Annotated in this window: 49 protein-coding genes and 1 tRNA gene (1 of these 50 running past the window's edge); 27 read left to right on the top strand and 23 right to left on the bottom strand. The window is 31.4% G+C overall.

What is annotated here, in order from left to right; translation table 11 throughout:
- The 4 genes from QBK95_RS14840 to lptB form a co-directional block, all read left to right on the top strand.
- A protein-coding gene (locus QBK95_RS14840) for a KpsF/GutQ family sugar-phosphate isomerase (protein WP_280935157.1) crosses the window boundary here: on the top strand, positions 1–186 show its 3' end. Its footprint begins 780 nt before the window's first position; only the last 186 of its 966 coding nucleotides appear in the window; its start codon lies off the left edge, out of view; the stop codon is at positions 184–186.
- Positions 186–1,019, top strand: a complete 834-nt coding sequence (gene tatC, locus QBK95_RS14835) for a twin-arginine translocase subunit TatC (protein WP_280935155.1) — start codon at positions 186–188, stop codon at positions 1,017–1,019. Before QBK95_RS14840 ends, tatC begins: the two co-directional genes overlap by 1 nt.
- Entirely contained in the window at positions 1,019–1,369 is a 351-nt protein-coding gene (locus tag QBK95_RS14830) for a carboxymuconolactone decarboxylase family protein (protein ID WP_280935153.1), read from the top strand. Before tatC ends, QBK95_RS14830 begins: the two co-directional genes overlap by 1 nt.
- Before the next feature lie 78 nt (positions 1,370–1,447).
- A complete protein-coding gene (lptB, locus tag QBK95_RS14825) occupies positions 1,448–2,188 on the top strand; it encodes an LPS export ABC transporter ATP-binding protein (RefSeq protein ID WP_280935152.1) in 741 nt (246 codons plus the stop codon).
- A 42-nt stretch (positions 2,189–2,230) separates the two neighbouring features.
- Here lptB and QBK95_RS14820 read toward each other — a convergent pair whose 3' ends face one another.
- Positions 2,231–2,992, bottom strand: a complete 762-nt coding sequence (locus QBK95_RS14820) for a CDP-alcohol phosphatidyltransferase family protein (RefSeq protein WP_280935150.1) — start codon at positions 2,990–2,992, stop codon at positions 2,231–2,233.
- Between the two features lie 127 nt (positions 2,993–3,119).
- On the opposite strand from QBK95_RS14820, the gene QBK95_RS14815 reads away from it, so the two are divergent.
- The 5 genes from QBK95_RS14815 to QBK95_RS14795 all read left to right on the top strand — a co-directional run bounded on the left by QBK95_RS14815 (position 3,120) and on the right by QBK95_RS14795 (position 9,165).
- Positions 3,120–4,208: a putative type IX sorting system protein PorV2 gene (locus QBK95_RS14815; protein ID WP_280935148.1), complete on the top strand. Its 1,089-nt coding sequence runs from the start codon at positions 3,120–3,122 to the stop codon at positions 4,206–4,208.
- Positions 4,209–4,297: 89 nt separating this feature from the next.
- On the top strand, positions 4,298–5,878 hold the full coding sequence (gene lnt, locus QBK95_RS14810; RefSeq protein WP_280935146.1) for an apolipoprotein N-acyltransferase: 1,581 nt from the start codon (positions 4,298–4,300) through the stop codon (positions 5,876–5,878).
- A 71-nt stretch (positions 5,879–5,949) separates the two neighbouring features.
- Positions 5,950–7,815, top strand: coding sequence for an ABC-F family ATP-binding cassette domain-containing protein (locus QBK95_RS14805; protein WP_280935144.1), 1,866 nt, complete (start codon positions 5,950–5,952; stop codon positions 7,813–7,815).
- A gap of 21 nt (positions 7,816–7,836) precedes the next feature.
- A complete protein-coding gene (locus QBK95_RS14800) occupies positions 7,837–8,412 on the top strand; it encodes a hypothetical protein (protein WP_280935142.1) in 576 nt (191 codons plus the stop codon).
- A gap of 66 nt (positions 8,413–8,478) precedes the next feature.
- Complete coding sequence (locus QBK95_RS14795) at positions 8,479–9,165, top strand: ABC transporter ATP-binding protein (RefSeq protein ID WP_280935140.1); 687 nt, start codon at positions 8,479–8,481, stop codon at positions 9,163–9,165.
- 170 nt (positions 9,166–9,335) lie between these two features.
- On the opposite strand, the gene QBK95_RS14790 is transcribed toward QBK95_RS14795, so the two are convergent.
- The 3 genes from QBK95_RS14790 to QBK95_RS14780 form a co-directional block, all read right to left on the bottom strand.
- A complete protein-coding gene (locus QBK95_RS14790; protein ID WP_280935138.1) occupies positions 9,336–12,581 on the bottom strand; it encodes an InlB B-repeat-containing protein in 3,246 nt (1,081 codons plus the stop codon).
- A gap of 101 nt (positions 12,582–12,682) precedes the next feature.
- Positions 12,683–13,435, bottom strand: a complete 753-nt coding sequence (locus tag QBK95_RS14785) for a LytR/AlgR family response regulator transcription factor (RefSeq protein ID WP_280935136.1) — start codon at positions 13,433–13,435, stop codon at positions 12,683–12,685.
- A gap of 3 nt (positions 13,436–13,438) precedes the next feature.
- Positions 13,439–16,288, bottom strand: a complete 2,850-nt coding sequence (locus QBK95_RS14780; RefSeq protein ID WP_280935134.1) for a sensor histidine kinase — start codon at positions 16,286–16,288, stop codon at positions 13,439–13,441.
- Between the two features lie 253 nt (positions 16,289–16,541).
- Here QBK95_RS14780 and QBK95_RS14775 point away from each other — a divergent pair, with 253 nt between their 5' ends.
- Complete coding sequence (locus QBK95_RS14775; RefSeq protein WP_280935132.1) at positions 16,542–17,981, top strand: sodium:solute symporter; 1,440 nt, start codon at positions 16,542–16,544, stop codon at positions 17,979–17,981.
- Here QBK95_RS14775 and QBK95_RS14770 read toward each other — a convergent pair.
- Complete coding sequence (locus QBK95_RS14770) at positions 17,958–18,320, bottom strand: CoA-binding protein (protein WP_280935129.1); 363 nt, start codon at positions 18,318–18,320, stop codon at positions 17,958–17,960. The genes QBK95_RS14775 and QBK95_RS14770 overlap by 24 nt on opposite strands.
- Positions 18,321–18,755: 435 nt before the next feature.
- On the opposite strand from QBK95_RS14770, the gene QBK95_RS14765 reads away from it, so the two are divergent.
- Positions 18,756–21,155 (top strand): TonB-dependent receptor, encoded by a 2,400-nt coding sequence (locus tag QBK95_RS14765; RefSeq protein ID WP_280935127.1) that lies wholly within the window; start codon positions 18,756–18,758, stop codon positions 21,153–21,155.
- Positions 21,156–21,424: 269 nt separating this feature from the next.
- On the opposite strand, the gene QBK95_RS14760 is transcribed toward QBK95_RS14765, so the two are convergent.
- The 6 genes from QBK95_RS14760 to QBK95_RS14735 form a co-directional block, all read right to left on the bottom strand.
- A complete protein-coding gene (locus tag QBK95_RS14760; RefSeq protein ID WP_280935124.1) occupies positions 21,425–22,435 on the bottom strand; it encodes a 3-oxoacyl-ACP synthase III family protein in 1,011 nt (336 codons plus the stop codon).
- Positions 22,436–22,666: 231 nt separating this feature from the next.
- Positions 22,667–22,948: a T9SS type A sorting domain-containing protein gene (locus QBK95_RS14755; RefSeq protein WP_280935122.1), complete on the bottom strand. Its 282-nt coding sequence runs from the start codon at positions 22,946–22,948 to the stop codon at positions 22,667–22,669.
- A gap of 157 nt (positions 22,949–23,105) precedes the next feature.
- Positions 23,106–23,738, bottom strand: a complete 633-nt coding sequence (locus tag QBK95_RS14750) for a response regulator (RefSeq protein WP_280935120.1) — start codon at positions 23,736–23,738, stop codon at positions 23,106–23,108.
- Complete coding sequence (locus QBK95_RS14745; RefSeq protein ID WP_280935119.1) at positions 23,725–25,782, bottom strand: ATP-binding protein; 2,058 nt, start codon at positions 25,780–25,782, stop codon at positions 23,725–23,727. Before QBK95_RS14745 ends, QBK95_RS14750 begins: the two co-directional genes overlap by 14 nt.
- Positions 25,783–26,110: 328 nt before the next feature.
- The gene (locus QBK95_RS14740; RefSeq protein ID WP_280935117.1) at positions 26,111–27,418 is read right to left on the bottom strand and encodes an ABC1 kinase family protein; all 1,308 of its coding nucleotides are present in this window, start codon (positions 27,416–27,418) and stop codon (positions 26,111–26,113) included.
- A 45-nt stretch (positions 27,419–27,463) separates the two neighbouring features.
- Positions 27,464–28,129 carry a TetR family transcriptional regulator C-terminal domain-containing protein gene (locus QBK95_RS14735; RefSeq protein WP_280935115.1) on the bottom strand — a complete coding sequence of 222 codons (666 nt, stop codon included), beginning with the start codon at positions 28,127–28,129 and terminating at the stop codon, positions 27,464–27,466.
- A 261-nt stretch (positions 28,130–28,390) separates the two neighbouring features.
- Here QBK95_RS14735 and htpG point away from each other — a divergent pair, with 261 nt between their 5' ends.
- From htpG to QBK95_RS14720, 3 genes are all read left to right on the top strand, one after another.
- Positions 28,391–30,277, top strand: coding sequence for a molecular chaperone HtpG (gene htpG, locus QBK95_RS14730; protein ID WP_280935113.1), 1,887 nt, complete (start codon positions 28,391–28,393; stop codon positions 30,275–30,277).
- 136 nt (positions 30,278–30,413) lie between these two features.
- Positions 30,414–31,397: a response regulator transcription factor gene (locus QBK95_RS14725; RefSeq protein WP_280935111.1), complete on the top strand. Its 984-nt coding sequence runs from the start codon at positions 30,414–30,416 to the stop codon at positions 31,395–31,397.
- Positions 31,398–31,495: 98 nt separating this feature from the next.
- Positions 31,496–34,771, top strand: coding sequence for a protein O-mannosyl-transferase family (locus QBK95_RS14720; RefSeq protein ID WP_280935109.1), 3,276 nt, complete (start codon positions 31,496–31,498; stop codon positions 34,769–34,771).
- A gap of 68 nt (positions 34,772–34,839) precedes the next feature.
- Here the strand turns inward: QBK95_RS14720 and QBK95_RS14715 are convergent, their stop codons facing one another.
- Positions 34,840–37,086, bottom strand: a complete 2,247-nt coding sequence (locus QBK95_RS14715) for a S9 family peptidase (RefSeq protein ID WP_280935633.1) — start codon at positions 37,084–37,086, stop codon at positions 34,840–34,842.
- 328 nt (positions 37,087–37,414) lie between these two features.
- On the opposite strand from QBK95_RS14715, the gene QBK95_RS14710 reads away from it, so the two are divergent.
- From QBK95_RS14710 to QBK95_RS14695, 4 genes are all read left to right on the top strand, one after another.
- Positions 37,415–38,266: a DUF6503 family protein gene (locus QBK95_RS14710; RefSeq protein ID WP_280935108.1), complete on the top strand. Its 852-nt coding sequence runs from the start codon at positions 37,415–37,417 to the stop codon at positions 38,264–38,266.
- Between the two features lie 102 nt (positions 38,267–38,368).
- Positions 38,369–38,830, top strand: coding sequence for a hypothetical protein (locus tag QBK95_RS14705; protein ID WP_280935106.1), 462 nt, complete (start codon positions 38,369–38,371; stop codon positions 38,828–38,830).
- Positions 38,830–39,177, top strand: a complete 348-nt coding sequence (locus QBK95_RS14700) for a DoxX family protein (RefSeq protein WP_280935104.1) — start codon at positions 38,830–38,832, stop codon at positions 39,175–39,177. The genes QBK95_RS14705 and QBK95_RS14700 overlap by 1 nt, the downstream gene beginning before the upstream one ends.
- Before the next feature lie 13 nt (positions 39,178–39,190).
- Positions 39,191–39,793, top strand: a complete 603-nt coding sequence (locus QBK95_RS14695) for an alpha-ketoglutarate-dependent dioxygenase AlkB family protein (protein WP_280935102.1) — start codon at positions 39,191–39,193, stop codon at positions 39,791–39,793.
- 91 nt (positions 39,794–39,884) lie between these two features.
- On the opposite strand, the gene QBK95_RS14690 is transcribed toward QBK95_RS14695, so the two are convergent.
- On the bottom strand, positions 39,885–40,298 hold the full coding sequence (locus QBK95_RS14690) for a DoxX family membrane protein (protein WP_280935100.1): 414 nt from the start codon (positions 40,296–40,298) through the stop codon (positions 39,885–39,887).
- A gap of 205 nt (positions 40,299–40,503) precedes the next feature.
- Between QBK95_RS14690 and QBK95_RS14685 the strand changes: the two genes are divergently transcribed.
- Positions 40,504–41,364, top strand: coding sequence for a helix-turn-helix domain-containing protein (locus QBK95_RS14685; protein ID WP_280935098.1), 861 nt, complete (start codon positions 40,504–40,506; stop codon positions 41,362–41,364).
- Between the two features lie 10 nt (positions 41,365–41,374).
- Here the strand turns inward: QBK95_RS14685 and QBK95_RS14680 are convergent, their stop codons facing one another.
- Complete coding sequence (locus QBK95_RS14680; protein ID WP_280935096.1) at positions 41,375–42,157, bottom strand: S1/P1 nuclease; 783 nt, start codon at positions 42,155–42,157, stop codon at positions 41,375–41,377.
- A 161-nt stretch (positions 42,158–42,318) separates the two neighbouring features.
- On the opposite strand from QBK95_RS14680, the gene QBK95_RS14675 reads away from it, so the two are divergent.
- The 8 genes from QBK95_RS14675 to QBK95_RS14640 all read left to right on the top strand — a co-directional run bounded on the left by QBK95_RS14675 (position 42,319) and on the right by QBK95_RS14640 (position 49,997).
- Positions 42,319–43,254 (top strand): alpha/beta hydrolase, encoded by a 936-nt coding sequence (locus tag QBK95_RS14675; RefSeq protein WP_280935094.1) that lies wholly within the window; start codon positions 42,319–42,321, stop codon positions 43,252–43,254.
- A 38-nt stretch (positions 43,255–43,292) separates the two neighbouring features.
- Positions 43,293–44,099, top strand: coding sequence for a Cof-type HAD-IIB family hydrolase (locus QBK95_RS14670; protein WP_280935092.1), 807 nt, complete (start codon positions 43,293–43,295; stop codon positions 44,097–44,099).
- A gap of 5 nt (positions 44,100–44,104) precedes the next feature.
- Positions 44,105–46,000 carry a M61 family metallopeptidase gene (locus QBK95_RS14665; RefSeq protein ID WP_280935089.1) on the top strand — a complete coding sequence of 632 codons (1,896 nt, stop codon included), beginning with the start codon at positions 44,105–44,107 and terminating at the stop codon, positions 45,998–46,000.
- Between the two features lie 26 nt (positions 46,001–46,026).
- The gene (locus tag QBK95_RS14660) at positions 46,027–46,833 is read left to right on the top strand and encodes a DUF6597 domain-containing transcriptional factor (protein WP_348637343.1); all 807 of its coding nucleotides are present in this window, start codon (positions 46,027–46,029) and stop codon (positions 46,831–46,833) included.
- A 70-nt stretch (positions 46,834–46,903) separates the two neighbouring features.
- Complete coding sequence (locus QBK95_RS14655; RefSeq protein ID WP_280935084.1) at positions 46,904–47,359, top strand: DUF6265 family protein; 456 nt, start codon at positions 46,904–46,906, stop codon at positions 47,357–47,359.
- A gap of 128 nt (positions 47,360–47,487) precedes the next feature.
- Entirely contained in the window at positions 47,488–48,792 is a 1,305-nt protein-coding gene (locus QBK95_RS14650; protein ID WP_280935081.1) for a DUF819 family protein, read from the top strand.
- Between the two features lie 58 nt (positions 48,793–48,850).
- A complete protein-coding gene (locus QBK95_RS14645) occupies positions 48,851–49,591 on the top strand; it encodes a DUF4369 domain-containing protein (RefSeq protein ID WP_280935079.1) in 741 nt (246 codons plus the stop codon).
- A 70-nt stretch (positions 49,592–49,661) separates the two neighbouring features.
- A complete protein-coding gene (locus QBK95_RS14640) occupies positions 49,662–49,997 on the top strand; it encodes a hypothetical protein (protein ID WP_280935077.1) in 336 nt (111 codons plus the stop codon).
- A gap of 338 nt (positions 49,998–50,335) precedes the next feature.
- Here QBK95_RS14640 and QBK95_RS14635 read toward each other — a convergent pair.
- From QBK95_RS14635 to QBK95_RS14595, 9 genes are all read right to left on the bottom strand, one after another.
- Positions 50,336–50,409 (bottom strand) — tRNA-Thr (locus QBK95_RS14635).
- 57 nt (positions 50,410–50,466) lie between these two features.
- The gene (locus QBK95_RS14630) at positions 50,467–50,733 is read right to left on the bottom strand and encodes a hypothetical protein (RefSeq protein WP_280935075.1); all 267 of its coding nucleotides are present in this window, start codon (positions 50,731–50,733) and stop codon (positions 50,467–50,469) included.
- A 58-nt stretch (positions 50,734–50,791) separates the two neighbouring features.
- Positions 50,792–51,769 carry a type I phosphomannose isomerase catalytic subunit gene (locus tag QBK95_RS14625; RefSeq protein WP_280935073.1) on the bottom strand — a complete coding sequence of 326 codons (978 nt, stop codon included), beginning with the start codon at positions 51,767–51,769 and terminating at the stop codon, positions 50,792–50,794.
- Complete coding sequence (locus QBK95_RS14620) at positions 51,766–52,224, bottom strand: peroxiredoxin (protein WP_280935071.1); 459 nt, start codon at positions 52,222–52,224, stop codon at positions 51,766–51,768. The genes QBK95_RS14625 and QBK95_RS14620 overlap by 4 nt, the downstream gene beginning before the upstream one ends.
- A 5-nt stretch (positions 52,225–52,229) precedes the next feature.
- A complete protein-coding gene (locus QBK95_RS14615; protein WP_280935069.1) occupies positions 52,230–52,640 on the bottom strand; it encodes a 6-pyruvoyl trahydropterin synthase family protein in 411 nt (136 codons plus the stop codon).
- Entirely contained in the window at positions 52,637–53,155 is a 519-nt protein-coding gene (idi, locus tag QBK95_RS14610; RefSeq protein WP_280935632.1) for an isopentenyl-diphosphate Delta-isomerase, read from the bottom strand. Before idi ends, QBK95_RS14615 begins: the two co-directional genes overlap by 4 nt.
- A gap of 160 nt (positions 53,156–53,315) precedes the next feature.
- A complete protein-coding gene (locus QBK95_RS14605) occupies positions 53,316–55,274 on the bottom strand; it encodes an OmpA family protein (protein ID WP_280935067.1) in 1,959 nt (652 codons plus the stop codon).
- A 70-nt stretch (positions 55,275–55,344) separates the two neighbouring features.
- A complete protein-coding gene (locus QBK95_RS14600; RefSeq protein WP_280935065.1) occupies positions 55,345–56,301 on the bottom strand; it encodes a PorP/SprF family type IX secretion system membrane protein in 957 nt (318 codons plus the stop codon).
- 55 nt (positions 56,302–56,356) lie between these two features.
- The coding region (locus QBK95_RS14595; protein ID WP_280935062.1) for a CLIPPER-2 domain-containing protein at positions 56,357–57,671 on the bottom strand (1,315 nt) is incomplete at its 5' end.

Here is a 57,671-nt window from a genome sequence, read left to right as displayed (position 1 = left end):
TTTAATGGATTAACAGCAAAAGATATTATGTCTCCCAATCCAAAACGTATTGATGTAGATGCAATGGCAGTAGATGCATTGGATAGATTAGAAGAATACGGAATATCACAATTATTAGCCGAAAAAAAAGGGAATTATGCAGGTCTTTTGCATATCCATGATCTAATGAGAGAAGGTATTTTATAATGGGAAACAAGAATAAAAAAGATCCACAATCCATGTCTTTTTTGGATCATCTAGAAGAATTAAGATGGCATTTAATTCGTGCTACTATTGCTGTTTTAATAGCGGCAGTAGCTGCATTTATCGCTAAAGAATTTGTATTTGATGTGTTGATTTTTGGGCCAAAAAAACCCGATTTCCCTACCTACAAAGGGCTTTGTAACTTATCAAAACTTTTAGGCCTAGACGAAAGCTTATGCTTTAAAGAATTACCTTTTAGTGTTCAGAGTAGAAAAGTTGCAGGACAGTTTTCTGTTCATATTTGGACATCCATTACCGCAGGGTTCATAGCGGCTTTTCCATATGTCTTATACGAATTTTGGAAATTTATAGCACCCGCTATGTATGATAAAGAACGTAAATATTCTAAAGGTTTTATCATCATATGCTCTTGTTTATTTTTCTTAGGTGTTCTTTTTGGGTATTATGTAATTACTCCTTTATCTATTAATTTCTTAGGTGGATACCAAGTAAGTGAAGAGGTTTTAAACGAGTTTGATATTGATAGCTATATTGGGTTGTTAAGAGCTTCGGTAATTGCTTGTGGATTAATCTTTGAATTGCCTGTGATTATGTTTTTCCTAACAAAAGTAGGATTGGTTACTCCACAATTTTTAAAGAAATACAGAAAATTTGCTTTGGTAATCGTTTTAATATTATCTGCAGTGATTACACCTCCAGATATTGCCAGCCAGGTTATTGTTGCAATACCAATACTTATCCTATATGAAGTAAGTATCTTTATTTCTAAAATGGTAATCAAAAGACAAAACAAAAAACTAATAAAACCTACATAATGAGCACTATAGTAGACGAGTTTAATGAATATAGAGAGAAAATGAACTCTCGTATCTTAGAAGACAACAACAAAATCATAAAAAGAATCTTTAATCTAGACACTAATGCTTATATGAAAGGTGCTCTGGATGTAAAGACTAAAGAATTACTAGGATTAGTCGCTTCTGCAGTATTACGATGTGACGATTGTATAAAATACCACTTAGAAACCTGCCATAAAGAAGGTTTAACTAAAGAAGAAGTTGTAGAATCCTTAAGTATCGCTACATTAGTCGGTGGCACTATAGTGATACCTCATCTTCGCAAAGCTTATGAATTTTGGGATGCATTAGAAGCAAATGCTTCTTAAGTTTCATATATAAAAGAATAATGTAAATTTACCAACTCATTTTAGCAACACTTAATATCTAAAGAAGTCATTCTGATTATGAAGTTAAAAGCGGACAACTTAATAAAGTCATATAAAGGCCGAAAAGTAGTAAAAGGGATTTCTCTGGAAGTAAACCAGGGAGAAATAGTTGGTTTATTAGGTCCTAATGGAGCAGGTAAAACGACTTCTTTTTATATGATCGTAGGTTTGGTAAAGCCCAACGGTGGAAAAATAACACTTGATAGTACAGATATTACTAAATTTCCTATGTACAAGCGTGCACAGAATGGTATTGGATATTTAGCACAGGAAGCTTCTGTTTTTAGAAAACTGAGTATCGAAGATAATATTCTAAGTGTTTTACAATTAACTAAACTTTCTAAAAAAGAGCAGGAACATAAAATGGAATCTCTGATTGAAGAATTCGGTTTAGGACATATTAGAAAAAATCGTGGAGATCTATTAAGTGGTGGTGAACGACGTCGTACCGAAATTGCCAGAGCATTGGCAACAGATCCAAATTTTATTCTGCTTGATGAACCTTTTGCTGGAGTAGATCCTGTGGCGGTAGAAGATATTCAAAGAATCGTTGCTCAGCTAAAAAATAAAAATATTGGGATTCTAATTACAGATCATAATGTACAAGAAACATTAGCCATTACAGACAGAACCTATTTAATGTTTGAAGGTAGTATTCTTAAAGCAGGAATTCCTGAAGAATTAGCAGAAGATGAAATGGTTCGTAAAGTGTATCTAGGGCAAAACTTCGAGCTTAGAAAGAAAAAGTTAGATTTCTAACAACATAAGTATTTACGTTAAAACCTATTATTATTGTTTATACTAAACACTTACTGTCTTTTCTTTAAAAATAAATGACATTAGTACATATAATAGGATCACACAAGGTATTGCCATAAACTTCAACAATGCTATTAATACAATTGTAAGTAACAAGAAAAGATATCTCACTGTATTTCCTGTAAATCGCCAGGTTTTAAACTTAAGTGCAAACAAATGGATTTCTGCATTTAGCAAGTAGCAACTCACCAAGGTAATACCAATAAGAAACCACATATTCAAAATAATATTAGAAACCCAAGCTTGCTGCTGAAATTCTAAAATCAATGGCAAACTGATAATCAACAATGTATTGGCTGGAGTAGGCAATCCTATAAATGATGTAGTTTGCCGAGTATCTATATTAAATTTAGCCAATCGATATGCTGAAGCCAGAGTAATTAACAATCCTATAAGGGCTATATAAGGTATATCTATACTATCCATATTTTGGTTAAAATCCCAAGAGTTAAAAACCGTATTTACTGAATCCCCTGAAACTTTTGACAGTAATTGAAACATCACAATTCCTGGTACCAGTCCACTTGTTACCATATCTGCAAGCGAATCTAATTGTAATCCTAATTCACTCTGTACATTGAGCATTCTCGCAGCAAAACCATCAAAGAAATCAAAACCAATACCCAAAGCAACAAAAAGTGCAGCCAAAATCAAATTATCATGTACAGCAAAAATTACCGCTATACAGCCACAAAAAAGGTTAAGAAGTGTAATAATATTAGGAATGTGCCTTTTAAGCTGCATATGGTTCGATTTTTGTGTAAAAATAACAAACTATTTCCGTCTATTAACATAGATAACACAATATGAAATGACAAATAAAGTTTATCATGTTGAAAAATAGTGAGATATTTGTCAAAAATTGCTTGGATTGAAAAGAATTATAATTGCTTTAGTTTGTCTAGTAGTAACGATTTCTTCGGCGCAAACTAGAAAGTATTCTAATGAATTCCTAAACATTGGTGTAGATGCTGGTGCATTAGGAATGGCTAATGCTGTGGTTGCATCTTCTGGAGATGTAAATTCAGGGTACTGGAATCCAGCTGGATTAATTCATCTAGAAGATAATCAGGCCTCTTTTATGCATGCGGCTTACTTTGCCAATATTGCTAATTACGATTATTTGGCTTATGCAATGCCACTAGATGAAAAAAGTGCCATTGCGTTTTCATTAATTCGCTTTGGTGTTGATGACATCTTAGATACCACGAGCTTAGTAGATGCCGATGGAAATATTGATTATACCAGAATTAACCTATTCTCTGCTGCGGATTATGCATTTACTTTTTCGTACTCCAGAAAACTACCTATAGAAGGATTGAGTTATGGAGCTAATGCTAAAGTAATTCGAAGAATAATTGGTGATTTTGCTTCTTCATGGGGATTTGGTTTTGATGCTGCATTACAGTATCATAAAAACAATTGGCAATTTGGACTCATGGTAAGAGACATCACCACTACTTTTAACGCCTGGAGTATCGAAGATTTTGCTATCGGAGATCTTAATGGCGATGGTATTCCTGATGAAGATCAAATTCCTCAATTAAGAGATCAAGAATTACCAGAAACAACAGAAATAACCATTCCCAAATTACAGATCGGTGCTGCGAGAAAATTTGATTTAGGTAAGAAATTTGGTTTAAATACAGAATTGGATATGAATGTACGTTTTGCAGAGACTAACGACATTATTTCTTCTTCCGCAATAAGTATTACTCCTGCTTTTGGTTTTGAATTAGATTATTCTAAAATAGTGTATTTACGTGGTGGTGTCGGTAATTTCCAGAATATTGAACAATTTGATGGATCTGATAATGTTGGTTTTCAACCTAATTTTGGCGTTGGATTTAAATACAAAGGAATCCAAGTAGATTATGCTTTAACCGATATCGGAGATCAGAGTGCTGCAATTTATTCCAATGTATTTTCTATAAAAGTGGATTGGAGCCTGTTTAGATAAACATCTTAAAACATAACTTTTTTTATTGTAGCTTTTCAGTTTTGTAACGAAATAAGTTTAATTTCGTTATTTATACAGAGCACTCTTATATGAAGCATATCATACTCGTTATTGTATCAGGTTTATTACTCTCAATAGGCTGGCCCACATATGGTTTTCCATTATTCCTTTTTTTCGGTTTTGTTCCGTTACTCATCACAGAATACAACATTCGTAATAACAAATTCCATAAAAGTCAAGTATTTGGCTTAGCATTTCTTACATTTTTTATCTGGAATATGATCACTACATGGTGGATTTATAACTCTACCCCTTTTGGAATGTGGTTTGCCGAAATAGTAAATAGCTTATTAATGACGTTGGTTTTTTTAATCTATCATATTGTAGCCAGAAGAACGTCATTTACTATAGGTTCTATTTTTCTTATCTGTATTTGGATGAGTTTTGAATACCTGCACTTGCAATGGGAGTTCTCGTGGCCTTGGCTTAATCTAGGTAATGGTTTTGCTAATTACACCTCTTGGATACAATGGTATGAATACACAGGTACTTTTGGTGGAACCCTATGGATTTGGATTGTAAACATTGGAGTTTTTAAAAGTATATTACTTTTCATTGAGCATAAAGACAAAACTATCTTATATAGATCTGCGATTCGAAATGGATTAGTTATTCTAGTTCCAGTCATATTATCATTTATCATATTAAAAACGTATGAAGAAAATGGAAAAGACCTAGAAGTACTTATTTTGCAACCAAACATTAATCCGTATACAGAAAAATACAATACGAGTGATGATCGTGTTGGCGAGTTATTATCCTCACTTACAGCATCAAAAATCACCGAACAAACAGATTTCATCATTGCACCAGAAACTGTTTTTGCAGATAATAATAGATTAAAAAGATTTAAAAACTCAATAGCAAAAAATACTGCTAGAAAAATACTTTACAACTACCCACAAGCGAATTTTCTATCTGGGATTTCACTAATTGATGTTTTTAAAGATCCTTCTAGAATTCACGATCAAACTAATAAACACAAAAGCGGGGTATTTTATGATGATTACAACTCTGCTTTTCTGGTTAGGTCAGACGGATCAGATGAACTTTATCATAAAAGTAAGTTAGTAGTTGGGGTAGAAAATTTTCCATATCAGCGCGTTTTTAAACCTATCGTAGGTGATGCAATGATTGATTTAGGCGGTACAGTAGCCAAAAAAACTACACAGCAAGATCGAGAAGTTTTTTTCACCAAAGAAGGTATCGGTGCAGCGCCAATCATATGTTATGAAAGTGTTTATGGTGAATTTGTAACAGGTTATGTGAGAAATAAAGCAGACTTTCTTGCTATTATCACTAATGACGCTTGGTGGGGAAATACACAAGGCCATAAGCAACACTTAGCCTATGCCAAACTAAGGGCTATAGAAACAAGAAGAAGCATTGCCAGAAGTGCCAACACTGGAATTTCTGCTATCATAAACCAGACAGGAAACATTGTTTCTTCTATGGGGTACAATGAACAAGGAGTTCTAAAAGGTACACTTAAGCCCAATGATAAAATAACTTTTTATGTCAAAGCTGGAGATTATCTTGCTAGGGTATCTATTTTTCTTATGATTTTTATTTTCCTGTTTTCTGTCACCAGACGCAGAAAGAAAATATAAATACTATAAAGCCGAATCGAATATTTGTACTTAATTTGCAAAACTTCGAACTATAAACGATCTATTAGCCTGTGAATTACGTATCAGTAGAAAATATTGCCAAATCCTTTGGAGAACGTATACTATTTAAGAATATTTCTTTTGGAATTAATGAAGGTCAAAAAATAGGTTTTGTCGCAAAAAATGGAACTGGAAAAACCTCTTTACTTAATATTATTGCTGGAGATGAAGAACCTGATGAAGGACAGGTTGTATACCGAAAAAACCTAAAAGTAGCTTTTCTTCCTCAAGAACCTAACTTAGATCCTAATCTCACGATAGAGCAAACTATTTTTGCTGCAGACAACGAAACCTTACGGGTCATTAATACGTATGAGAAAGCCTTACAGAATCCAGATGATTCAGAAGCATACCAAAAGGCTTTTGAACAAATGGATGCCTTAAATGCGTGGGACTTTGAAACACAGTATAAGCAAATCCTTTTTAAGTTAAAACTTGAAAATCTGGAACAAAAAGTAAGTCAACTTTCTGGAGGGCAGAAAAAAAGATTAGCATTAGCAAATATTTTATTAAGTAAACCCGAACTACTTTATCTAGATGAACCAACAAACCATTTAGATTTAGAAATGATCGAATGGTTAGAAGAATACTTTGCCAAAGAGAATTTCACACTATTTATGGTAACACATGATCGTTATTTTTTGGAAAATGTGTGTAATGAGATTGTAGAGTTAGAAAACGGAAAGCTATATAGTTACAAAGGTAATTATGCATATTATCTTCAAAATAAAGAAGCTAGGATAGCAAATGAAGAAATCGAAACTGGTAAAGCTAAACAACTTTATAAAAAAGAACTGGATTGGATGCGTCGCCAACCCAAGGCAAGAACTACAAAATCTAAATCTAGAATTGATGATTTTTATGAAATCAAAGAACGGGCGCACAAGAGAAGAAATGATCACGAAGTTCAGTTAGAAATCAACATGGAACGTTTAGGTAGTAAAATTTTAGAAATCCACAAGGTATCTAAGCGTTTTGAAAACCTCACACTTTTAGACAAATACGAGTATGTATTTAGAAAAGGAGAACGTGTTGGTATAATTGGTAAAAATGGAACTGGAAAATCTACTTTTCTGAATATGATTACAGGTTCTATCCAACCTGATCAAGGTAAAATAGTAGTTGGTGACACTGTAAAATTTGGATACTACACACAACGAGGAATCAATATAAAAGAAGGACAGAAAGTAATTGATGTAATCAGAGAATTTGGTGATTATATTCCTCTAAAAAAAGGAAGACAAATTTCTGCGCAACAATTATTAGAACGTTTTCTATTTGATCGCAAAAAACAATACGATTTTGTAGAAAAACTTAGTGGTGGAGAGCGTAAAAGACTTTATTTATGTACTGTCCTGATACAAAATCCTAATTTTTTAATTCTTGATGAACCTACAAATGATCTGGATATTGTTACACTTAATGTGCTTGAAAACTTTTTATTAGATTTTCCTGGTTGCTTAATTGTTGTATCTCATGATCGCTATTTTATGGATAAAATTGTCGATCATTTATTTGTATTCAGAGGCAATGCGGTGATTGAAGATTTTCCTGGTAATTATTCTGATTATAGAATCTACGAAAACAGCAGGGAACCAGAAAAAACCAAAACTGTAGATTCTGAACCTAAAACAAAAGCTTCCTGGAAAAAAGATAATAAAGCAGCATTATCCTATAATGAACAGAAAGAATACAGTCGTATCGAACGAGATCTAAAAAAATTAGAACTTCAGAAAAAAGAGATTGAGGTACTGTTTACAAGTGGTTCTCTTGAAGGTGATAAAATCAATAAAGAGTCTGAGAAACTTAAAAAAATCATCGACGAGATAGAAGAAAAAGAAATGCGTTGGCTGGAACTCTCCGAAAAAATGGAATAATATTATAATTTCATTCCTCTTATGGCAATTATGTTGTTTAGAATTAAATCATATCTCCTTTTTTTAATAAAATCTTCCAATCAGCATGGAGTGCACTCTCCTTTTGTCTTCAATCTAATTACCAAATGTTTTTACGATAGAAAGAAAAAAAAATCTTATCCTGAAATTAAATCTATTGCTAAAAATAATACTATTGAAATCAGTTTTAAAAACGCAAAACTTCTAAATCGATTGATTCCTTATTTCAATTATAAAAACATTTTGATTTCGGAAAACACCGCTACTTCAATATCCAAAATTTTATCTATAGGCAATACTATTTCAATATCTGACACCTATAAAAACAAAGTACAATTTGACTTTTGCTTTATAAACATCACTGAACTAAACACTAACCTGATAGAAACCATATTTTCTAAAGTACACAATGATTCTTTGGTACTTATCAATGCTATTCATACATCCAAAGAAAGCAAGCTCATTTGGGATCAAATAGTAAGTCACCCTAAAACTAAAGTAACAATTGACACATATGATTTGGGGTTTATTTTCTTTAGAAAAGAACAAGTAAAAGAACATTTTGTAATTAGAATGTAACAACTTCTTATATGATGCGTCATATAGTCTAAAATTGTATCTTTCAGAAGTTATTAAAACCATCACATGGGAAACGTTATAGAAATCAGAAACATTATCAGAAATTTCCAACTGGGTCAAGAAACCGTATATGTTCTTAAAGGTATTGACCTAGATATTAAACGAGGTGATTATTTAGCTATTATGGGACCTTCAGGGTCTGGTAAATCTACCTTAATGAATCTTTTAGGATGTCTGGATACACCAACAGATGGTTCATATAATCTAAATGGAAATGATGTAAGCAAAATGACCGATGATGAACTAGCTGATATCAGAAATAAAGAAATCGGATTCGTTTTTCAAACTTTTAATCTACTACCAAGAACTACGGCTTTGGACAATGTGGCATTACCAATGGTTTATGCAGGAACTTCTAAAAAAGATAGAAATGCCAGAGCTGAAGAGGTATTAACCGATGTTGGTCTTGCGGATCGTATGGATCACAAACCTAATCAACTCTCTGGAGGACAACGACAACGTGTTGCTGTTGGTCGTGCTCTTGTAAACAAACCTTCTATAATTTTAGCAGATGAGCCAACTGGTAACCTAGATTCTAAAACATCTTTGGAAATTATGCAGTTGTTTGATGATATTCACGCTGCAGGTAATACTGTTATTTTGGTAACTCACGAAGAAGAAGTTGCTGCTCATGCACATCGCGTGATTAGATTACGAGATGGAATAGTTGAAAGTGATACCAGGAATCGATAGTTTATAACATTAGAAAAATCTATAAATCACGCATAATATGATTGAATAGAAAATCACCAAAGTTATTCCTAATCTATATTTTTGAACTATTTTATTCATTAAAATAATTATTAGAAAAAGCCTTAAAGAATATGATCTTTAAGGCTTTATATTTTATTACAAATCTGATCTTATCTTTTTATGAATCGTTGGATTCCTCTACCTTGGTCTGTTTCGATAATTAAAAAATATACTCCTTTGTTAAGAGATGAAACATCTATTTGAGTACTATTAGTTTCTAATGCTTTAATTTCGTTTCCTAATATTGAATACAGGCGAATAGAACTGATTACTTCATCAGTTTTGATATACAAATCATTACTTACTGGATTTGGATACACTATAAAAGTTACAGGAAATTCCTGATCATTAACTCCTAAGGTGAGACCGCTAAAAGTAGCCGTTATATTTGTATTACCGCTAATAGTTACTTGCAATGGATTTGTATTTCCAGAAGCATCACCACTCCATCCGTCAAATTGCCAATTTTGATCTGCTACTGCTGTTATTGTTACTACTTCTCCATTAGTATATGTTCCTCCATCTGGAGATAAAGTAACATTTCCATTCCCAGTTGTGTTAACCACTAATGCATATTGAACTTGACTAAATGTAGCGGTTACTGTCTTATCAGCATCCATTGTTAACATTAATGGATTGGTCGAACCTGTAGCATCACCACTCCATCCATCAAATTGCCATCCCGTAGCTGGAGTTGCTGTTAAAGTAGCTATAGTTCCATCATTAAATGCAGTACCAGTTACAGGAGTTACACTTCCGTTTCCTGTAGTATTGATCGTTAATGTACGTTGAATCTGGCTAAACATAGCAGTTACCGTTTTATCTGCATCCATCGTTAACTGTAATGGATTGGAAGTTCCTGTAGCATCATCGCTCCATCCATCAAATTGATATCCTGGATCTGGTGTAGCCGTTAGGGTTACCAATGTGCCATCATCATATGTTCCATTAGTTGGATTAGGATTAGTGGTTACTGTCCCATTCATCGAATTGACAGTTAATGTTCTAAAAACAGGAGCAGATGAACCAAATTCATAAGACCCCATATCAATAGTAGCATTAAAAATTCTTTGATTACCTAATAAATCTAATGCTCCGACCATAGCACCATTATCACCAGAATCTATAGCTGGTGACCCAGTTTGTAATGTAAAATCATTATTTACAAAATCTGTAAAAAGAGGATCATTACTTGATGAGTTAACAGCAGTTACTCCAGAGGGAAGCCCAGAAAAATTATTCTCATCTATAGAATTACTCACTGTCATTGTTGAAGGAACATCAATAATATGATGCACCATAACACTAGTTACACCACCTACTCCTGTATTACCCCAAAAGATATTATTAGCAAGATTACTTGTTGCGTTATTTGCACCTGTACTTTTACCGATCCCAACTGTAGATCTATTTAAATTATTCACAGAAGCTCCAGTACCTATATCTTCGTTATTTACATAGGTATTATTTGTAAGTGTAACGCTTATCGAAGAATTCCCTGCAAGATCTCTAAACCACCCTGCACTTCCTGCAACCCCAAGAAGAGAGCCATTATCCTGTGTTATATTTCCATTAAACAATGAATTAGAAATTGAAAAAACCGCATTACTCCCAGCACTGCCAGTATACCCATATATACTTGATCCCCATCTGGCTAAGTTTTTAGTGAAAACTGAGTTTTCTACAGTCACAAAACCCGTATTATTCTGAAATGATTGTCTATTAACGATACTAAAAATTCCTCCAGCGGTATCAAAAGCTACATTATTTTTAATAATACAGTTACTTACAGTAAGACCTAATGCACTAGACCTTTTGTATATCGCAGCACCATTCTTTCCTTCAGAGTTTGTTCCATTTGCATGTCCATCAGAAATTGTAAAACCATCAATAGAAATATTGCTCGTTGCATTTCCAATAATTACAACATTATAAGCATTGTCAGCTCTAGTTGTATTTGAAAAAGATAAAATAGTATCATCATTCCCCATAAAATCCCCTGACAATATGGTTTCATTATTCCTAAAATCTCTTTCCGAAACATTAGTTTCTGTACCTATAAAACCACCGTATAATTTTACTCCTGAGCTTGAAATTAAAAAAGAATTACTTCTATCGGAATCATCTGGTGTATATGTTCCTTGTGCAACCCAAACTTCCTCATTACTTGTAATTATAGATAAAGCATCATATAAAGATGTAAAAGCATTAGCCCATGAAGATCCGTTATTTTCGCCTGTTGCATTTACATCTACAAATACTTTCCCTATAACTCTTAGGGTTGTAAAATCTACTGGAATAGACCACGAACTGTTTATAGTACACTGCTCTCTTATATACAATTTATAATTTGTGAAAGAATCTAGATTATTAATAGTAGTGGATGAAGTAGCACTTACGTTTGTAATGATTGTTGCATTAGAAAAAGGTTCTGATTCTTTATGATATGCTAGATCATATGTTCCAACTCCTGAAACATCAACATTTACCGAATTAACAGTAATAGAAGATGTAGATACAATATTAGAATCAGGAGGCAAACAAAAATTGTTATCCTCTGCAACTTGCACTATTTCTGTATTGGATAATATTCTTGTATAGATATTGATATCATCAATAGCATCCTGATACCTGTTTATGTTAGGTAAATCATTTGTTTTATTATTTCCTATTGTTATGTTTCCATTTGTATCGTGAGATTCGGAAAGATATTGATTACCTGCTGAACCATTTCGTATATCGCCTCCTGATCCCATACTTGCACCATCTATATAAATTTCTCCAATATTTCTGGCAGTATCGGTAGCTCCTGATGATGATGTAGTAAGTGTGTTAGAAATTGTAAGAGTCACATGATGCCAATCTCCATCATTAACTAATTTATCAGCTAACACTCCGCCGCCTCTATAACTCCCGTTACTGCTATATCTAACACGTAATGAAAAACCTACCTTTCCATCTTTTAGATAGATATAATATCCTGCCCAAGTATCATCCGCCTGATTACTTCTACCATTTGTATCTTCAAAAATAGTTTTCACATCGGTATCATTAGTCGTAGTGTTGATCCAAAAACTAATTGTTGCTGTGTTTCCTAAATTAAAAACATCATTTGGATAATCTATGTCTATTCTTGTTAAATGATCACCTCCTAAATTCACAGCATTATTAGTATTCAAAAACCTATCATCTACGGTCGTCAAAGATGTTCCAGTCTGTGTTAAGCTATTTCCATTTGCTGCATCTGTAAAAGCTCCATTTGTAAATTCATATTGAGCTGTTAAATTGTTTGTAGGGATTTGTCCAAAAACCATACTAGTTATGAATAGCACTACATAAAGTATTTCTGTTTTCATATTCTGTTTTTTAAATTCATATGAAACAAAAATGCCTATAATGATGGCTGATTAACTCGCTTTTTTTCTGAAAGTCTTGTTTTTTTTTCTGAAAGTAATACTTAGAATACTTCTTTAATAACCCTTATGAATTCTTCTTTCTTGTCTTTGGCTATTGGTATAGTTTTATTATTCTCCATAATCAAATGATACCCATCTTTTTTAGAGAGTTCTTTAATATGTTTTAAATTAATCAAGTAAGATCTATGCGGTTTATAAAAAATAGATTTAGATTCTAGTTGGAGTATAAAATGTTTTAAGGGCTTACATATCAACTCCGTTTTATTCCCCTGAAGATATACTTTTGTATACATCCCATCTGCTTCAAAATAGAGTACATCATCATGAGATACAAAAATAATCCCTTTTGGTATATCTAAGGCTAATTTGTTTAATGACAATTGTTTGAATGATTTTTTTAAATCTTCAAACTTATCATTAATCGTTCTTTCTTTTGCAGAAATCACAGCTTTATCTACTGCAACTTTTAGCTCCTCTATATCTATAGGTTTTAGCAAATAATCTATTGCAGAAAGTTTAAATGCTTCTACTGCATATTGATTGTACCCAGTAGTAAAAATAATTTGAAATGTTACTTCTTCATCTTCAAAAAAATCTAAAATTTGAAGTCCCGAATGTTGAGGCATTTCTATATCCAAGAACACGATATCTGGTTCTTCTGCTTTAATCAATTGTACACCCGACTCTAAATCTGAAGCCTGTATTATTGTTGTAATATCTTTACATTCGCCTTCAATCAAAGCTTGTAATAATCTTCTTGCTTTATTCTCATCATCTATTACTAGTGCTTTCATACATTATTTTTTTAAGGGAATTGTAATTGTAACCTTAGTACCCATTGCTTTTTTTTCTTGGTATAAATCAACAATATCTACTGTTATCTTATGCTCTCGAGTTGTATTCAATAATTCTACTCGTTGCTGATTTGCGTTTGTAGCAAAAGAATTATGGGAAGGTTTATGTTTAAGATTTATCTGCTCTGATGCTTTACGACCGATTCCATTGTCGATAATCATACATTGTAAAGTATCATTTTTACTATTCATCTTATATTCAATTGTAAGTTTTCTATTTTCTTTTTTATGCAGTAATCCATGTTTTAATGCATTCTCTACATAAGGCTGAATAAATAAGGGTGGCACTTTTATGACATCTACAGACAATTGCTCATCTGCACTAATTGTATATTCTAATACGTCCTCAAAGCGATCTTTTTCTAACTCTAAATAAATTTTTAGCGCATGTAATTCTTCTTTCAATGTAATTTCATCAGTTCTACTATGTTCTAAATACATACGAATCAATCTAGAGAATTTAACCAAAAAAGCACTTGCTAAATTTTTCTCATTAAGTACTATATATTCTTGAATTGAATTTAACGCATTGAATATAAAATGCGGATTCATTTGTGAGCGTAAGTTTTCTAACTGAGATAATACTAGTTGTTTATTGATTCTTTCTTTATCCAACACTTCTTCTTGACGCTTTTTTATTTTTCTTATTTTCTGCAAAAAATATTGCCAAATAGAAGCAATACTTACTAAAAATACTCCGAAATAGAACCACCATGTTTTCCAAAAGGGTTTTTTTATAAAGAATAGTATTTCTTTTATCTCACTCTGATTAATTGAAGTATTTAGTACTGGTCGCACTTGAAACCTATAACTTCCCGTAGCTAAACTATTATATTTCACACTATTTTCTCCAGTATCTGTGGTTATCCACGTATCCCTATACCCCACTAGTCTATATTGATAATTCCCTTTTTGGCTAAACGATATACCATTAACATTAAAGCTTATTTTTATGGCATTCTGATCATACTCTAATTTATAACTATCTAATATTTCTACTTCATTTTCATTAATTTCAATGCTGTCTATATATATATTTGAAGACGATGCTTTTTTAAAAACCTTGGTTTTATCAAATCCTATAAGCCCTTTATTTGATGATAGAACAACTTGGTTTCCTAATATTTGTATCCCTGATATTTTATAAGAAGGTATACCATCTGTTTTTGTCAAATTTTTAAACGTTTTGGTATCTATATTCAAAACCTGAACACCTTTTGAAGTTGCAATCCAAAGATTGTTATCATCAGATTGTAGATATTCTATCTGATTAGACAACAAACCTTTTGAACTATCGTAATGACTTATTACTTTATTATCTTTTATAGCAAATACTCCATTTTTAAATGTACCAACCCATATCGTATTATCCTTTGTTTGTGTTATGGAAATGGCTAAAATATCGATATCATTATATGTGATTTTCTTTTGTTGATGTCCATCTAGAACTACTAAACCATCTACATATGCTATATAACCTACCTTTTTTAGAATATCATAGAATGTAGTATATGCTCTTTTATCATCTGTAAGTATGAAATTTTTATTAGCGCGTTTCGAAAAATAAGATACACTCCTATATGTGCAATAAAGTAAAGAATCATTATTTATTTTTGAAAAGCTTTTTACACCTTCATAAAGAATATTTTTATTACTTTCTAGAGTGTTTTTATTAATAAAGTAAGAGCTATTATCTGTTGCTACATAACTATATTTTTTGGTAGCATGATACAATATACTAGAAACTTTGGTATCCAGATCTCTAGATTTTAATTGTAAACTATTAATATTAAATATACTGACAATGCCGTCTACTGTTCCAAAAAACAAAGATGAATTCCCATCAGAATCAAGTTTGGTTATGTTTCTTATTTCATGAGGAATTTGATAATCGATAATTTCGATGTTAGGGATAACAAATATTCCATTTGTTAATGTTGTAATCCAATAATTTTCATCCTTATCTATAATTACTTTTGTTACTTTTTGATCAGAGAAAAAGTGCTTTATCAATTCAAATTTTTCTTTATTTTTTTTATAAATATAAATACCCGTATTGGTCAAAACCCAGATCGCATCTTTTAATACATTTATAGCATTTATTTTTTTATTTTCAATTTCCTCAAAACCCTTTATTTTCTTTATTCTACCTGTATTAAAATCTACATTAGAAAAAGAATTTTTATTACTTGGAGTTTCTTGAACAATTTTCATATTCCCGTAACATACCAATTGCGATCTACCTCTGGATACTAATCCTATTTCACCAAATTCATCATATGCAAGTATAGGTTGTTTCTTATATTCATTGAATAATTGATCAAATACCCATAAACTATCATTACTGATCAAAAAATACTGATTATCGATATGTCTAATTTTACTAAGACCATAAGACAATTCTATTTTTTTCAAAACATTCTTAGCCTCTAGACCTACTTCATACATAGATATACCATTGGTAATCAAAAGCTTATCCTCAGTAACTATAAAATCTGCTAATTGCCCTTTTAGTTGATCTTTAAGGTCTATAAATTGTATCAGTTCATCCCCTTCTACATAAAAAAACTGACCCGAAATATTCGTACACCAGATACGCCCTGATGCATCTTCAAAAAGAGAAAAAACAGAAAGCCCTCTTTTTTTCGGATTCGTATATTGGGTAAATGATTTTCCATCATATCGAAAGAAACCTTTATCTGCTGCCAACCAGATAAATCCTTTACTATCTTCAAGAATATCATAGAATTCAATATCGGGTAACCCATCCTTTTCTGAAAGATGAATACTCACAGGATGTTGTGCCCAACTGCAATAAGTACAAAGGATTAAGGTTAAATAAATGAATTGCTTAAGCATACGTATAATAGAAAAACTAAGTTCTCAAAACTACAATTTAGTTTAAAAATCTTAACTTTTTTCTTCTAAAACGCCTTAATTAGTTTCTAAATGACAAATTCATATTATTAATAATCTACTTATAGAAATCTTATTGGTTACCTATTTTTAATTCGTATTTTGGTGTTTTACTAATTCGAATTTCTATATGCAACCCATACATATTCTCTTTTTAATCGCTGCTTATTTTGGTGTACTTCTTTTAATTTCATACTTCACAGGAAAAAACTCAGGAAATGACGCTTTTTTTAAAGCCAATAAACAATCTCCTTGGTATGTTGTAGCTTTTGGAATGATCGGGGCTTCGTTAAGTGGGGTAACCTTTATTTCTGTTCCAGGAGCGGTAGAAAAAATAGGTTTTGGGTATTTTCAAGTTGTATTGGGTTATACTATTGGGTATTTTGTAATAGGAGCCATATTACTTCCTTTATATTATAGATTAAATCTAACTTCAATTTACACATATCTTGATGAGCGTTTTGGTAATTATGCATACAAAACTGGAGCTTCATTTTTTCTAATATCCAGAATTACTGGTGCCAGTTTTAGATTATTCTTAGTTGCTAATGTATTACAAACCATATTATTTGATGCAATTGGCATTCCATTCTGGGTTACGGTTATTGTCACGATTTTATTAATTTGGTTATATACTTTTAAATCAGGAATCAAAACGATCGTATGGACCGACACCTTACAAACACTATTTATGTTAATAGCATTAGGTGTAGCTATTTATTTTGTTTCTGATGGACTTGGAATTTCTGGAGCTGGAATATTTAGTTATGTAATGGACAGCGATCTATCTCAAGTATTTTTCTTTGAAGATTTCAAAAGTGCCAATTATTTCTGGAAACAATTTATATCGGGTATTTTTATTGCGATTGTAATGACAGGATTAGATCAGGATATGATGCAGAAAAATTTAACCTGTCGCAGTCTGAAGGATGCACAGAAAAACATGTTCTGGTTTACAATTGTATTAACCATTGTAAATTTCATCTTTCTAGGATTAGGATTACTACTTACGCAATATGCTTCAATCAATGGAATTGACGCACATAAAGATCAACTCTTCCCTATTATAGCAACTCAAAGTGGATTAGGTATTGGAATGGCTATATTTTTTGTTCTAGGGCTTATTGCAGCTGCATATAGTAGTGCTGATAGTGCTTTAACCTCATTAACCACCTCTTTTAGTATAGATATTTTAGATATTGAAAAAAAATATAATGAAAAAGATCAAGTCAAAACAAGAAAGAAAATACACGTACTATTTTCAATAATTTTAGTTTTAGTAATCATCGTATTTAAATACGTGATCAGAGATGCCAGTGTAATTACCAAGCTATTCATTTTTGCTGGATATACGTATGGCCCATTATTAGGACTTTATGCTTTTGGTTTGTTCACTAAACAAAAAGTAAAAGACAATCTAGTTCCAGCTATAGCAATTCTGTCTCCTGTTCTATCATATATTATTAGTGACAACAGTGCTACCTGGTTCGGCTTTGAATTTGGTTTTTTTATTCTAATACTTAATGGTTTACTTACCTTCCTTGGATTAATATTGATTCGTAGAAAGTAACACTAAGGTACATGCCACTTCTACTTCGATATTGGATTGTTTTAGCATTTCGTAAAACTCAGAATTCTCTGTTCCTGGGTTGAAAATTACTCTTTTAGGACTGAGGCTCACAATGTATTCATAGTATTGTCTCTGACGAGACGGATTAAGATATAAAGTAATGGTATCAATATTTTCAAAAGGAATTAAGGTTGTCTCTATTTCCACACCAAAAACTTCTCCTTTACGAAGTCCAATAGCTACAACATCGTGATGATAACGCACTAATCTATCAATTGCTAGATAAGAATATCGATTGGGTTTTAAGGATGCTCCTAATACTAAAGTCTTCTTTGACATATTTTTTTAAAAATTTATTTGCAAAATAATACTTTAAAACATGGGTAATATAGCGTTCAAACGTTAAAAATAAACAGCAAAATGTTAAAAACAAAAATCACGTGTAACATAAGCCTTATCTCTCACGTCTTATAAATAAGAAATATGATTTTTCATAAATTTAGTTAGTTAGTTACTTAATAATCAAATTTTATTCATAGTTGATGGTTAGTGTTACTATTTGATTATTATAGAAGACCGCCCCTTATTAAGGGGCGGTTTTTGATTTTATAATTTATTGTTAAAAACAGTTATCTAGTGTAACAGACTTTATACTGAGTCGTCATATACCAAACACGCCTAATCACCGTGTATAAAAAGGAAAAAACTGTACTATTCTATTATGCAATACAAAGTACAGTGTTTAGCATAAAAATCAATCAAATAAACGTTCAGATGAAAACAATCAATCAAAAAGTAATTTCATTATTTTTATTATTATGCTGTGCATTCGTGATGGCACAACCTAATAATAATGCAGTTGTAGGAACTGTTAAAGGAAAAGTAATTGACAAAAATCTTAATGAGCCAATTCCCTATGCAACCATTATTATTAATGATGGAGCAGAAAAATTAATAAGTGGAGGTATCACTACAGATGATGGTTCATTTTTAATTGCCGACATACCTAAGGGAAATTATATTTTAAAGATTCAATTTATAGGATACACTAGTCATAGTCAACCTATCGAAATTTCACGAAAAAGCAAAGATATCGATGTGGGTACTATTTCTTTAGAAGAAGAAGCTCAGGCATTAGATGATGTAACCATAGTAGCAGAACGCACCACTATTGAACAAAAAATTGATCGAAAAGTAATCAATGTAGGTAAAGATTTAACCACAACTGGTGGTAGCGCTGCAGAAATTATGAATAACATCCCATCAGTTAATGTAGATCAGGATGGTAATATTGCTCTAAGAGGAAATCAAAATGTTCGGATTCTAATCGATGGCAAGCCTACTAACATTTCTGCAGCTCAATTACTGAAACAAATCCCTTCTACCTCTATAAAAAAGATAGAATTGATTACCAATCCATCAGCAAAATATAATCCAGAAGGTATGAGTGGGATTATAAATATTGTTTTGCATAAGAATAGTAATATTGGTTTTAACGGAAATATCAATCTTGGATTAAACTTTGACAAAAATGCCAGATTTAATAGTTCCGTTGATCTAAACTACAGAAGCGGTAAAATAAATGTATATGGTAATTACGGGAATAATATTACTAAAAATCTAAACGGAGGTTTTGTATTTAGAGCAGATGAGAATTCACGGCAAGATTTTAGATTTTTAGACAATAATAAATCACACTTATTTAAAGTCGGTATTGATTATTACATCAATGACAAGAATACTGTTTCAATATACACTAATCAAAATTTATTTGATGGTATTACAGCAGGTACTACAGATATTATCTTATTAGATACTCCCCAAAACAATACTACTCAAAATTTAATAAGCGATAGTGATAATATAGGATCTACCTATAATTTTGATTACAAGCATGATTTTGCCAAAGAAGGACATAATATAGAATTAGAAATAGACTATAATGTTTTTGAAAGTGATAGTGATGACGATTTTAGGTTTATCAATGGGTTTTTACCTAATTATAATGATCTAATCAATAATAATAGAGAAAACACAACTATTAATCTAGATTACGTAAATCCATTATCAGAAAAAACAAAACTAGAATTGGGTTACGAAGCAAGGTTGAGAAGAACTGATAATGATTATAAATCTACTCTTTTTGATGATTCTAAATACAGTTATAATAGAGACATCCATTCATTATATGCAACTTACGGGAAAAACTATGAAAAATGGTCATATCAATTAGGTGCTCGATTCGAAAGTTATGAAGTAGAAGCTATTCTGGATGGGGAAAAAGTTTTTGAAGATGATTACATTACTGTATATCCATCTGCATTCTTATCGTATGCTCCAGGAGAAAAAAACACGTATCAGTTAAGTTATAGTCGACGTGTAGACAGACCAGGATTAAATCAGGTAAATCCAATACGAGAATGGAGTACGCCTAGAGTTACTTCTAGAGGTAACCCAGCATTGGATCCGCAATTCACTAATTCTGTAGAGTTTAATTATACCAGAAGGTTAAAAAGTGGTTCTATAACTGGTGGTGTCTTTTATCGAATTATCAACGATGAAATCAACCAAACATTGCTAGCAGATCCTAACGTAGATCAAGGGCAAATACTAACTTTTGACAATTTTGATGACAACTCGGCGTACGGATTAGAAATATCTAGTAATTATAGAGTTACAAAATGGTGGAACTTTAATGCTAGTTTTGATTTATACAGTCAAACTCAGAAAGGTATTGTCGAAAGTTTGGTAGTAGAAAATGGTGTAGAAACCGCGGTACCAATCTCTAGAGAAGTAGATGCTTTGGTGTATAACTTTAGAATGAACAATAATATAAAAGCTACTAAAAATCTAACATTTCAGGTATTTGGTTTTTATCGAGGGGAACAAGAAGGAATCCAATTTAAGACTAAACCTTTTTATTTTGTAAACACAGGAGCCAGATATAACTTCTTGCAAGGAAAAGGGACAGCGAGCATTAACTTTAATGATATTTTTAATACAATGCGATTTAGATTTTCTGGAGATTTCCCTTATGAACAAAGTGGACAGTTTCAAGGAGAAACGCAAACTATATTTCTTGGGTTATCATATCGCTTTGGAAGTGGAAAAAACAGAAAGGTTTCAAGAAAACGTAGAGATAAAAACGAAAAATCAGGAGGTGGGGTACTTTAAATTTATCACATAAAATGTTAATATGATAAAAAATTCGCATATTATTTGTTAAATTTAAGTATTATTAAATAAATAGCTCCTAAAGTTAAATAAATGTAAAAAACACAATCTTTTTGTAACACTATACATTTTATTACGTCTATTATAGTACCAATATGGTTATGATTTATTTGAATTAGCCTTTAAAGAAAAAAAATAACCGGTGATTACAAAAAATAAATCGCGAAGCTTAAAAGCTTCGCGATTTTATATCTATAGTCGATTTGTAACTACCACCTGATAATTGCACTTCCCCAAGTAAAACCACTTCCGAAAGCAGCAAGTACTACTAAGTCTCCATCTTTAATTTTTCCATTTTCCCAAGCTTCTGTCAACGCAATTGGAATTGATGCAGCTGTAGTATTCCCGTATCGTTGAATATTATTATAAACCTGATCATCTGATAACCTAAATTGTTTTTGCACAAATTGCGAAATCCTAAGATTTGCCTGATGAGGTATCAACATATTGATATCTGTTGCATTTAGATTATTAGCGTGTAAACCTTCATTTATAACTTCAGAAAAACGAACTACTGCATTCTTAAATACAAACTGCCCATTCATATAAGGGTAATACGGAATATTTTCCTGATTATTTTCCTCTATAATTTCTGGCACCCAATGTTCTGTACTTGGTCCTTCTAAAGATAACTCCTTTGCATGTGCTCCTTCACTATGTAAGTGAGTAGATAATACTCCACTTCCATTTTCATCTTCACTTCTAGATAAAACCATTGCTCCTGCTCCATCTCCAAAAATTACAGAAACTCCTCTACCTCTAGTAGTCATATCCAGACCTCCACTATGATTCTCGCTACCAATAATCAAAACATTCTTGTACATTCCTGTTTTAATAAACTGATCTCCTACAGATAATGCATATACAAAACCACTACATTGATTACGAACATCTAATGCAGGAACCGTCTTCATATCCATCATATCCTGCACTCGTACTCCTCCTCCAGGAAAGTACATATCAGGGCTTAATGTTGCAAAAATGATCAGATCAATATCATCTTTGGTCAATTGGGCTCGTTCTATAGCAATTTTTGCTGCTTTTACTCCCATTACAGAAGTACTATTTCCATCTCCTTTCTTAATATGACGTCTTTCTTTTATACCTGTACGTTCCTGAATCCAAGCATCATTGGTATCCATTATTTTAGAAAGATCATCATTAGTTACAACATTTTCAGGAACATAACTTCCTAATCCTGTTACTTTTGAAGTATACATATATTATAGTATTGAGTGTGTATTGTGCGTAATTATACCAATTACTTTTTATTCTAAAAAAAACTGAAGCTCAAGATATGTATTCTTATGTTTTTGATAAAAGAAACTGCAATCTTATTGTATGCATGCATAGTAAATCGCGTTTTGTTTTAAAAAATAAACGGATAGAATTACTCCATTACCATACCTAAAACTTATGATATTAATAGAAGTGATTATTTTCTGAACATTTTACAATCTTAGAATGGTTTTTACAACTGTTTTATTACTACCATTAATTTCAATTGTATATAAACCAGAGGGAAAAGGATGTAGCGACAATGTGTTTCTTTTAGATAAATTACGATTCTCCTTGACGATTTCTCCCTTTTTGTCATAAACAACATAAAAGACACTAGAATCATCAGAATGTAAATCAATATAGATAGCGTTTGCTAGTTCGTTAGAATATACCGAAAATGTATTTTTCAGCACATCCTTTGTACTATTATTACTTCTCGATTTTGTTTCCATCACTTAATCCTTTTTCCTATTCCAGTCTAACTTGATCTTAATATTTATTGGTTAAAGCAAATATTTTATCATAACCAAATTTAGGAAATCTGAAGTTCAAAAAACATACGTAACCTTACCTAATTTTATCGATTATTCGATAAAAGGGTTATTTTATCTATAAAAGTAGTTCTTTGTTCTTCTGTGACCAGATCAATAATGAATTTGGTTTTTTATCTAACTCTAGTTTTTTTATGATATTGGCTCTATGTCTTTCTACTGTTCGTACAGAAATATTAAATAAATCAGCAATCTCATTACTTGTCTTTTCTTCGGCAATACGTTTTATAATCTTAATTTCAGAAGGAGTTAATTTCTCTAAATAAGCACTTGAAACTTCAGAGTTTCCAAATCTTTGATAAATTTTCTTACTAAAATAAGGTTCATCATTCATAACGCTTTCTATGCAACTTTCTATTTCTGGTAACGCAAATTCTTTTAACAAATACCCTTGTATATTGAGTTTCAAGGCATCTTCAAATACCTTTTTCTCTTTATGCAGCGTTATCAATACGATTTTAGTGGTAATATTATGTTGTTTACATTGTTTTGCTACGTCCAATCCTGATAAATTTGGCATTTCGATATCCAAAATTGCTAAATCAGGTTTCAGTTTTACAATATTATTATATGCAGAAAGACCATCAGAACAGGCCGCAACAATAGTATGTTTTTTTTCTTTTAAAAACTCTTCGAGACCTTTAAGCAATAATGGATGATCATCTGCAATTAAAATATTAGGCTTGTTCATACTTAGGTATATTGAATATCAATGTTGTCCCTTTATTAATTTCTGATAAAATCTTAAAGCTAGCCTTTAGAAAATTAGATCGTTCACTTAATGTTTTTAGACCTATTTTAGAAACTGACAGCTTTTCTTTGGTTATATCAAATCCTTTTCCATTATCCTTAATTACTATTTCTACATTATTTGCTTTATTATGAACGATAATTTCAGCTGAATTAGCATTAGAATGTTTAAGTATATTATTAAAACTTTCTTGTACTAGTCTATAAATATTTATTTCTTGCTCTTGATCAAAGACCTGATCTATATCTTCAATTTCTGCAGAAATAAAAATATCATAATTCTCATCAATCATTTCTACGCTACTCTGAAGCGTTACTGTTAGTCCCATCTCCTCCAATTTAAATGGATGAAGGTTTCTCGATATTTCTCTAACTTCATCAATTACCTCATCAACTACTTCTGCCGTTTTAATATCTTCTTTTTGGATCAATTTATTTTTTATCAATAACAAACTTTGTCCAACACTATCATGCAGATCTTTAGAAATTCTCTTACTCAATCGCTCTTGAGTTTGTAACAGTTCTTGCAAAAAAGATTGTTGCAACCTTTTATTTCTGAGCAATAATGTTTTATTGCGATACAGATAAATGACTAGAAAAAGTAAACTTAAACCAATACCACCAAAAATCAATAAATTCCTTTTTCCTTTATTCTTAATTTCTAAGGCTGAGATATTTACTTTTTGTAATGCTATCTGATTATCTCGTTTTTCTGTTTCATACAGCGTTTGGTAATATATCACACTATTAGATCTGGTAATATTATATACGGAATCTTTAAGCTTTAAATGACGGTCAAGATGTATTGTAGCTTGTTTATAATTATTTAAACTTTTGTTTGCTCTATAGAGTTCCTTTTCCAGATGTACTTGTGCTCTTATATCTCCAGATTTTTTAAAAATATCAATTTCTTCATTAAAAATTTGGATAGCCTCGTTATAGTTACCTTCTGCTACTTTTAGTCTTCCAAGCGATTTTAGATAAAAAATCCTATCATATGGACCATTGATTAATGCAGTACTTAACTCTAAAGTATCTATATGTTTTCTTGCCAATTCAATATTATCCTGTTTTGCATAAAATTCACCAACATACGCTCTTGCTCTAAAAATTTGGGCAAAATTATTACCTACTTTTTTAGATAACCTAAGTGCTTTTAACAAAGCTATTTCTTCTTTCTTATATTCTTTCTTCTTAATAAAATCCCGTGCATCATTAATACTTAATTCAGAAAGAACATTATAATCTATACGCTCATTGTTAGTTAGCATATCTCTAATTTTCTTTCTTTCATCAAAAGATAAGTCTAAAAGATATAACTGACTATAAATCCCTGAAACTGCCAATCCAGTATATGCGACATAAGCAGTATCCTTCATCTTATTATATAGTTTTTGTGATTCTTGATACTTTAATAGAGCTTCTGTAAGGTTTCCTAAACGTTCACTTGATTGTCCTGAAAAGAAAGTAGCATCTGCTTCATAAATAGAATCTTTACTTTGGTGAAATAATCCCTTAGCTCTATCGTAATCCTTGATCGCTATAGCCAGATTGTCAATTTGATAATACGCACCAGCTCGCTTTAGATATAATTGTCCTAAATTAAACGGTTTCTTTATTCTAATACTATCTTTTAGGGCGTTATTTATAATGATCAATGCAGAATCTGGCTTACCTATTATCTGTAAATAATGATTCGATAGTCGTGCAGTTTTCTTGGATGCCTTATCATAATCTTCCAGCTTTTTAGCTAGATTAATATAGTCAAAACAATATGTAGGGTATTCTTTTTGATAAAATTCAAAATCATCATCAATTATGGCATAGATCTCCTTTGATAAAGAGTCTAACAACAATAATTTTTGATTTTCATTATGGATGTCTTTAACCTGTTTGATAAGAGAATTTATATGCTCTCTTTCTTGTGCAAAAGAAATAACATTCAGAGCTAAGCCCAGAATTAATGGAATTATTTTTTTTAACATTGTTAGGTTTTATTTAAGAGTAAGCCAGTTGTTTTTAAGAGAAATCTATTCTTTCAAAATCTAAAGTTCATAAAAGTTGTTAAAAACTAAAACTATTCTAGTATTTATTTGTCATAATACAACTATTTAGATGTGAATAACCAGAAAGCTACGCTTTATGAAAAAGATTTCTTACAATAATGGTTTTAATAAAAATAAGAATACCTAATCGATTTCTTTGCATAAACTTTAAAAACTACTAAAAAATCGAAAGGCACGCCAACCACAGCATGCCTTTCTAACAACCTAACCAATAAATAAACAAACCAAAGCCAGTCCAGTTGACTGGCTAAAGGTACTCTTCAAAATTTTTGACACGAATCTTAGCTTTTAGATCGTGCAATAAATTATATAAGCCAAAAAAAGTTCTATTGATATACAAAAAGTGTTTACTACCTCTGTTACCATTCATTTTTCTGAGCGTTGTATCCTTAGAATATTTTTCACTTAATGCCGTAATGTTTTCCCAAAATTCTTTATTTCCAAAATCAAAAACCTCTTCATTAAAAGGTCTAGTAAAAAGACTAAGCATTTCATAGAATAACCCCGAGAAAAATGCTTTTTCTTCAGAAGAATCATCTTCTCGGAGTATTTCCAGCTCGAACATCTTTAGGGCAAAAAAATCGGGGTTTTCTATATTTTCTTTTTCTGCTAGCTCAAAATATGGTGTATAAAATTCCATGGGAACTTTCTTCACACAACCAAAATCAATCGCTATTAAATTATCATCTTCATCTATTAGGAAATTTCCTGGATGAGGATCGGCATGTACTGCTTTAAGAATATGCATTTGATACATATAAAAATCCCAAAGAGCTTGACCGATCTTATCTGCTTTTTTCTGATCCGTATTATGTTTTGCAAACTCACTAAGGTGAATTCCATCCATCCAATCCATCGTAATGATACGCTTGCTGGATAGTTCTTCATAATAACAGGGGAATTTTAGATTAGGGATTTTTGAACAAGCTTTTGTAATCTCTTTACTTTGCTGTACTTCTAACACATAATCGGTTTCCTCCAGAAGTTTTCCTTCTAACTCCTGAAAATACTTATCAGAATCTTTTCCTTTTAGATTGAACATTCTGATGGCGATGGGTTTTACCATCGCCAAATCAGAACTTATGCTGTCTGCAACTCCAGGATATTGAATTTTCACAGCAAGTTTTTTCCCGTCTTTAGCTGCTTTATGTACCTGTCCGATACTGGCAGCATTAACCGATTGAGTTGCAAACGTATCGTATAATTCCTCAGGATATTTCCCGTGATATTTTTTAAATGTTTTTCTTACTAAAGGTGCTGATAATGGTGGAACACTAAATTGTGCCAATGAGAACTTTTCTACATATGCATTTGGCAACAAGTTCTTTTCCATGGATAGCATTTGTGCTACTTTTAGCGCACTACCCTTTAAGCTTTTTAATCCATCATAGATATCAGCAGCATTATTTTCATTAAGCTGATCCCTAGTTGTCTTAGGATTCACAGCTTTCTTACTATAATATTTAAGATAATTTCCACCTACCTTCACTCCTGTCTTTACCAGCTCTGTTGTGCGTCCAATCTTCGAAGTAGGTATTTTATCGATTGTTTTCATTCTATATTTTTAATAGTCTTCAATCGTTCAAGATGCTTACAAAATTTAATTCCACATTGTTTTTTCTTTCCAAAGAAATTTTCCAAAATCTAATACATTAGTAAGCGGTGTATTGTCAAATAAGTCAAATACAGTATTTACCGATTTCTCTATTGCAATATCTGTTTTTTCAAAATCTGCAGAATCATCATCCATCCAAAACTTTAAAAGAAATAAGAATTGAAACCAAGCTCCTTCTGAGTATACAGATACTGGATTTTTTGTAATATTAAATAGCTTATCTCCATTATCTACCTCAATCAATTCTTTTGCAAATCCTTTAATATGTTTTCTCAATCCTTTCAGTTGCCCAATATTTTTTAGTGGCATCTCATGATATTGCAACGTTAATAGCACGTAACTTCTATTTAAAGTCAGTAATTCAAAAAATGTATAAAAGAACGTGAGCATTTTATCTTTACTTGATAATCCTTCATATTCTTTATTGTTATTCATTGCATCAATAGTAGTACTAAAAAAAGTATTCCAAATTCCTTTGTTTACACTATCCAAACTGCCGAAAAATTTATAAAAATCTTCTTCTTTTATTTTGGAATCTTTACAAAATCTATATACAGATTTTGGGTAGCTATCATTTTCCAAAACATAATGCATATACTCTGTAATGATGTATTGACTATCAATTGTTTGATTTTTATTTGACGAAGCCATAAATTGGGTAGTTTAATTATGTAAATATAACGATTGTTTAACTTTTTTAATAAAATCTTAAACGAAAAATATGTTAAAGTTATTTCATAAAAAATGAAACCTAACTAATAACTTTTACAATAGACGTAATTCACTTACAATACTTACGTTTTTATTACATCCACCTTATTTCTGTGTCAGTTTGTCAGCCATGTGTAATTGGTATTTTTTTTGACTATAAAATCATTCATAAGTGATAATTAAAATTAAAACACAATAGAAATGGCAACAGGAAGTATTAATGTATCTGTAGAAAACATTTTTCCTTTGATAAAAAAATTCTTGTATTCAGATCATGAGATCTTTTTACGAGAACTAATATCTAATGCGACAGACGCAACTCTTAAACTAAAGCACCTAACCAATATCGGAGAAGCTAAGGTAGAGTATGGTGATCCTAAAATTGAAGTTAAAATTGATAAGGATAACAATAAACTTCATATCATCGATCAGGGAATTGGTATGACAGCTGAAGAAGTTGAAAAATACATCAATCAAGTAGCTTTTTCTGGAGCAGAGGAATTTTTAGAAAAATACAAAGATAGTGCTAAGGATTCTGGGATCATTGGTCATTTTGGACTTGGTTTCTACTCTGCTTTTATGGTAGCAGATAAGGTAGAAATCATTACCAAATCTTATACCGATGCACCAGCAGCGCATTGGACTTGTGATGGATCTCCAACGTATACCATTGAAGCTCATGACAAAGCAGAAAGAGGTACAGAAATCATTTTACATATAGGAGAAGATGATACCGAATTTTTAGAAGAGAGCAGAATTAGCGAACTATTGGTAAAATATAATAAGTTTATGCCTGTTTCGATCAAGTTCGGAACTAAAACTGAAACATTACCAAAACCTGAAGGTGCCAAAGAAGAAGATCCTGCACCAACTCAGGAAGTGGATAATATTATCAATAACCCTAGTCCTGCATGGACGAAACAACCTTCTGATCTTAAAGACGAAGATTATAAAGGTTTTTATAGAGAATTGTATCCAATGCAATTTGAAGAACCTTTATTTAATATACATCTTAATGTAGATTATCCTTTTAATCTTACAGGTATTTTATATTTTCCGAAACTTGGGCAGGATATGAATATCCAAAAGGATAGAATTCAATTATATCAAAATCAGGTTTTTGTAACGGATAATGTAGAAGGTATTGTACCTGAATTTCTTACAATGTTGCGTGGTGTTATTGATTCTCCAGATATTCCTTTAAATGTATCCAGATCGTACTTACAAGCAGATGGAGCAGTAAAGAAAATCTCAAGTTATATTACGCGTAAGGTAGCCGATAAATTAAACTCTCTATTTAAAAACGATAGAGAGGATTTTGAGAAAAAATGGAATGATATAAAAGTTGTGATCGAATACGGAATGCTTTCTGAAGATAAGTTCTTTGAAAAAGCAGATAAGTTTGCACTTTATCCAACAGTAGATGACACCTTTTTTACGTTTGAAGAATTACAAGAAAAAATTAAAGAAAATCAGACTGATAAAGATAATAAGTTGGTAGTTCTTTATGCATCTAATAAAGATGAGCAACATGCTTATATTTCTGCTGCAAAAGATAAGGGATATGAAGTTTTACTATTAGATTCTCCTATCGTTTCTCATTTAATCCAAAAACTAGAAACAAGTAAGGAAAATATCACTTTTGCTCGTGTAGATGGAGATCATATTGATAATTTAATCAAGAAAGATGAAGAAACGATTTCTAAATTATCTGATGAAGAAAAAGATGCTTTAAAAGTAGATTTAGAAAAAGTAATTCCTGCTGATAAATATACTGTACAATTAGAAGCAATGGATAGTAATGCTTCTCCTTTTATGATCACACAACCAGAGTTTATGCGTCGTATGAAAGAGATGCAACAAACAGGTGGCGGAGGAATGAATATGTTTGGTAATATGCCAGAGATGTTCAACCTGATTGTAAATACAAATCACGAATTGATCGGACAGATTAAGGACACTAAAACTGATAAGAAAAAAGAACGCTTGATTAAGCAATCTTTAGATTTGGCAAGACTTTCTCAAAATTTATTGAAAGGAGAAGAATTGACAGAGTTTATCAAACGTAGTTTTGAAATGATCAAATAAGAGTATTATACACTTTTAATATATTAAGACCGCTTCGTTGTTAGTTTCAAAACGAAGCGGTTTTTGTTTATGATCTAAAGTATTACATAATTTATTATTTTTATGCATAATTTGTATCGATTTAGGTATAACGCAAATGAAAAATATAATCTATCTTTTTTTACTAATACTTACTGTATGCTTTAGCGCTAATGGTCAGGAAATTGTTTCTGGATATGTATACTTAAAAAACCCAAATAACTGGGAACATAAGGTGCAATTGAGCAAAGTACAATTGGATGACAGCAACAATAGTTATACTTATACACCTATAACAGCAGCAACTATTTCTGAAGAAGGGTACTTTACTTTTGATCAAAAATGGTTTGATAATAAAGATCAGTTATATAAAATTCATATTGATCCGATTCAGACAAAATCAAATATCAAAGAAACTATTACAAACTCTAAATTATTCATAGTATCCAAAAACGATTCTATTTATTTTAAAAAAGGAGTATCTCTTTTCGATTCTTATACAACGAATAATAAAGCGGATTTAGAATGGCAAGAATTAAAAAAATTCGAATCTAAATTCGATACTCTTCATGATGAATTTGATACTGAAAAGTATTTACTAAGGACTAAAGGATATGTAAAGGACTCATTACAAATTCTTTTAGTAAAATTATTGAGTATTAAAAAACTTGATGATAAACAATTACTAGAAAAAGACATTAAAAAAAATACTGCCTATTATACAGGACTATTAAAAGAATTAAAATCTAGCGAAATTGATCCTGCTTTATTTTTATACCTAGAAAATAAACTTTCCTTAGTATATAAAGAAAAAACTGACGAAAAATATTCGATCAGTATGCTTTTAAATGGTGTTGCTGGATTTATCATATTAATTCTTGTATTTTTTATTATTAGAAAAAGAAGGAATCGTCAAAACAACATATTAACTCCGTTAAGCAAGCAAGAAAAAACGATCAAAGCGTTAATTATTTCTGGAAAGAGTAATAAAGAAATTGCCAATGAATTATTTATTAGCATCAGCACTGTAAAAACACATATCTCTAACATTTACAGCAAATTGAACATCAGTAGCCGAAAAGAATTATTGATAAAAAAATAAAATCATACTAGTACTAGTACTTTATTACAACGTTTAATACAGCATTTTTTTTAATTTTTGAGCTTCATTTGATTACCTAAAAAAGGCAATCAATACAAATGAATATATCTCTTTTTAAAAAATGGAATCTTATACTAGGATGGGCTGTTTTTGTCATTTCACTTTCGGTGTATATCTGCACTGTAGAACCTACAAATAGTTTCTGGGATGTTGGAGAATACATCTCCACTTCTTCAAAACTACAAATCGGGCATCCTCCAGGTGCTCCTTTATTTCAGATGATTGGTGCTTTTGCTTCTGTTTTTGCATCACAACCAGAGCAAATCGCATATACCCTCAATATCACCTCAGCAATCGCTAGTGCATGTACGATACTTTTTATGTTTTGGTCAATTACTATGTTAATCACTAACCTATCAGCCTCTAATTCGCTCCCTTCGAAAAGTGCCAGTATCGCCATATTAGGAAGTGCAGCAACAGGATCCTTAGCATTCGCTTTTACGGATAGCTTTTGGTTCAATGCTGTCGAAGCAGAAGTATATGCTATGGCAACTTGTATTTTATCCGTTTTATTCTATTTGGGATTGTTATGGCAACGTGATATGAATAAACCCAAAGGAAACAAATGGATCATATTAATTTCGTTTATTATTGGTCTATCCTTTGGAGTACATTTTATGGGATTACTTTCAATCCCTGCAATTGGTTTACTCTACTATTTCAAAAACTATAAGCATATCACTATTAAAAATTTCATCATAGCTAATCTTATTGTAGTAGCTATTTTATTGTTCATTTTTAAAATGTTATTACCATACACGCTTACCTTTTTTGGAGTTTCCGAAATATTTTTTGTCAATTCTTTGGGGTTGCCATTCCATTCGGGTACTATCATTTCAGGTATAAGTTTAGTGATAAGTTTTTACTTAGGATTAAAATACACTAAAAGGAAATCCTTGCCGTTAATACACACTTCGTTACTGTGCATTATTTTTATTTTAATTGGGTTTTCTAGTTGGCTGATGATACCTATTAGAGCAAACGCTGGCACTGTAATTAATGAAAACAACCCTGACAATGCCAGAGAGTTATTAGCTTATTACAATCTGGAACAGTATCCCAAAACGCATCTTTTTTATGGTCCTCAATTTACTGAAACCTATAGTTACCTTGACGAGAACGAACCATTTCTAGATGACAAACCTAAATATGAAAAAAACAACACTACTGGAACATATGAAGTGGTTAACGATTGGAAAAATGCAAAGCAAAACTTAGACAACCATCACAAAACGCTATTACCACGAATGTGGAGCACAGAACACATTAGTAATTATATGTTATTTAGCGGACCTCTAAAATTCTCTATAAAAAATGAATATAAAGATGAAAAAGAGTTGGTAGACACTGTCATTAATTTTAGAAAACAATATGCTTCTGGTCAATTAGGCGGTGAAGATTATCACAAATTTCTGGAATCTTTTAGTCAGTTTTTAGATGTAGAACCTCCTTCATTTTGGGACAATCTGTCTTATTTATTTCAGTATCAAATTAACTATATGTATTGGCGGTATTTTATGTGGAATTTTGTCGGAAGACAAGATGATGTTCAAGGAAAACTATCTTCTTTGCATGGAAATTGGCTTAGTGGTATTTCTTTTATTGATGAATATCATCTGGGATCTCAAAAGAACTTACCTAATGACGCAATCAAAAATAAGGCTAGAAACACGTATTATTTTATTCCTCTTATTATTGGTTTAATGGGATTTGTATTTCAACTTAAACACGATAAAGCAAATTTTTGGGTATTGTTAGTGTTCTTTATATTCACAGGATTATCATTAAAAATATATCTTAACGAGCGACCCTTTGAACCTCGTGAAAGAGATTATGCATTGGTAGGTTCTTTTTATGTTTTTGCCATATGGATTGGATTCGGTGTCTATGCTTTTTTTGATATACTAAAAAATAAAATTCATCCTAAAAAAGCAGTATACAGTACAATATTAATAGGCCTAATCGGTGTTCCTTCATTGTTAATTGCTCAAAACTGGGATGATCATGATCGCTCTAATCGTTATACGGCTCAGTCCGCAGCAAAAATGTATCTATCCTCTTGTCAGAAAGATGCTATTTTGTTTTCAATTGGAGACAACGATAGTTTTCCATTATGGTATACTCAAGAAATAGAAGAGTATAGAACAGATGTACGCATACTAATCACCAATTTATTAGCAACAGATTGGTATGTAGATCAAATGAAAAATGCAGCGTATCTAGGTAAACCTGTACCTTCTGATTTAGAGCATTCATTTTATGCATACGGAAATAATGATGCTATTTTTTATAAGCCTGTAACCAAAGACACTATGCTCATCAAAAACTGGATGCGCTGGATAACATCAGATGATCACAGAACAAAAAGTGAACTTATCAGTGGAAAAATAATTTCTACTTTTCCTAGTAAACATATACGGATACCTGTAGATAAAGAAGCTGTATTAAGAAACGGTATTGTTTCAGAAAAAGATGCGGATAAAATTGTGCCTTATATAGACATTCATCTAAAAGGTAATTACATCCCAAAACACAGATTAGTTATGTTGGACATTATCGCTACTAATAATTGGGAACGGCCTATTTATTTTACTGGTGGTAGTTTTGGGGACGATGATTACATCTGGATGAAAGATTATCTACAACTAGATGGAATGACCTACAAACTTGTTCCTATCAAAAGTAAAATCAATCCTACAAACCCATATCAAATGGGAAGAATTGACACTGATGTGATGTATAAAAACGTTAAAGAATGGGATTGGGGAAATGGAGATAGTACAGAAATTTATCACGACATAGAAACCAGAAGAAACGGTATATCTTACAGAACCAACCTTGGGAGATTAGCAAATCAATTAGCCAAAGAAGGAAACATTGATAAAGCAGAAGAAATTTTAGATTTAGGACTTAAAAAAATGCCTATAGATATTTACGGATATTATACTCCGTTACATTCTTTTGTAGAAAATTATTATCGAATAAACAAAAAAGCAAAAGCAAAAGATTTATGGAGCAAAGTAGCTACAAAATATCAAGAGCAACTTTTATATTTTGCCAACTTATCTTATGAAAAACAAGAAGAACTTTTCGAAAGTATTATGGATAATGTAACCTATTATAAAAATCTTGTTGATATTATGGTAGAAAACGACAGTACAGCACTAGTGGATCGCGAAATTCGAACATTCAATCGGTATATTAATCTTTTTCCATCATTTTTTGCTGAACAAGAACAGTCGCTACCTAATAGAACTTTAGAAGATGATCAAAGTTTACTTAAAGAATTAAAATCAGCACAAGAAGTTAAGTAGTTTTAAAAAACAAAAAAACCTCCTGACCCAAGTTTTCAGGAGGTTTTTACTACACTAATTATCTAAAATTATCCCTTAACAGGTTTTGTAGTTTCTTTTTTACCAATATGCTTAGCATAGAATCCCATCATAGCTTTATACATTGCTATAGAGTTTTCTTCTTTACCAAAACCGTGACCTTCATCGTATCTTACCATATATGGCACATCAAATCCTTTATCACGCAACGCTTTTACGATTTGATCAGATTCATCTATATTAACACGTGGATCATTAGCTCCTTGTACTACAAATAAAGGCTTCTTTATTTTATCAATTTGATATACTGGAGAAACTTCTTCCATAATTGCCTTTTCTTCTGCAATATCCTCATCATACCAAATCTCTTTTATAATTTTTAAATATGGTTTCCAATACGGAGGAATCGTTTTCATAAAAGTAAATATGTTAGAAACTCCCACATAATCTACACCACAGGCATATAAGTCTGGAGTTTTAGTCAATCCTCGTAACACTGCATATCCACCATGACTACCGCCATAAATTGCCACTCTATCCTTATCTACCCATCCTTGATCTATTACATACTGTAATCCATCTTCTACATCGTCCATTGCCTTTCTTCCGATTTGCTTAAATCCTGTTTCTAAGAATTCTCTACCATAACCTCCAGAAATTCTAAAGTTAACTTGCAATGTTGCGTATCCTCTACTAGCAAACAATTGTGACTCTGGATTGAATCCCCAAGAATCTCTTATTCCTTGTGGTCCTCCATGTGGATTCACTACTAACGGAACCTTTTTGCCTTGTACAGCTTCTTTAGGTAATGTAATATATCCATGAATTGTCAATCCATCTCTACTCTTGAAAGTGATTGGACGCATTTCTGCCATATCATTTTCTTTCAGCTGCGGCATTAAGTTATACAGCAACTTAAACTCACCCTTTATCGCATCATATGAATAATATACTCCATATAATTTATCACTTTGTAAGAAGATCAAATACTTATCTTCTTCATCTGTCTTATCAGCAATAGAATACTGGTGATCTGGAAACTTTTTAGTAATTTTTTCGTGTAACTTTTTATAATAATCACTTACAGGAATGATTACTCTTTTCTCTCCCTGATAAGAGAAATAATCAAGTTCATACCCTCTTTTTCTTGATAAAGAAAGATTAGAAACATCATACTTATCATTAGAAAACAGTTTCTTGATTACTTTATCTTTCTTTAAATCGTATAAGTAAATTTGAGACTTATCAGTATCAAGATTAGAAACGACATAGGCATCGTGTGGATTATCTGTAGCGTAATCATAGTTTAGAATAGAAAAAGTGTCTTTCCAATTCATTTTTTTAAGAACCTCATATTTTCCATCTTCTGTTGCATAGTAAAAATCTATGTTTACTCCATCCCTTATTTTACCATACCCTTTAAGATTACCATCCTTATCAAAACTATATCCTGCAATCGGATTAGCCGCATCTTCATTTTTAAACAGTTGTTTGATTTCTCCTGTGAGGATATTTATTTTATATGGTTCAAAAATTTGTTTATTATTTTTATTCATTGAGATGATCATATGATTCACATCTTCTTTCAAACCTTCTAAAATATTAACTTGTACACCTTCATATGGCGTTAACTCCTTTTGATCCGTTCCATCAATATTAGCTGCAAATAAATGATAATCCTCATTTCCGCCTTTATCCATAACATACACCAATCGTTCATTATTGGCCCAACCGTATCCACGTATTAACTCTTCTTTTTCTTCAATTACACGAGTCACCTTATCGGTAGCTATTTCTTTTACATATACATGGTTTTTACTATTATCATCTTTTTCTCTATAAGATAAATACTTCCCATTAGGAGAAAACTGAAAAGATCTTGCTTTAGGTCTCGCAAAATAATCTTCTACAGAGTACTTATAATTTCCCTTATCTAGATTTGCTATTTTTTCTAATTCAGTATCAGAAGAAACCAATGCTGGATTTCCAGGTATTGTTTTCTCTGATTTTTCCATTTCTAATGGTAGTTCCATTCCGCCTTGATAAAAAGTTCCTATTAATTTTGTAGCTTTTAGAGATGCAACATACTTGATCCCTGCTTTTTTAAATACTAAAGTTAATTGATTGTTCTCAAAAACAGTAGTATCCATTGGAATTCCACTAGCTCCTTGAGAAGGGCTATCCATTTTAGAAGATAAACTTCCTTCTTTTTCCTCTATATGAAATACTAGAGGCATTTCAGTTCCCTGGACAGAAAGCTTACCTTTCCAGGTTCCTACTACTTCTTGTCCATTCATTTGAACAAAGGATATGCATAGTATCACTATGAATGCTCCTTGCAATGTTTTTAATATTTGTTTCATCGTTTATAAGATTGATTAAAAAAAAAGTGAATGTTTACGAAGTTAGTAATCAACAAATCATTTTTGTTACATTATTATCTAAATTTTAACACAAAAATCACTCACAACTCACTGAATTTCAATATTAAAATAAAATCAACAATCTGTTCAAAAGGTTTTGTAATATAACTTTACTTTATGCGTATCTGTTACAGTTTTCATAAAGATTATACTACTATCGAAGGTTTTAGTACTTTAGATTGGTAACACAAATCATAACATCATGAAAAGAATTTTAATTACACTTCTTTCTATTGGTATACTTAGTAGCTGCAATCAAAATAACAAAGAAGACAATAAAGAAACTAAAGTTGAAGTATCTGAAGAAATAACTCCTGTAGAGCCTAATGGTGGTATTGGTAATGGAGCGTTATCAATTTCAGATCATTTTACCAAGAGTATTGAAAAAACCCATAAGAAAGATAAATTCTTAAGTCATAAGGCGGTTAGTTTCGATATTAATATCATCTTTAACGGAAAGGAACATCTTGATGGAAAAATAACCATGCTTACGAATTCTTCAAAAATTAGGATCGACAAAAAAGATGAGAGTACTTTAATATATGATGGAGAAAAGATATACTTATATCCAGCGGATGCAAATGATAAAGGAGCTCGTTTTGATATGTTTACCTGGACATACTTTTTTGGACTACCATATAAACTAAGTGATCCTGGAACCAAATGGGAAATGCAGGAAGATCGAAAACTTAATAATATCGCTCATAGCACTGCTAAACTTACTTTTGAAGCTGGTACAGGTGATGCTCCAGACGATTGGTATGTCATCTATGCCGATCCCGTTGCTAAATCATTACAAGCTGCAGCATATATTGTTACTTATGGAAGTGATGGTGACACCTCTAAGGCAGAAGAAGATCCACATGCTATACGTTATAAAGAATTTACAAACGTAAATAATATTCCTTTTGCAACTAAATGGGAATTCTATGGATGGACATCTGAAAAAGGAATGACCGACAATCTAGGAGAAGCTACGATTTCTAATATTACTTTTTTAGACAATGAAGTACAATTATTTGATGGTCCTGAAAATGCTAAGGTAATAGAGTAATAGTATCATGATGATTCAAAACTATATAAAAACATCTTGAATTTCAAGGTGTTTTTTTGTATCTTTAGTAGACAGTTTTATTTTGAATTAAAATTCACTCACATGACTCCGCTTTTTAAAAAACTACAATTGCCCCCTACTCTGGATGAAATCTTAATTCTAAATGAACCCGAAGGGTTTTGTAAGGAATTGGATTGCCTAAAAGATGTGATCATTAAAGAATCATTAATACAAGTATCCGAAGTTGATTTTGCTTTGGTTTTTGTTACTGAAAAAAAACAAATAGAAAATCGAATTGAAACTGTGTATCCAAAACTCGTAGGAGATGCTATTCTTTGGTTTGTATATCCTAAAAAAAGCTCTAAAAAATATACTACAGAAATTACAAGAGATCACGGATGGGGAGTTTTAGGAGATTATAATTTGGAACCAGTACGACAAGTTGCTATTGATGAAGATTGGACTGCATTACGTTTTAGAAAAGTTAGTTTTATAAGAAAAATGACTCGAAGTAAAGATTTTGCATTAAGTAGTGCTGGGAAAGCAAAAACCACAGGAGTTTAATGAATTGGCACTTATATATTTTATCTGGGATATTTATTATCGCAGGTACTTTTCATCTAATTAAACCTAAGGCATTTATGAGAATAATGCCTTTATACATTCCATATCATAAAGCACTTGTTTACCTTAGTGGTATTGCTGAAATAATTGTTGGTATCGGCGTGCTGTTTACCCAAGTCAGATCATATGCTATATGGGCAATCATTATTATGCTTATCGTCTTTTTTCCTGTTCACATACATATGTTAGTAAACAAAAAAGCGAGTCTTAAATTACCTAAGACAATTCTAGTCTTTAGATTGTTGCTTCAATTTGGTCTTATATATTGGGCATACTTGTACGTATAAACTATACTATACTTTGGATTTATTCTCTTCAAAAAATACTCCAATTCAGTTACAAATACCAGATGGAGATGTAATATTCTATCCATATTTTTTTGAAAAGACTCAAGCAGATCAATTATTTGAAATATTATTAAAATCAGTTCAATGGCAACAAGATGAGATCAAAATATTTGGTAAAACGCACCCACAACCACGTCTTACTGCATTATATGCCAATAATAAAAACACATATTCGTATTCTAATATCACAATGACACCACATCAATTTACAGAAGAGTTATTGATGATTAAAAATAACATTGAGCGTATTATTTCTGAGAAATTCACCACTTGTTTACTCAATTTATACAGAGATGGTCAAGATAGCAATGGTTGGCATGCTGATGATGAAAAAGAATTAGGATCAGAGCCTGTTATTGCTTCTGTAAGTTTAGGAGAAGAAAGGTGGTTTCATTTTAAACACAAAACAAAAACACTGAAACAAAAGCTTTTATTACCTCATGGAAGTTTATTAATAATGAAAGGAAAAACCCAAGAAAACTGGTTACATCAAATACCAAAAACAAGAAAAATAATAAAACCACGTATCAATCTAACCTTTAGATCAATCCATTAGAAAACCCTTGTAATGTATTACAAGGGTCTATATAATCAAACAAAATCAACTTATGAAAAAACCCTTATTTAAGGGGTTTCTTTTATTTTTTTTATATCATTAAAAATGAATCTCTGGTATAATCTGCAGATTTAAGGTTATAATTCTCTTTTTTCAATAACACTAGTGTTACTAAGAAACAACCAGCGTGTAATAGTGATAGTTCTGGTGAATTAGCATCTATTAAGAAAAACGCTAAAAACGAGAACAAAAATATCGCTCCAATCAGTACATTTCTTGTAAAAAACCCTAATGCCAAAAAAGATCCAATAACAAATTCTTCAAATGGAACTAACGGAGCCAGTGTCTCTATGAAACTAAAATTAAATATTGTGGTCTTAGTAAAATGAGCATCTATCTTATTTAAAAACTCAGAATAAAAAATCACATTGTAAGCCGCATGTAATACTAAAAAAACTCCGAAAAGTATTCTTACTAAAGTGTATAAATAAACTCTAAATTTCATCGAAGATTTGTGTTAAAATTTCGTACTGCAAAAATATATACTACACTCTGCTATGTTCTTGTAAAATTTCGGAAATAACTTGTAAAAAAAACATAACTAATTAACTATCAACAAAATCAAACGTTTTCGTTAATAAAAACCCAAGCATAAAACGGTAAAAATCGTTTGATTTTATTTTTGTAACTTTAAAACAAAAGAGTTGATTATGAATCGTTATACCTTACACGAAACCTTTGTTGTACATCAATATTCATTTGATAAATGGGAAGCGGAACCACATAATCACAATTATTTTGAAATCATTTTTGTTGAGCACGGAAGTGGATATCATACCATTAATGGTATTAGATTTCGATATAAAAAAGATGATATTTTTTTATTAGCTCCTGAGGATACGCATCATTTTGAAATCGAAAAACATTCAGGATTCACTCATTTTAAATTTACAGAACTTTTATTTTCGAGTAAAGTCAATTTACCCGATAGGAAATACTGGTTACAAAGAATTGAACAACTTTTACATCATCCAAACATTATTCCAGGCGACGTAATTTCTCATGAAGAAGATCGTAGAATTATCTGGGACATACATAATGTGGTGATGGAAGAATTTAAGAACGAAAAAATATACTATCAAGAAATCATTTCGAATGCCATTAGTACTATTTTAAGCATTATCGTGCGAAACATATCTGCTAAATACAGTTCCAGTAATAAAACAGTTACGGTAAATGATTCCAGAATTGATCAAATTCTTGGTCATATTCGGCAGAACGTATATGATAATGATCTTACTAAGATTAGTTTTATGGCAGATAAATTTAATATGTCTCAGAGTTCTATTAGTACTTACTTCAAGAAAGCTACGGGAGAATCTATTCATCAATATGTTACCAAATATAAAATGAAACTGGTAGAGTACCGGTTACAAAATACCGAATTTACGATTGCAGAGATTGCTTACCAATTAGGATATACGGATGAAAGCCACCTTACTAAAACTTTTAAAAAGTACTTCTCCATGTCTCCTAAACAATATCGTAATGACATGGCAATAAGCAATTAGCAATTATATTTTACCCAAAAATATCATTCAATATTTTAGCCAATCGTATCCCACCTTTCTGTAATTGAGAACGCACTACAGGAAAGTGTTCATACATATATCTATATCCAAGTTTTTCTCCAACATTAGCAGAAGCGTATACCTTTTTAGCCAAGTCCTGAGACTCATATATCCAATCAATAACCTCTCCTTTTTGTATTGTTTCTACTTCTAATAAGGATAATTCATCAGCATTGTTTGCTAACTCTGTATAACTCATATCATAATAATCAATCATTTCACTATCCCATACTCTATGTAGGTTGGATCCATTTCTAAACCATTGCACCTGAATATCATTTCCTCCTTTGTCTTCTCCTCTACCCACATGAAGTGGTTGATGTAAATCTCCTACAAAATGAACCAACATTTTAAGATAAAATTCTTTATCCTCTATGGATGAAGTTTCACTTTTTAATATTTTAATACATTTTTTTATCCCTTGAACAAGATCACCGAATTTACTAGGGGTTTCTTCTCCATATTTCTTATCAAAAGAAAAATTAACATAATGCCATGGACTATATCCTTTATATCGATCATCGCTTTTTATTTCATCTGCATAAATAGAAACAAACGCCAATCCATGACCTTTAAGAAGTTTAGCTATATTTCTTTTTGCTTTTTTAGTAAGATAATTATTGGCAATTTCTCCTGTAACTCTATGTCCCGTTTTCCCCCAATCTTCTGTTTCCGAAAAACTATTAAAAGAAAAACTTAAAAGTACTAAAAGTATAATGTAGCGCGTATTCATTCGTTTATATTTTGAAGCAAAGATAAAAAAGGGTATGTTAGTGAATCGTTAAATGTTATTTTTAACACAGAATATTTTTTCCAAAAAAAGAATTGAACCTTTAAAAATATGATCACGCAATTGTCGTTTCATAAATACTTATCCTATAAACCCCTATGTGTATGAAAATAAGGTTTTCAATACTAATGATTGCCATTTCGACATTTTGTTTTTCTCAAGACAAAGAAGAAAAAGAATATAACTCTGCAACTGTACGAGTAAATCGATTTATTGAAGGTACCCTAACAACTCCTTACTCGGATGATAGTGTACCTCTTGTCATTTTTATTATGGATGCAGGAGCCATAAATAGAGAAGGAAATGATAGAATGTCTAAGAATGATGCCTTTAAATTATTAGCGATTGATTTGGCCAAACAAGGAGTTGCGGTGTATCGTTATGATAAAAGGCTTTTTAAAATTGATGCTTATGGTATTCGAGAACATGAAATATCATTAGATCATTTTATAGAAGATGCTGAATCGATTGTTGAATATTTTAGAAAAAATGGAAACTACACAAAGATTGTCCTAGCTGGTCATGGTCAAGGATCTTTGGTAGGAATTTTGGCTTCTAAACAAAATGTCGATGGATTTATATCTATTGCTGGAAATGCACAATCGGTAGATCAAATTGTGATACAACAGTTAGAAAAACAAGCTCCAGGACTAGATAAAAGTGCAGCTGTAGCTTTTGCTGATTTAAAAGAAAAGGGAAGAGCCATGAATTATGATCCTGCATTAGAGTCGATCTTTGGTTACAACTTACAACCCTTTATGAGATCTTGGATTAAATATACTCCAGCAGATGAGATACAAAACTTAGATATTCCTATTTTAATTATGCAAGGTGACAAGGACCTGCAGGTAGAAGTTGCTGAGGCAGAAAAATTAAAGGAAGCAGTTCCCAATGCAGAATATGTAATTATTGAAAATATGAATCATATTTTAAGGGAGATAAAAGGTAGTCGATTAGAAAACCACAAATCATATAATGAATACTGGTTAAAAATCATGCCTCAAGTTACAACCACTATTGCTAACTTTGTTACAAAGTAACCAATCCAGAATAAAATATTAACCCAAATCTAAAATTATTGAATCCACATCGCATTGTATTTTCAGATATTGATGGAACCCTTCTTAATGCTGAAAGAGAATTATCAGATGCTACTATTTCTGAAATAAAACGTATTAAAGATCATATTCCCGTTGTATTGATTTCTTCTCGTATGCCAAGTGCTATGACTCATTTACAAAAAGAGCTAGATATTCTGGATACTCCACTAATCTGTTATAATGGCGGATTAATTTTAGTAGACAAAAAACCTATTCATTCTACTTTTATTTCAACGGATATTATTCAAGAACTTTACAATTTTAACGTAGACAATTTATTTCATATTAGTTTATACCACAACGATGAATGGTATGTGCCAGAAATGGATTTTTGGGCAAATAGAGAAGCTCAGAACACCAAAGTGATTCCTGAAATAAAACCTACAAACATGGTGATCGATCAATGGAAAAATGAGCATAAAGGAGCACACAAAATCATGTGTATGGGTGAGGAAAAATATATAGATAAAGCATTTGGTTTTTTGGAACATAATTTTGGAGACAGATTACATTTATACCGTTCTAAACCTACGTACATTGAAATTGCACATAAAAGTATTTCAAAATTAACTGCCATAGAATTACTTTTAAAGACACATTATAAAATTTCTCTTTCGGATGCAGTAGCATTTGGCGATAATTATAACGATATTGCTATGATAAAAGCTGTTGGTACAGGAGTTGCTGTTGCCAATGCTAAACCAGAAACCCTAAAAATTGCTGATGTGATTACACTATCTGGAAAAGAAGATGGTGTAGCTACATATATAAAAAACAATATTTAAAACTTGTGCTAAGAAAAATTAAACCGATTAAAACCCTATTTTTTTCAATTGTTATATTCAATTTTATTCTAGGTTGTAAAACTGTAGAATCACCTGTATACGTAGACAACACTCCTATTTCTGCTTCATTAGATTTAGTAAATGTAATTAATGATAGAATACAGGTAGAAATAAAAACTTCTAATATAAATACAGATACAATTAGTTATTACATCCCTAAAATTGTTCCTGGTACATATCAAAATAACAATTTTGGAAAATTTATAGAAGATTTTAAGGCTTTTGATCATCAGGGCAACCTATTATATGTTCAAAAATATGGTGATAATCGTTGGAAAATAGATAATGCACAACAATTAAGTAGTATTACATATTGGGTTAATGATACATTTGATACCGAAAACACTCACGATATATTTTCCCCAACGGGTACCAATATTGATAAGAACAAAAATTTCATCCTGAATCTATATGCTTTTGTAGGTTATTTTGACAAAATGAAAGAACGAAATTATAAGGTGTTTATAAAACGCCCGATTAATTTGGAAGCTTCTACTTCTTTAACTGAATTTTTACCAAAAGAACCAGAAGAAGGTGTTAATTATGATACTGATCTTTTTGTTTTTAAAAGATATAATGATGTTGCCGATGCTCCTATTATGTACTCAGAACCAGATCGAGTAATTTTTAATATTAACGAAGTTGAAGTTTTATTAAGTGTTTACTCCCCAAACCAAGTACATCGTGCCGCTCAATTGATGCCACAAATGGAAAGAATGGTTAGAGCACAAAAGAATTTTTTAGGTAGTATAAATACGACAGAAAAGTATAGTGTATTATTATATTTATCTTCTTCTAAAAACGATGATGCCAAAGGCTTTGGTGCATTGGAGCATAACACCTCTACTGTAGTAGTGTTACCTGAGTCTATACCGCTAAAAAAACTAAACGAATCTCTTACGGATGTCGTTTCTCATGAATTTTTTCATATTGTTACACCACTAAGTATTCACTCTGAAGAAATCCATAATTTTGATTATAACAATCCTAAAATGTCTAAACACCTTTGGTTATATGAAGGTACTACAGAATATTTTTCTATACTTTTTCAGATTAATCAAGCACTCATAACAAAAGAAGAATTTTTTGAAAGAATTCTGGAAAAAGTAAATGCTTCCAAAGAATTTGATGAGATGATGTCTTTTGCTACGATGAGTAAAAATATTTTGAAAGACCCTTATCGTCAGAATTATCGTAATGTATATGAAAAAGGCGCATTAATTTCTATGTGTATTGATATTATTATGCGAGAAAAAAGTAGCGGAGCATATGGAATATTAGACCTTATTACTGGTTTATCTAATAGATTCGGAAGTGAAATTCCGTTTAAAGACGATGAGCTTATTAATGTAATTCAAGAAATTTCATATCCTGAAATATCAGATTTTCTAAAATCTCATGTAATCAATAATACGCCAATCGATTATGGGTATTACCTAGGAAAAGTTGGATTAATGTTTAGCACTATAGAAATCCCTTCTGAATACTTTATTCACGAACAAGAACCTTTTATAAAAGGTTCTGAACCTACAAAAGAGGTTGTTTTTACCAAAGGAGTTGAACATAATAAATTTCTTAAAAAATCAGGTATTAAAGGAAACGATGTGTTGCTTAGTATCGATAATAAAAAATACACCATTAAAAATATATATGATCTTTTTAGTGATTCTAATCGATGGAAAATCGGTGACGATATCGTTTTTGTAATTAAAAGAGATCAAAAAGTAATGACATTAACCTCTAAAGTAATTTCTCCAACAGTAGAGAAAGTAGTTATAAAACAAAACCCCAATGCCTCTGATGCACAAATAGAGATTCTAAAGAGTTGGATTAACGATTGAGCCTAATTTATTTAAATCATTATTAATTGATTTACAAACAGAAAGAACCAAGCATTGAATTATCAAACATCATTAAATGTTTTTGGATGATAGATAGTGAAGGTGATGATCGTATTAAAAGAGAAAAAATTATTCCCGATGGATATCCTGAAATGATTTTTCATTATGAACAACCTTACAGAACAAACATTAATGGAGATTGGTTTGAGCAAGAAATGGATTTAATTGCTGGACAAATCAAGAATTATTTTTATCTGGAGAATACTGGAAATACAGGAATGTTTGCTATCAAATTTCAACCTTGGGCATTAAAATGTCTATTTAACTTAGATATGCACACTATTACAGATAAAGTTATTAATATCCCGAAGAATATTCTGCATTCTATAAAACCTGTCAAAAATTATGCAGTAACAAATACAACCTTTGATCAAAAGGTAAAACAAATTGAAAACTATCTTCTTGATTTTACTACATCAAAAAACATTCAAAATTCCAGAGGTCAAAAGGCTGTTCAACTAATTATTGATCAAAAAGGAAAAGTAAAGTTGAGTGATGTATATCATCAAATTGAAATAAGCGAACGAAGCTTTGAGCGTTACTTTAAAACACATATCGGATTGACACCTAAATTATACAGTAGAGTTATTCGTTTTTCTAATATATTTAATCTACTAAATCAAGAAGCTATTAATTGGGCGGATATTACTTATATGGCTGGTTTTTATGATCAATCTCATTTTATAAAAAACTTTAAAGAGTTCACAGGAGAAGAACCTTCTGCATATGGGTTTACCGATGAAAATATGGCAAATTTTTTTCTTAAAAAATGAGATGTCGGTTTTTTACAATACAATAGTTCTTTTCTAAAATATATTTACTTTTTATTAAAACTGAATAATTATGAAAAAAGTAAATCATGTAATCTTTCTATGCATCACCATTTGTTTTCTTTGTTCCTGCAACGCTCAATCCACTATAAATCAGTTAGATTTCATGGAAGGAACTTGGAAAATTGAAAATAAATCTACCTACGAAAATTGGCAGAAAGAAAAAGGAGATCAATTTATTGGCTACTCATATAAACTACAAGAAGGTTCTAAAAAAATAACAGAAACGCTTGCTATTAAAAAAATCGATAACCTATTGGTCTATCAAGCTACTGTTCCTAATCAAAATGCAGGTAAAACGATTTCATTTAATCTAAATACATCCATAAAAGACAAATTCTCTTTTGAAAATTTAGCACACGATTTTCCCAAGAAAATTCAATACCAAAAACTAGATGAATCAACACTATACGTACAAGTTCTTGGTGAAAATGACCAAGGGTTTTCATATCGATTGATAAAACAATAAATAGCGTTTTAAATTACATAAACATAGAGAATAGATTTAGTTATAGATAAAATATAAAGGAGATCAAATTTTAATTCTTCGCAAAAATTGTATTTTGCGTCCCATCTCATTATAAACTAACTCTTACTATGGAAAATGTTCCTTTTTTTACCAATGATACTATTGTTTTTGGAATTCTATTATTATGTCTCGGTGCAGTTTTTTATACTTCTTCTATAAAGACAAGTTTTTGGCAGGGTTTTTACAAATTTGTTCCTGCAATACTACTTTGCTATCTACTTCCTGCCATTTTTAATTCTATAGGGCTCATTTCTCCACATTGGGAAGAATTAGATGCTGATGGTAAACTTATAGAAAAATCATCTAATGTCTATTTTATTGCTAGTAGGTACTTACTTCCAGCTTCGTTGGTTTTGATGACTTTAAGTATTGACTTAAAAGGAATATTTAATTTAGGTCCAAAAGCATTAATTATGTTTGCTACGGGAACCATTGGTATCATTATTGGTGGTCCCATTGCTATTTTATTAATTTCTTTAATATCTCCCGACACTGTTGGTGGAGCTGGGTTTGATGCGGTTTGGAGAGGTTTATCTACACTAGCAGGTAGTTGGATTGGTGGTGGAGCCAATCAAGCAGCTATGCTAGAAATTTATGAGTATAATCCTGATAAATATGGTGGGATGGTTTTGGTAGATATTGTGGTAGCTAATCTATGGATGGCTATTCTACTAATTGGTATCGGAAAAAGTGCTAAAATCGATCGATGGTTAAAGGCTGATAATAGTGCAATTGAATCTCTTAAAAAACAAGTTTCTACCTATGCAGAAAGTGTAACCAGAAATCCAACATTAGCAGATTATATGGTCATGCTTTCTATTGCTTTTACTACGGTTGGACTTGCACATTGGGGAGCTGGTGGGATTTCTAATTTTTTATCAGATAATTTCGAGGTGTTTAATGATAAAAGCTCTGCCCTATCCTCATTCACTTCTCAGTTCTTTTGGATGATTACTATTGCAACTGCCATTGGAATTCTATTGTCTTATACTAAAGCAAAAAAATACGAAGGTGCTGGAGCCAGTAAAATTGGTAGCATATTTATTTACATTCTAGTCGCAACTATAGGAATGAAAATGGATTTAACAATGATTCTAGAAAATCCTGGACTAATTGCTATTGGATTGGTATGGATGACGATTCATGCTGGGTTATTAATTGGTGTAGCAAAACTGATTAAGGCGCCTTACTTTTTTCTGGCAGTTGGAAGTCAAGCAAATGTAGGTGGAGCAGCATCTGCACCTGTAGTTGCAGCGGCTTTTCACCCTTCTCTTGCTACAGTAGGTGTGCTATTAGCCGTTTTTGGATACGTTGTAGGCACATATGGTGCTCTTTTGTGTACGATATTGATGCAAATTGCATCAGGAAGTTAGTTTTTCAATCTAAATTATACCATCTTTGTACTCCAATTTTTTAAAATAAATACCATCAATGCAACGATTTTCTGTTATACTTTTGTTATCCATTCTTATACTAGGTTGTAGTACTCCTAAGAAAAAAGGAAATGTTTCTATAAACGGAACCGTACAAGGGCTAAAAAAAGGAATATTGTATCTTCAAAAAATACAGGATACTATCTTGGTTAATATAGATTCTCTTGTCATAGAAGGTAACCCAGAATTTTCTTTTCAGACAGATGTACAAGAACCTCAGATTCATTATTTATTTTTAGACAAAAATGATGGTTCGCAATATAATGATCGAATTGATTTTTTTGCAGAACCAGGGCAAATCACTATCAATACTTCCTTAAATGGTTTTGAAAAAGAAGCAGTAATTGCAGGTGGTAAGAATCAAATAAAATTACTGGAATACAAAAAAATGAATAAAAGGTTTAATGACAGAAACCTTAGATTACTGAAAGAAGATTTTGAAGCCAGGAAACAAAATGACGAAGAGAAATTGATCAAAAACGATGATGCTTATAAGAAATTATTAAGACAAAAATATCTATATACTATCAATTTTGCTATTAATAACAGAAAACTCGAAGTAGCTCCTTACATTACACTTAATGAAGTTTTTGATGCTAATATCAAATATCTGGATACGGTAGCAAAGTCATTATCTCCTAGAGTACGAAAATCCATCTATGGAAAGCAACTTACGGAGTATCTAACAGAAAGAAAAGCCAAAGAAGCAGAAAGAGTTGAGGAAAATAAGGAGCATTAATTAAAAACTCATTAAGATAGATTACACTTTTTAGGACTCTTACTCAACTAATATTTACAAAAAATCAGGTATGACTATACAATTAGGAATGATCGGACCTTGGCAAATATTATTATTAATTTTATTGATTCTTTGCCTATTCGTTTTTCCTTTTTATTTAGTTTTTTATAAAAGAAATGTACCTGAGCACGGAATACCGATTTTTGCCAAAGTAGTATTAGTGATCACATCACTTACTTGGATTGGTTTAATTTCAGGTTCATATATACTATTTAGGAAGAAAGAATTTGTTGATGGTAAAAATTATAAGTTTAATAAGTCAACCAGGAATTATGGAGCTTTTCTTCTGATTTTAAGTGTCGTATCTACAATCTTTTACCTACTATCTCGAGACACCACAGTCTAAATTAAAAAATGAATATCTGCTATGACAAGAATTAAAATTCTTTCGTTGATATTCATATTAATAGGAATCGTATTATTTATTTTAGGAGTATTATTTAAAATATTACACTGGCCAGGACAATATTATATTTTTATTTCAGGAATAATTTTAATAATAATAATAATGGGAATTGCTTTAATTCTAAAAGGTAATAACGCCAACTAAAACGAAAGTTTTTTTTAGATAATTTTTAGCAAAAATCCTGTCGCTGTTATAATTAGAACTAGTTTCTGATTCAATCTTATTTTGTACCATAAAAAAATCCTAACTTCATATGAAGTTAGGATTTTTACTTTAAGAGCCGATGGAGGGACTCGAACCCACGACCTGCTGATTACAAATCAGCTGCTCTAGCCAGCTGAGCTACATCGGCAAAGCGGTTGCAAATATAATTTCTGTAATCATATTTACAAATACTTTTTAAAAAAAATTATAATGAATTTACTTTTTCTGCTAATGACTTAGCTGTAGCTTCTAAATCGTTTTTAATAGATTTAAAATGTTTAGCCGCATTTTCAATATTACGATCACTAACTCTAGTCATAAATCCGTCAAAAGATGTAATAGCCTCATCAATTATAAGCTCTCCAGCTTTTCTATCCTTACCAGGGTTATTTTCTTCCCAGATATACACTGCTTCTATGATATCACCTAATACATAGTTAATATCTTTTTTAAGATTTCTTTTATTTGCCATTTCTAAATTATTTTCTGCAAAATTAGTCTTTTAAACCATTTATCAAACGGTTTTAGTTCTAAATATAGGTTTGTAAAAGCTTTACTCCTTTTGAGATCACTTTAATTTGCTTTATAGAGGCAGGAACCAAAATGGTTTCACCTAAAGCTATATCCATAGTATTTTCTTCACTTTCTATCATTGCCTGGCCTTCTACGCACATGTATACTACAAAAGAATCTAATCCTACATGAGATAATACCATTTCATGATCTGCTTCAATAATATTAGTAATAAAATGTGGACAGCTTACCAAATCAGTGATTTGATTCTTTTTCAGATTGTAAGTAATTTTATAATCTGAATTACTTTTAAAATCAATAGCTTCTAAAGCATCTTGTTGATGAAGTTCTCGATGGTTTCCATTAGCATCTGTACGATCCCAATCATATACTCGATAGGTGATATCAGAAGTTTGTTGTATTTCTGCTAACAACACTCCTTTTCCGATGGCGTGTATCAATCCAGAATATATAAAAAAAGTATCTCCAGCATCTACTGGTTCATAGTGTAAGATATCTTTAATTGATTTTTCTGCAACGTGCTTTTGATATAGTTCTGGAGTTACTTCTTGATTGAAACCAACAATAATATTAGCATCATTATCTGATTGCACTACATACCACATTTCTGTTTTACCTAAAGAATTATGTTTTTGTTTTGCGATTTCATCACCTGGATGTAATTGTACTGATAGATCCTCCTTAGCATCAATAAATTTAATAAGTAATGGAAACTTAGTTCCAAAACGTTTAAAATTCTTTTCCCCAACCAATTTTTCTTTATAGTCAATCAGAAGGGCTTTCAAAGTTTTTCCTGAAAATCTTCCATTCTGAATTACAGATTGATCTTCTTCTACATCACTTATTTCCCAGCTTTCTCCAGTAGCTGGACCTGAAGATTCTTTACCAAAAACATCTTTTAACTTATCTCCTCCCCATATTTTTTCCTTTAGAATGGGTTTAAATTTTAAAATATATAATGCACCTTTATTCATTCATCATATTTTTTTACCGAAACCAAGGCTTTTTTCAAATGTTTGGATGCATTAATACTATTAAATTTCAATCTAATCACTCCGTTTTTATCTACAACATACGTCTCTCTACCAGGCAAAACACCAAACAATCCTGGTTTAACACCAAAAAGTTTTCTTATCTCGCCTTTTTTATCCGATAAAAACATAAAAGGTAATCTATATTTGTTTTTAAATTTAAGATGAGAATTTACACTATCTGAACTTACACCAATGACATCAACACCTAAGATTTTAAAATCCTCATAACTATCTCTAAAATCACATGCTTCTTTTACACATCCAGGAGTAAAGTTTTTTGGATAAAAATAAATTACAAAAGGTTTTTTGCCTACAAGTTCATTACTATTAAATTTTTCTCCCTTATCATTTTTTGCGACAAACTCAGGAACCTTGTCTCCTATTTCTAATCCCATAAGATCTATTTACCATTAAATATTACAAAATTACGCGGAGTTTCATATAAGGTAACTTCTATATCGTATTGTGGTGCTATCTTTTTTCGAAGTTTATTCCATATTACTATAGCTATATTCTCTACTGTTGGATTAAGATCTTTAAATTCGATAACTTCTTCATTTAAATTCTTATGATCCATATAATCTTCGACTTCGGATTTGATATACTGTTTTAGTATTTTAAGATCAATTAAGAAACCTGTTTCTGGATCAATATCACCAGTTACCCCAACAATGAGTTCATAGTTATGACCATGATACAGTGGGTTACTACATTTTCCGAAAATCTGAAAGTTCTTTTCATCGCTCCAATCTTTTCGATACAATCTATGTGCCGCGTTAAAATGGGCTTTTCTGCAAGCTTTTATTCTCATAATGTAATATGTGAGTAAAATTTATCGAAAATAATCTTAAACCACTCTGTATAGTTTTCTGGAGCCCTTTGTATGTCCATTTTCACATCTTCAATTGGCATCCATTTCCAATCTTCGACTTCTTCAGTATTAATCTTAGGATCATCTTCATAATGTCCTACTAATACATGATCAAATTCATGTTCAGTAAGACCATTATCAAAAGGGGCTTTATATATAAACGAGATTGTATCTCTAAGTGTTGTTGTAAACCCCATTTCTTCTTGCAATCTTCTGGTTCCTGCTTGAATATTTGTTTCACCTTCTCGTTGATGACTACAGCATGTATTAGTCCATAAACCTGGTGAATGATATTTATGATGTGCTCTTTGTTGCAGCATTAGTTCATTCTTGCTATTAAGAATAAATACAGAAAACGCTCTATGCAATAGTGCTTTTTCATGTGCTTCTAGTTTGGGCATTACCCCTATTTGCTCATCATCTTTATTAACTAAAATGACTTTTTCTTCTTCCATTCTTTTGTATTGCTTCAAAATTACAAAATCGCCATAGCAATTCATAATCTATACTCTTTTTGAGATAAACAATGTTGTGTTAAAAGAAAAGACACCTTACTAAATAAGGTGTCTTTTTAGATAGACGTGGATTTATTATTGATTTATATAGGGCTATATATTACTTAACAATGATAAATTCACTTCGTCTATTTAATTGATATTCTGATTTTTTACAATTAGAACCGTTTTTACAATCATTTACGGGTTCTGTTTCTCCATACCCTTTACTTGTTAAACGTTCTGCAGAGATTCCTTTAGCAATCATATAATCTATAGTCGATTTTGCTCTTTGTTCAGACAACCATAGGTTATAAGCATCATCTCCATGACTATCAGTGTGTGATCTTACATCAATTTTCATCTCTGGATATTGATTCATTACTTCTATCACCTTAGCCAATTCTACCGCAGCGTCATTTCTAATATATGATTGATCAAAATCAAAATAAATAGGATTTAAAGACAATACTTTAGCCAGATCATCTCCTACATCAGCAGATTTTACCTTTTTCTCTAATAAAATAGGTGTATCTATTGTTTCTGTTTTCCCAGGTGTATTTACTAATTTTTCTAAAGTTAAGTATGTCTCTTTTTCTGCTCGAACAAAATATTTAGAACTACATTTTACTACTTGACTATATGCCGCATCATCTCCAACAATAAAACTTTCCAATAAATTATTGCTACTATCATATATAGAAACTTTTGCACCAGGTAGTAAGTCTTCAGTATCTTTATCTTTAACGATACCTGCTATTGTAATCTCACAGAAACTTTTAAGATCTTCTAACTGAAGAAAGCTATAAATATCATCTTTTCCTCTTCCTCCTTCACGATTAGAAGAAAAATAACCTCTTTTGGACTCGTCATCTACAATAAATGCGAAATCGTCTTCTGGACCATTCACTGGCTTACCGATATTGACTACCAATTTTTCTTCATCCGTTTGTGGATTAAGACGAGTTACATATACATCTAATCCTCCAAGTCCTATATGGCCGTCAGAAGCAAAATACAGGTCATTATTGGCACTAACAAATGGAAAAGTTTCTTTTCCTTCGGTATTAATTGTATTCCCTAAGTTTTTAGGTTCTCCAAAACTACCATCAGAATTTATAGCAACTTCATAAATATCCGATTGTCCTTCACCTCCTGGCATATCTGAAGAAAAATACAACGTTTTTTCGTCTACACTAAGTGCAGGATGTGCTGTGGAGTATTGGTCACTATTAAAGGATAAATTTTGTGGAGTGGTCCAACCTCCTTGTGTATTTTTATAGGAACGATAAATTTTTAGTTTATTAGTTCCCTTGCTATCACTACCATATTTTCTTCCATCATAATTATTTCTGGTAAAATAAACAGTTTGTCCGTCTTTGGAAAAAACAGGTGTAGATTCATGAAATTTACTATTTAGTTTACTATCAAGTTTTTCAATTTCGGAAAGTTCTCCATTTACTGGATTATATTCTGCTTTAAAAAGATCTAGAAAAGATTCTTCATTCCATTGATGCACACTTTTACGAAATACCAATGTATCTCTTGAAGAGCTAAAAACGACAAATCTTCCAAAAAAGGCAGTTCCAAAATCCGTAAACGAAGAATTAATCGAAGAATTTTCTATTTCAAATCTACCAGATTGAAAATCTATTCTTTTTAGATAATTAGGTTCTTCCTTAAATAATTGAGCTCGCTGATCATCCGAACTAGCTTCAACAAACTTTTTCATGTACACATCTGCATCTTCATAACGTTCTACCGATTTTAGCGTTTGTGCATATCTAAAATAATACTCAGGCTCTACTTCATTAGGATAAGAATTCATTAATTCTTCATACCATTTTGAAGCTTCTTCAAACTGACTATTAAAATAATAGCTATTTCCTAGGTTCTTATAAAGATCTGCACTTTTATAGCCTTTTTTAACAACTTTGAGATATGTTTCCTGAGCATTTATATACTCGTATTTGTCATACTGGTTTTGTGCTGCTTTTAATTTTCTTTCTTGAGAAAAAGCAGTATTCATAAAGAAAAAGCTTATAAAAACGATAAACAACTTATGTAATAATTTCCCCATTTTATTTTGACTCTATTATATATTCTAAAATTAACTTATATAAATTCTTACTTGAATATGGATTATGAAATTAAAAGAAACGAGGTGTTAACATTCGATTATACTTTCTAAACAACTCAAAACGTAACATAACCTCATAACTTCCATCATTAAACTGAGTTCTTCCTAACTCTGTAGATTCCTTATCATATGCAAATCCAATCATTAAAGAATCAGAAACTTGAAAACCAGCAATAGCACTAAAGGCAGCACTCCATCTATAACCAACTCCCAATGTCAATTTATCATACAATAAGAAGTTAGCAGATACATCTACTTGCAAAGGTGCTCCAAACACCAATTTGCTTAACACAGCAGGTTTAAACTTTACACTATCACTTAGATCAAACACGTGTCCAGCTATTAAATAGTAATTAATTCTTTCTTCTGCAATAAATGTAGAAGAGTCGTTACTTCCTACAGTAGCGTCTTCATCAAAATGATCTGTTTCCAATAAATTAGGAGCACTCAACCCTAAATAGAATTTATCAGTATGATAATATATTCCAGCTCCCACATTAGGACTAAATTTATTATCAATATTACTTTCAAAATTAGGGTCGTTAATATCAAACTGAGATAATCTTTGAAAATCAATATTTAAGAGATGTCCACCAGCCTTTACTCCAAAACTTAGTTTTCCTTTATCTGACGTTGGAATTGTATAAGAGAAATCAATATCAAAATACGTTTCATTTGTTGGTCCAATTTCATCGTTAACTATTGATAATCCCAAACCTACTCTATTATTATCTCCTATAGGTGTATTTAAAGTTAATGTCTGTGTTCGAGGAGCACCATCTAAACCAACCCATTGACTTCGATGCAATCCCATTATACTCATCACACCTCTACTACCTGCATATGCTGGATTTACACTAATAGTATTATACATATACTGAGTATACTGAGCATCTTGCTGTGCGGTACTATAATTTGTAATCAGACCAAATGTAGTCAGCATAAATATTGTTAACAGTCTATTCATAAGTATCATTGTTTGATTTAGGGAATAACAAATATATACTATTCCAAATAAAAATTTATTTGTTTATATATAGGTAACCTGCTTTAGACTTATTAATGTCACTAGCATTTACATATTCTAACACGTAATAATAAGTTCCTACAGGTAATTCTTCTTTCTGTGAAACCGTAACTCTTCCATTACTGATTCCTCTAAATAATTCCACACCTGGTTGTTCATATCCATCTTCTTCGAATACCTGTACTCCCCAACGATTATAAATTCTTAATGTATTGTTCGGGAAATTGTTTAATCCTACAATTCTGAATTCATCATTAATTCCATCTCCATTAGGGCTTATTCCTGTATAAATTACTATGTCATCGTCTAATTCTATTAATATAATCGTTTCATCTTCTCCATCTCCATCTCCATCTAAATCAACATCTGTAGTATCTAATACATCATCAGAAAGGTCAATAACATCATCTCCATTTGGATCCTGACCTGTAACTGTTGCTTGATTTGTTACACTCCCAGATAATACATCTGATGCTGTTAACGTATAGGTAGCTGTAAATGTAGTTTCATCAATTTCTCCCACCGCAAGATCTATTGGTCCTCCAGTAAGCACAATACCAGTTAATGGATCAGTTAGAACAATATTAGTGATATCAACATTTCCTGTATTTTCTACGGTAAAAGTATATTGAATCTCATCTCCAACATTAGGAAGATCATCTCCATTAACATCTACATAAATACCAGTTTTAGTTAATGCTAAATTAGGATTTTGAGGAATCGTTGTAATCGTAGGATCATTTGTAGGATCCAAATCACCATCCTCATCAACGGTCTCATCTCCACTATCCGAAACATCCATAACTCCAATATCATTAGGATCCTCTCCCAATACAGTTGCGCTATTTATCACCTCTCCGTTATTGATATCAGCTTGGGTAAGTACATATGTTGCCGTTGCAGTACCTTGTTCACCAGGAGCTAAGACTGATGGTACTATTGGTAAGTTTACACTTCCCGTTAATATATCATCTATGAAAATATTATCTATTGTTACATTACCTGTGTTAGTTACTGTAAATGTATATGTTATATCATCTCCTACTGAAGAACCATTAATCGATCCAGTTTTAACTAGAGTTAAGTCTGCAACCTGAGTAATAACTGTTACCGTTGGATCATTTGTAGGATCCATATCCGTTGTACCATCTCCATTTGGTGTCTCAACTCCTTCATCTCCTGCATCGGACACATCACTTACATCATCTGGACCACCTTGTGGACTATCTCCTGTAGCTGTAGCGCTATTCTCTACAAATCCTGCATCAATATCAGTCTGAGTGATTGTTTGATTAGCCGTTACAGTTACA

It is taken from the genome of Aquimarina mycalae (assembly GCF_029906345.1).
Classification (GTDB): Bacteria; Bacteroidota; Bacteroidia; order Flavobacteriales; family Flavobacteriaceae; genus Aquimarina.
The sequence above is the reverse complement of the archived record's forward strand: the minus strand, read 5'-3'. Positions and strand labels throughout refer to the sequence as shown.

Bases quoted from the DNA above. Each gene is read 5' to 3' on its own strand.
- QBK95_RS14600 (WP_280935065.1), bottom strand. From the start codon at position 56,301: ATGAATAGACTGTTAACAATATTTATGCTGACTACATTTGGTCTGATT.
- QBK95_RS14820 (WP_280935150.1), bottom strand. From the start codon at position 2,992: ATGCAGCTTAAAAGGCACATTCCTAATATTATTACACTTCTTAACCTT.
- QBK95_RS14755 (WP_280935122.1), bottom strand. From the start codon at position 22,948: ATGGAAACAAAATCGAGAAGTAATAATAGTACAAAGGATGTGCTGAAA.
- tatC (WP_280935155.1), top strand. From the start codon at position 186: ATGGGAAACAAGAATAAAAAAGATCCACAATCCATGTCTTTTTTGGAT.
- lptB (WP_280935152.1), top strand. From the start codon at position 1,448: ATGAAGTTAAAAGCGGACAACTTAATAAAGTCATATAAAGGCCGAAAA.
- QBK95_RS14645 (WP_280935079.1), top strand. From the start codon at position 48,851: ATGCAACGATTTTCTGTTATACTTTTGTTATCCATTCTTATACTAGGT.
- QBK95_RS14720 (WP_280935109.1), top strand. From the start codon at position 31,496: ATGAATATATCTCTTTTTAAAAAATGGAATCTTATACTAGGATGGGCT.
- QBK95_RS14765 (WP_280935127.1), top strand. From the start codon at position 18,756: ATGAAAACAATCAATCAAAAAGTAATTTCATTATTTTTATTATTATGC.
- QBK95_RS14605 (WP_280935067.1), bottom strand. From the start codon at position 55,274: ATGGGGAAATTATTACATAAGTTGTTTATCGTTTTTATAAGCTTTTTC.
- QBK95_RS14760 (WP_280935124.1), bottom strand. From the start codon at position 22,435: ATGTATACTTCAAAAGTAACAGGATTAGGAAGTTATGTTCCTGAAAAT.
- QBK95_RS14790 (WP_280935138.1), bottom strand. From the start codon at position 12,581: ATGAAAACAGAAATACTTTATGTAGTGCTATTCATAACTAGTATGGTT.
- QBK95_RS14775 (WP_280935132.1), top strand. From the start codon at position 16,542: ATGCAACCCATACATATTCTCTTTTTAATCGCTGCTTATTTTGGTGTA.
- QBK95_RS14795 (WP_280935140.1), top strand. From the start codon at position 8,479: ATGGGAAACGTTATAGAAATCAGAAACATTATCAGAAATTTCCAACTG.
- QBK95_RS14675 (WP_280935094.1), top strand. From the start codon at position 42,319: ATGAAAATAAGGTTTTCAATACTAATGATTGCCATTTCGACATTTTGT.
- QBK95_RS14625 (WP_280935073.1), bottom strand. From the start codon at position 51,769: ATGAATAAAGGTGCATTATATATTTTAAAATTTAAACCCATTCTAAAG.
- QBK95_RS14705 (WP_280935106.1), top strand. From the start codon at position 38,369: ATGACTCCGCTTTTTAAAAAACTACAATTGCCCCCTACTCTGGATGAA.
- QBK95_RS14750 (WP_280935120.1), bottom strand. From the start codon at position 23,738: ATGAACAAGCCTAATATTTTAATTGCAGATGATCATCCATTATTGCTT.
- QBK95_RS14680 (WP_280935096.1), bottom strand. From the start codon at position 42,157: ATGAATACGCGCTACATTATACTTTTAGTACTTTTAAGTTTTTCTTTT.
- QBK95_RS14650 (WP_280935081.1), top strand. From the start codon at position 47,488: ATGGAAAATGTTCCTTTTTTTACCAATGATACTATTGTTTTTGGAATT.
- QBK95_RS14715 (WP_280935633.1), bottom strand. From the start codon at position 37,086: ATGAATGGACAAGAAGTAGTAGGAACCTGGAAAGGTAAGCTTTCTGTC.
- QBK95_RS14620 (WP_280935071.1), bottom strand. From the start codon at position 52,224: ATGGGATTAGAAATAGGAGACAAGGTTCCTGAGTTTGTCGCAAAAAAT.
- QBK95_RS14690 (WP_280935100.1), bottom strand. From the start codon at position 40,298: ATGAAATTTAGAGTTTATTTATACACTTTAGTAAGAATACTTTTCGGA.
- idi (WP_280935632.1), bottom strand. From the start codon at position 53,155: ATGGAAGAAGAAAAAGTCATTTTAGTTAATAAAGATGATGAGCAAATA.
- QBK95_RS14735 (WP_280935115.1), bottom strand. From the start codon at position 28,129: ATGGCTTCGTCAAATAAAAATCAAACAATTGATAGTCAATACATCATT.
- lnt (WP_280935146.1), top strand. From the start codon at position 4,298: ATGAAGCATATCATACTCGTTATTGTATCAGGTTTATTACTCTCAATA.
- QBK95_RS14710 (WP_280935108.1), top strand. From the start codon at position 37,415: ATGAAAAGAATTTTAATTACACTTCTTTCTATTGGTATACTTAGTAGC.
- QBK95_RS14785 (WP_280935136.1), bottom strand. From the start codon at position 13,435: ATGAAAGCACTAGTAATAGATGATGAGAATAAAGCAAGAAGATTATTA.
- QBK95_RS14830 (WP_280935153.1), top strand. From the start codon at position 1,019: ATGAGCACTATAGTAGACGAGTTTAATGAATATAGAGAGAAAATGAAC.
- htpG (WP_280935113.1), top strand. From the start codon at position 28,391: ATGGCAACAGGAAGTATTAATGTATCTGTAGAAAACATTTTTCCTTTG.
- QBK95_RS14685 (WP_280935098.1), top strand. From the start codon at position 40,504: ATGAATCGTTATACCTTACACGAAACCTTTGTTGTACATCAATATTCA.
- QBK95_RS14745 (WP_280935119.1), bottom strand. From the start codon at position 25,782: ATGTTAAAAAAAATAATTCCATTAATTCTGGGCTTAGCTCTGAATGTT.
- QBK95_RS14725 (WP_280935111.1), top strand. From the start codon at position 30,414: ATGAAAAATATAATCTATCTTTTTTTACTAATACTTACTGTATGCTTT.
- QBK95_RS14630 (WP_280935075.1), bottom strand. From the start codon at position 50,733: ATGGCAAATAAAAGAAATCTTAAAAAAGATATTAACTATGTATTAGGT.
- QBK95_RS14800 (WP_280935142.1), top strand. From the start codon at position 7,837: ATGGCAATTATGTTGTTTAGAATTAAATCATATCTCCTTTTTTTAATA.
- QBK95_RS14770 (WP_280935129.1), bottom strand. From the start codon at position 18,320: ATGTCAAAGAAGACTTTAGTATTAGGAGCATCCTTAAAACCCAATCGA.
- QBK95_RS14700 (WP_280935104.1), top strand. From the start codon at position 38,830: ATGAATTGGCACTTATATATTTTATCTGGGATATTTATTATCGCAGGT.
- QBK95_RS14640 (WP_280935077.1), top strand. From the start codon at position 49,662: ATGACTATACAATTAGGAATGATCGGACCTTGGCAAATATTATTATTA.
- QBK95_RS14740 (WP_280935117.1), bottom strand. From the start codon at position 27,418: ATGAAAACAATCGATAAAATACCTACTTCGAAGATTGGACGCACAACA.
- QBK95_RS14615 (WP_280935069.1), bottom strand. From the start codon at position 52,640: ATGAGAATAAAAGCTTGCAGAAAAGCCCATTTTAACGCGGCACATAGA.
- QBK95_RS14655 (WP_280935084.1), top strand. From the start codon at position 46,904: ATGAAAAAAGTAAATCATGTAATCTTTCTATGCATCACCATTTGTTTT.